Source organism: Hymenobacter sp. (genome assembly GCF_036387835.1).
Taxonomy (GTDB): Bacteria; Bacteroidota; Bacteroidia; order Cytophagales; family Hymenobacteraceae; genus Hymenobacter.
This window is the reverse complement of the sequence record NZ_DASVSY010000078.1, coordinates 1-57,671: the sequence shown is the minus strand read 5'-3', so window position 1 is coordinate 57,671 and position 57,671 is coordinate 1. Positions and strand designations below refer to the sequence as shown.

Below are 57,671 nucleotides of genomic sequence, written 5' to 3'. Positions count from 1 at the left end.
TAACAAGGACGCTTTAATTAAGGGTCCTTGTATTAAATCGAATATATGCTGAGCATCGGCGGCAATATTTTTTTTGACCGATAACTCCTTTTCATCGAGCGATAGATCAGAAAGATCCTGATAGAAAAAAGGTGCATTGATACCGGTAAACACGCAGATATACTTGCCGTCGGCACTGAAAACAGAGCGTAGCGCCTCATGCCGGTTCGTGACTTCCTGCCACGCCTTTTGCAAGGCACTACGATCGAGTGGCCCTGTAAACCGTAAGGAAAGCGACTCGTTATACGCACGGTTGGCGTCATCGCCTCCGAGCAAACCAGCAAGCCATATTTCTGCTTGAGAAGCCGTAGTTAGCGCAACACGGGCAACTTCTGGTCCAGAAAAAGGATCGAACTCAACCGTAAATGATGTAACATCAGACACGTTTTCTGCTATTTGAGTTTTAACTAACATGGTGTTGCTGCTTTTTGCAGATTAAGTGCTACGTACTTAGTTTAAAGCGCTTAGCCTTATATAGTAATGTGATTAGTGAAAGAAATGCTCGGTGTTGTTTGTATTTAGTGTAGCGTTTAGTTTAAATCTATCTTTAAATATTTGCCTGGTAGTTCAGGATTGGAAATATACCAAGCTGGGTTTCCTTTATGGTCTCGGCCTAATTTAGCTCCTGGAATAGGCGGAGTGCTTGAAGGAATTAGATTCTGCTGTTTAGAAGGCACCTTTATGCTATGCGAGTTGGATGTAAAAAAGCCAGCACTTACCATTTCATTTATGCTCTCAATGCAAGCTGCAATAAGTTGATTTATATCTTCGCTGCTATGGGCTTCCGTCATGAAACAAGGAAAACCATCCCATATATGAATTCCTTTTTCCCGCATTAAGGTGAATAATAATTCACTGTATGGGATTTCCTCTTTGAATTTAATTTTCCAGAGAGAACCGAAGTGCGCAACGTAAAAGGGCAATTGCTGCCTATTGATTTCTGTGTTGAGCGCGTTGGCCAAATGGTCTGTTTTGGCAGTGAGGTTTTGCTGCAGGGCAGGGCCTTTGACCTTCATATAAAGCAACGAAGCTTTAGCTGCTGCAAGAGCCAAGGGATGCCGCACAAAAGTGCCCGCGAAGTAGGTAACGCCTACCTCCGGATAGGAGGCGTCCTCGTATTGCCAGAACCCGCCATCAAGGGCGTCCATAAAGGTTTTATTGCCAGCAATAACCCCGATGGGTAAGCCTCCACCCACTACTTTTCCATAAGAGGCTAAGTCCGCCTTGATGCCAAATAAGGCTTGCGCACCGCCTGGATGCATGCGGAAACCGGTAATTACTTCATCGAAAATAAGTGCCGTACCCGAGGCGGCAGTTATTTCCCGAACCTGCTTTAAAAACTCAATGGGTGTGAATTCAGGGCGTCGGCTTTGAACGGGCTCTACCAGAACGGCAGCCAGCTCGTGCGCTCTTTCTTTGATGATGCGCAAGCTTTCGTCGGCGCCGTAGTCCAGGATAAGCATGTTTTGCACTGCCTCTGGCATGATACCCGGGGCGGCCGGAAACGACATGAGTTTTTTGGTGCCGCGCACCAGTACTTCATCAGCAATACCGTGATAGGAGCCGGTGAAAGCCACAATTAAAGAGCGCCCGGTTACGGTGCGGGCTATGCGCATAGTGCCCAACACCGCTTCTGAGCCAGTGCTACAGAGAGCCGCCCGATCGAAACCGGTGAATTCGCAGATCAATTCGCTGACCATGCCGGCCAACTCATGCTGCGGTCCTACTTCGTAGCCTTCTTCAATCTGCTGGTGAAGGGCTTCTGCAACCACTGCGGGCTGATGCCCGAGCATCGAGGAGCCAAAACCATTTAAAGCATCAATGTATTGGTTGCCATCGATGTCCCAGAGGTAGCTGCCCTTCGACTTATTAACTACGAGAGGATAAACGACTTCCTTGGTGAGCGGCTTGAACCCTGACACGACCCGCGGGTCGGCCATATGGGCGCGGTGCCGCTGTGCATACGCCTTGCTGCTACGGGTTTTCTGGTTGTAGCGCGACGTGAGCTGCCACAGGAAATCCTGCTGCAGCTCGCTCAACCCGGTTGCTTGCCGTTCGATGCGGGCCGTTGCACCGAATGGTTTTTTCAATTCTGCTGCTTCCTCCGCCGTTAAGTTAGAATCAACTGTTACTTGCGCTTCTTTGGCCGGTTGGGTTGGTAGAGAGAGTAGGGCAGGTGCCGGAGCAGAGACGTAGGAGGTGGTTTGGTTGCTTGTTTGCAGCAGCATAACCTGCTGCGACAGCAACTGCAGTTGCTGGGCTACCAGCCCAAGCATGGTATCGCCGTTAGGGTTGGGAGTGGCTGCCACAGAGGTAGCTGCCGATGGTAGTTGAGTTGGGGCTATGACTACCGCGGCAGGTTGGACGTGTGCAGGAGGTTGATATGCTTCAGCAGGGAGCTTGCTATCGATATAGGAAATCAGTGCTTCCAGCTTTGCGTATTCCTGATTTAGTTGCCGGAAAGTAATTGGGATATTAAACTCTTTCTTCAGGGTTATGGCTAGCTGCGTAAGTAGAAGAGAATCGAGCCCAATTTCCAATAAGCTCATGGCTGGGGTCACGCCGTCCATCTCGATTCCGGAGGCGTTTTCAAGTAAACTTTTAATCTTTATAAATAGCGTATCTCTTCTCATAGGAACTAAAGGACGGTGTGGCGAGGTGTTGGTCAGATGAATTTCAGATGCTTGTTGAACAACAGGTGTGACTTTAACTGCTGCTGGGTTTACCCAGCAAGGCTTGCGGTTGAAAGCGTAGGAGGGTAGTGTTACTTTTTGCCGGTTTTGGGTGGCGTAGAAAGCGTCCCATGCTGGCTCCAGGCCATGCAGCCATAGCTGCCCTAAGGTTTCTAGTATCGTTTGTTGCTCGGTATGAGTGCCCTGAGCTGTGTTAAGACTGGAGAGCACCGCCACGGGCCGGGTGTTGCGCTGCTGGCGGGCCAGCGTGGACGTGGTGCTGCCAGGACCTACTTCCAAGAGCAGAGGACCCTCTTGCTCGAAAAGCGTTTCGAGCGCATCGGCAAAGCGCACGGGCAACCGTAGGTGCTGGGCCCAGTAGTGCGGATCGGTGGCCTGGGCGTCGGTTAGCCAAGTGCCCGTAACAGTTGAGACAATTGGTTTCTGGGGTCGGCGCAACGTTGCTTTCTCGACTTCGCGCTGAAAGGTGTCCACTACCGGGTCCATCATAGCAGAGTGGAAGGCGTGGCTGGTGAGCAGAATGCGGTTTGGTACCTTGCTGTCGTCCAGCAGTAAGGCAAAAGCGGCAATAGCGCTGTCTTCGCCGGCCACTACGCAGTGTTTGCTGCTGTTGATAGCGGCAATTGCTAGTGTTTCAGGTAGAAGTGCTTGCAGCTTTTCTGCTTCCAGGCGCACCGAGAGCATGCTGCCGCGCGGAAGCTCGCTCACCAGGCGGCCTCGTACGGCAATCAGGTTTAGCGCGTCGGCCAGCGTGAAAACGCCAGCTAGACAAGCTCCCACAAATTCGCCGATACTATGGCCGCAGAAAATAGAAGGGTCGATGCCCCAGCTCATCCAGAGTTGGGCCAATGCATACTCGGTGACGAACAACGCCGGCTGGGCGTAGCGAGTGTTTTTCAGCGTGTCTTCGGCGCTGGAAGTAGCACTGTCGGGGTAAAGAATCAAGCGAATGTCTACTTCCAGTTGCGGGAGCAGCAGCTCGGCACACGTGTCTATGGCTTGTTGGTATATGCTTTCGGTTTCGTACAAGGAGCGGCCCATGTTCAGGTACTGCGCGCCCTGACCGGGAAACATAAACACCACTTCTCCCGGCACTGCCTGCAGCGTAGTGGCTCCTGCCAGCGAAGCCGATTCCGTTTGCAAAGCCTGCACTAGTTCGTCGGGGGTGGATGCCACCACGAAGCGGCGATGCCCGAAGGACGCCCGGGTTTTTTGCAGCGTATAGGCCACATCAGCTAGTAGCGGCTGGTTGGACAACTGCAACTGCCCGGCCAAACGCAGGGCATAGGCCTCGCGGCTCGCGGCAGATTTCGCCGACCACGTCAGTAGCTGAGTTTCGCGGCCTGCGGTTGGCACCAAAACCTCGTTCTCGAACTCTTCGAGTACCACATGCACGTTGGTTCCTCCAACACCAAACGAACTTACCCCTGCCCGGCGTGCTCCTTGCGTCTGCCACGGCCTGAGTTGGTTGTTAACAAAGAACGGGCTATTGGTGAAATCAATATTGGGGTTCGGATTCTCGAAGCTTAAAGAAGCCGGTAGCTGCTTGTGGTACAAGGCCAGCGTCGTCTTGATAAGGCCAGCCACACCTGCTGCGGTTGTTAAGTGCCCCATGTTGCTTTTGATGGAGCCAAGAGCGCAGTGCTGCCGAGGTATTTGTTCGCCGAAGGCCAAGGTCAACCCTTCAATCTCAATAGGGTCGCCAATGGGGGTGCCGGTGCCGTGGGCTTCCACGTAGCTGATGGTTGCAGGATCGACGCCGGCGTCTTGCAAGGCCATGGTAATAACAGCGGCCTGCCCCTCGGCACTCGGCGCCGTGAAGCTGCCTTTGTTGCCGCCGTCGTTGTTGATGCCTACGCCTTTAATGATGGCATAGATGGTGTCACCATCCTGGCGAGCTGCCGTCAGGCTTTTCAATAATACCACGCCGGCGCCGTCGCTAAAGACGGTGCCCTGGGCCTTAACATCAAACGGACGGCAGTGCCCATCGGGGCTGAGCATGGCCCCTTCTTCGTAAAGATGCCCGCTGAACATGGGCGACGTAATGCTGGCGCCTCCTGCTAGCGCCACACTGCACTGGCCGCTGCGCAAACTTTGCACGGCCTGGGCTATGGCCAGCAGGGAAGTAGAGCAAGCGGAATGAACACTTACGGCTGGTCCCTTCAAATTAAGCTGATAAGCCGTTCGAGAGGCTACGTAGTCCTTCTCGTTGGCCGTCATCACCTGAAAACCGCCCACCTGATCAACTAAGTCGCGGTTGGCCTGCACATTGTGCTGGTAGTACGTGTTGTTGCCAGTACCGGCAAACACCCCGATGCTGCCCTGATAAGACGGGGGTAAATACCCAGCCTGCTCGAGTGCTTCCCAAGCAATTTCCAAGAATACCCGCTGCTGTGGGTCCATCAGTTCTGCCAGCTTGGGGTTCAAGCCGAAGAAAGCGGCGTCGAACTGAGTGGCATTATTAATAACCCCGCGTGCCTTAACGTAAAGCGGGTCATTTTTCAGTTGTGCAGGTATACTGGCGTCTAGCTCGTCGGTGGTGAAGAAACGGGTGGTTTCGCGGCCATCCTTTAGTAGTTGCCAGAGTTCGGTGATTGTATCGGCGCCCGGAAAGCGGCCAGCCATCCCAATTATCGCAATATCAGCCCCCGACTGGCTATGCGGATCTTGAGCTTGAGTTGGCTTAGCGGCTAGTTTGGGCTGTTGGCTCAGAAACTGAGTTACTCCGGCCGCGGTAGGGTAGTGGTAGAGCTTGGTTATGGGTAAGGCAAGCTGATGCTTGAGCTTCAGCACCGCCACGGTTTTCTGTGCCAGCAACGAATTGCCACCAAGCTCAAAAAAGTTGTCGTCGGCTCCCACTTTATCTAGATAAAGCAATTCTGCCCAAAGATTGGTGAGCAGCTTTTCCGTTGTGGAGGCAGGTTTTCTGTATAAGGTTGCAAGCCCAGGCCGCTGCAGCCCGGGAACGGGCAACACCTTTTTGTTGACTTTGCCGCTGGTTGTTAGCGGCAGCTCTTCCATCCAGACAAAGGCCGAGGGTATCATGTAGTCGGGGAGCATGCTTTCCACGGCTTTTCTTATGGCGGCCGTATCCTGGGTAGTGGTTTTGGAAACCAGATACGCCAGCAGCTTCTTCTCGCCGTCGTCGTAGGTACGCGCCACTACTACTGCCTGTTTGATGCTACCAATGGCGTTGAGTTGCACTTCTACTTCGCCTAGCTCGACGCGGTGGCCGCGTATTTTCACTTGATCGTCTTGGCGGCCCTGGAACTCGATACTGCCATCCAGTAGGAAGCGACCCACGTCGCCAGTGCGGTACAAACGCACGTTTTCCCCCGTGGCGTTAGTCCAGGTAATGAATTTGCTTGCTGTTAGAGCAGGCTGATTCAGGTAGCCTTCAGCGAGGCAGGCGCCTCCTATGCACAACTCCCCGCTGGCTCCGGGTACAACAGTGCTTAGCGCAGCATCAACGACAACCAGGAAGGTGTTGTCAATGGGGTGACCAATAGTAGGCAAGTCTGGCCAGGTAATCGCGCTGCCTTCTAGTACTAGCTGCGTTACTACGTGGCATTCCGTTGGGCCGTATTGGTTGTAAAGCGTGCAGCCGGGCAGTGCGGAAAACAGATTTCTTACTTGGGGAGTGATTTTCAACTGTTCGCCAGCAGTCATAACCTCTTCTAGGCAAGCAGGAAAAAGTTGCTCGTTGACAGCAGACTCCGCCAAATACTGCAGCGCCACGAAAGGCAGAAACACCCGGTTGATAGACTGTTGCTCGATGAAGGCTAAAAGCTCTGCAAAATCAATACGGAGGTCGTCGTTAACGAGAACTAAGGTGCCGCCGGTGCTGAGCGTTGAGAAAATCTCTTGAAAGGAAACGTCAAAGGTTAGGGTAGCAAATTGCAGCGTGCGAGTGCCAGTGGTAGCGCGTGAGTTGTGGCTTTGCCACTGCAACAGATTCAGCAAGGGGCTATGCCCCATACAAACGCCCTTGGGTTCGCCAGTTGAGCCGGAGGTGTACAGCACGTAGGCTGTTTCGCTCCACTCGCGTACCGCTTGGGCAGAGTAGCTCAGCTGCTTATCGGAGAAGATAGGTTGTAAGGATAAACCAGCAAAAAGTGCCTGCTCATGCGAAAAAGCAACGCAAGTGCTAATTCCTGAGCTGGCAATAATTTGCTTTAGGCGCGGCGTTGGATAAGTAGGGTCGAGAGGTAGGTAGGCTTTGCCCGCCTTTAGAATGGCGAGTAGCCCAACCAGCATTCCTATGCCGCGGGAAGTGCTTAAGCCAATAATAGAGCTCTCAGGAGCTTGGTGTAGAATAGTATGCGCAAGAGCGTCTGCTTGCTCGCTTAGTTGTGAGTAAGTGACTGAAGTGGACTGATACTCAGCCGCAATCAAATCACCATAGAGTGCAGCCGCGCGCTCAAACATCTGGCAGAGCAAAGAGGAGGTAGTGTCACTGCCAGAAGGTGAGTTATCAAGCGCTGTGAGCTTGTGCCTAATTACCACTGGAAATAGAGTAAAATGAAGTATGTAGTAAATAAGGTGTAATTATATTTAAAACGGTTCACATAATCATCTAGTTTGGCTATATATCATATAAAACACCTACTAAATGAGTTAACAATGCTATTTACCGTGGTAAAACTGGGGGTATTTGAAAATAAGGTTTATTGCAATATTTACAAAATGCGCATAATGTATTATTGAATTATTCCGTTCTATAAGAATGAGAAATTACTGTTGCCTAGCGGAGTGAAATAGTATCACTAAGCGTTTAATACGCTAACTAATGTTCAGTTTCAGTTTATATGTAGGATTTTATATGCTATGGATGAACTGTCAACTTTGGATTAAAATAGAATTAAAACAGCTTCATTATAATATCATGTTAGATTAAAGCGAGCGGGCAAGATTTGCTTGAACACTTAGTAAGATCATGGGTGTAGCCGGCTGGCCATGACTCGGAGTGCCTCGGAGAATAGGGCTAAGTGCCAATAGGAGAAATGAATCCCCGTATCTTCGGCCAATTCGAATTTGTTCTGCATTGCGCACCTAGTTTCTCCCGCATGAAAATTTTGTTGGTGGAAGACGAGCCCAAAGTGGCATCGTTTTTACAGAAAGGTCTTACTGAGCAGCAACATGCCGTTGACGTAGCAATGGATGGACCTACGGGCTTACGGATGGCCTTAGCGGGCTCCCATGACCTTATAATCCTTGATAATTTGCTGCCAGGCCTTAGCGGGCTTGACGTTTGTCGCCAGGTGCGGGCCCTGAATTCTGCCGTACCTATTCTGATGCTGACTGCCCTCGGCGAAACCGACGACAAAATCCGGGGCCTTGACGCCGGTGCCGACGATTATCTGGTGAAGCCTTTTGCTTTTCAGGAGCTGCTGGCGCGGGTGCGCGCCCTGGTGCGCCGCCGCCCCGAAGCCAGCTCCTCGGCAGCCATTCTGCACCTAGCCGACCTTACGCTTGATCCGAGCAGCAAACGAGTACAGCGCGCCGGCCAACCCATTCAGCTTACGGCCCGGGAGTTTTCTTTGCTGGAATATCTGCTCCGCCACAAAGGCCGGGTTATTTCCCGAGTCGATATTCTGGAGCACGTTTGGGAAACCAGCTTCGATACCGGCTCTAATGTGATTGACGTGTACATCAACTTCCTTCGCAAGAAGCTCGATAAAGATTTTACCCCCAAGCTAATTCATACCCTAGTAGGCATGGGTTACGTGATGAAGGAAGAGTAACTGCCAACTAACAATCAGAAATACAGCACATGAGCATTCGTCTGCGCTTGGCGTTGCAGTTTGCCGCCATTCTGGCCGTTACGCTGCTGCTGTTTTCGGTGGTGATTTATTACTTCACTTACCAGGCCCGGCAAGAGTCGTTTACGCAAAGCCTGTTTGCGCGGGCTCGTATTGTAGCGCACGTGTATCTTGATGGCACCAACCGGGCCGACGAAGCGAGCCGGATTTCGTACCGGCGCTACCTTCGGCAATTTTACCGCACCTTGCCCGAAGAAGAAGTACGGGTATATAATGCCAGTAATCGGGTGGTGTTTCGGGAAGGACAACCCACCGAGGTGCCGGTTCCCGTTAGCTTGCTTATGGCAGTGCGCCGATCCGGAAAACAGGTGCGGCTAAGCCACAATTTCCACCAGACGGTAGGCCTATTGTACCGGGATGCCCGTCGCGGCGACTTTGTGGTAGTTGCTTCCTCAACTGACCTCGATACCCGCGACCGGCAGTTGGGCTTGCGCAACATCATGATTGGCGGGCTGCTGGCATCCTTGATAATCGTGGGTATTGGCGGGTGGTTTTTCGCCGGACAGGCCTTGAGCCCCATGCAGAAAGTGGTGCGCGAAGTAGACAGCATCACGGCTTCCGACTTGCACCGCCGCCTTTCGCAAGCCGATGGCTACGATGAAATTGCGCTCCTGGCGCAACGCTTCAATCAGTTGCTCGACCGCCTTGAAGTGGCCTTTGCCGGGCAGCGCACCTTTGTGCGCGACGCCTCGCACGAGTTGCGGACGCCCCTCACTGTGCTTATCGGCGAGTTGGAGGTGGCGTTATTGCAGCAGGAGCGGAGCCCCCAGGAATACCGCCGGGTATTGCAAAGCACGCTGGATGCGGCCCGCTTACTCAAGGACCTTACCAATGGCCTGCTCCAGATTGCCCGTGCTTCCGATGACCCGTCGCAGGTGCCTTTAACGGTGGTGCGGCTAGATGAGCTGCTGTTGCAGGCTCACGAGGAGGTGCAGCGCCGCCACCCTACCTGCCGCGTCGACTTAGAGTTTGGCGATGTACCGGCCCGGGTGCAGCAGCCGTTTGCGGTGAGCGGCAACGAGACGTTGCTGCTGTCGGCTCTACTGAATATATTGGAAAATGCCTGCAAGTTTTCAGTAGGATCGGAGACGCCGGTGTTAGCCGTTCTTTCCACTACGGCCACTCAGGTGGTGCTAGAGGTGCGCGACCACGGCGTGGGAATGAGTGAGGCCGACCGTCAGCAAGTGTTCGTGCCTTTCTTCCGGGCCGAAACGATGCGGGCAATACCCGGCCACGGCATTGGACTACCACTCACGGCCAAAATTATGTCTTTGCACAGGGGAGCAGTGCGGGTGGAAAGCCAGTTGTACCAAGGTACGCAGGTGTGGCTAGAGTGGCCCGCGTTAGGCTAGAAGCCCCTACTGCTTCGGTTGGTAATAGTGAAGGTATACTGTAGTCAGTGCAAATTAATTTAGTTTTAATTCATTTTTAACTGTGTCTTAATGGCAGTACCGTAGACTTGTAAAAAATGCTAGCATATCCATGCTTTTTGAAGTTGGTGGCCTGGCTCCTCACTTGTCTTTCCATATGCCTAATACCGTTCAAGCGTCCGTTCAAACGGCAGCTTCAACCTCTGCTCCTCTCAAGGCTGGCTACTTGAGCAACCTCAGCAAAGACCTTCCGGCCGGCTTGGTAGTTTTTCTGGTGGCGCTGCCACTTTGCCTAGGTATCTCCTTGGCTTCGGGGGCGCCGCTGCTGTCAGGTATCATTACAGGTATTGTAGGTGGTGTGCTCGTGTCTTGGCTTAGTGGCTCACAACTTAGCGTTAGTGGCCCAGCTGCCGGTCTGACGGCTATCATTCTGGTCGCCCTTCAAACTTTAGGTTCCTTTCAGGCGGTGCTGGCGGCTACGGTGATAGCCGGAGTGCTGCAAATAGTGATGGGCCTTGTACGGGCGGGCATCATTGGCCTGTACTTTCCTACTTCGGTTATTCGGGGGATGTTGGCCGCCATTGGTCTTATCCTTATTCTCAAGCAGATACCACACTTGCTCGGAGTAGATACCGACTACTTTGAGGACATGACTTTTCTGCAATTCGACGGGCAAAACACGTTTTCGGCCGTGGCCGGGGCGTTGCGTTCCTTCGGTTGGGGCTCGGCTCTGATTGGAATGCTGTCGTTGGGAGTACTGCTGTTTTGGGAGAAGGTGCTGAGCAAGCGTTTTGCTTTGCTGCGTATGATACCGGGGGCCCTGGTGGTGGTGGTACTTTCTATTGTGCTTAGCTCCGTGCTGGATCTGGCTCTGCCGGTGCTGCGGGTGCGTCCTGAGCATTTAGTGCAACTGCCCATTGTGTCGTCGTGGAGTGATTTGCTGAAGGTTTTCACTCAGCCCGATTGGGCAGCTTTCAGCCGGTCGGCTACCTACACTGTGGCTTTCACTATTGCTGTTGTGGCCTCCCTGGAAAGCTTGCTCAGCGTGGAAGCCGTGGATAAGCTCGACCCGCACAAACGCGCAACGCCTACCAATCGTGAGCTGATGGCACAAGGTGTTGGCAACATTATTAGTGGCCTGTTGGGCGGTTTGCCTATGACGGCCGTTATCGTGCGTAGCTCAGCTAACATCAACGCGGGCGGTCAAACCAAGGTGTCTGCTTTCTTCCACGGCTTGCTGCTGCTGACTAGCTTGCTGTTCCTGGAAACCATTCTCAACAAAATTCCGCTATCGGCCCTGGCGGCGGTGTTGCTGCTGGTAGGCTACAAGCTCACGAAGCCCGCGCTTTACCGGACGCAGTGGCGCTTGGGTTGGCAGCAATTCCTGCCGTTTATCATCACCATATTGGCCGTTCTGCTCACCGACTTGCTGAAGGGCGTTACCATTGGGCTGGTTGTGGGCATCTTCTACATCCTCAAGACTCACTACGAATCGGCTTACTTCATGCGGCCCACGCCCGAACTGCAAGGCACCGGGGTGTATCACCTCAAGCTTAGTGAGCACGTCTCGTTCCTGAACAAGGCCAGTATTATCCGCGTTTTAGAGCAATTCCCGTCTGGCACGCACGTTATCATCGACGGCACGGAGTCGCAGATGATAGACTACGATGTGCTAGAGGCCATTGCTAACTTCCGGCAAACAGCCACCGAGCGGGGCCTTAATCTTGAATTGCGGGGTATTGCGCCGGTTGAAGTAATAGGCCACTAACAAGACCTGCTTCTGTCGTTTGACAGACCTAATTTACGTACCTTCATTTAGCTTATGATAAGTGAGAGAAACCGAAGTCGGGCACATCTATGGCACTAAAGCGTTGAACCCTGAGTCAGCAACCGTCGACCATACAATCAGTCCGGCAGGCGTCAATAGCTAGTAAAGCAAGCAAGCAAGCCGCTAAACAACAAAACGAGCAGCAGTGTGGCTGTAGACAACGTGAAGATTTAATGCTCAAAGTAGGCCAGCATTAACAGTCTTGCCATTAGGCAAGTTTATATAGTTAAGTGTGGTTAGAACCGCCGTGGCCTTTGGCTGCGGCGGTTTTGTTTTGAGGTGAACTCCTTGAAGCCAGCAACTATTTCAGCTACAGTAGTTGACTTCAAGCAACCGCCTGCGTATGCCCAAACTCACCACTAATGTTATCATGCAAGCAGCCTATTTCTAGCAATACGGTCCGGCCGATGTATTACACTATGGCGACCTGCCAACGCCCGCGCCTAAAGCCAACCACATACTCGTGCGGGTGCGGGCCAGCAGCGTGAATCCGGTAGACTGGAAAGTACGCAAAGGCGATCTGAAGCTCATGACGGGCTCGAACTTTCCTAAAATACCCGGTCGCGACGTAGCCGGTGGAGTAGCCGCAGTGGCCAGCAATATTACCCGCTTTGCCCCCAGCGACCGGGTGTACGGCATGCCTGGCGACGGAGTCGGCGGGGCCAACGCGCAATACGCAGTGCTGGCGGAAGCAGTAGCGGCCTTCATTCCCGAGAAACTGAGCTTCGAGGAGGCGGCAGCCGTGCCACTAGCCGCCACCACCGCGCTGTAAGCTCTGCGCAACAAAGCCCAACTGCTATCCGGTGACCGGATGCTTGTCAATGGTGCGTCAGGAGGCGTAGGGTCTTTTGCGGTGCAAATTGCCAAAGCCTTAGGTGCCGGCGAAGTCACGGGCGTAGCCGGCCCCGCCAACCAGGAACTAGCGCGCAGCCTCGGCGCCGACCGGGTGCTAAACCACCAGGAGCACGACTTCACTGAAGACTTGAGCCGTTACGACATCATTTTCGATGCCGCTGGCAAACGCTCCTTTGTCGCCAGCCAGGATGCTTTGCGCCGCAACGGGCGCTACGTCACCACCCTGCCCGACCCGGTGGCCATCATTACCGGAACGGCTGCGGCGGCCTTCAGCACCAAAAGCACCCACACCTTTATAGCCAAGAACAGCGGCTCGGATACGGCTCTGGTTTCAGTTTGGCTGCAGGCCGGCGCTATCCGCGTCGTCATCGACAAAACGTTTCCGCTCCAAGAACTTGCCCAGGCTCACCGCTACAACGAGCAAGGCCACGCCGCCGGTAAAATCGTGCTGGCGGTGGAGTAGGAGCAGGTTTGTGGAAGCCAAAAGCCTCTTCCGCGCCGTGCGGTAGAGGCTTTTGGCAGAAAATTAGTACCGTCATGCTGAGCATGACGGTACTTTAGCAAGGTCAGAACGAGGTTACTTCGCTTGCTCAATCTCGGCTACGGCTTTGTCAATTATGGCTTGTTGGGTTGCGGTGGCGGGCTTGGTTTTGTCTTTGGTGATACTCTGCAGCAGGCCAATCATGGGCTCGGCAGCGCCTTGCGCCTTGAACTTGATGGCAACATCCTTGATCCGGTTGACGCCGGCGGTGAAGGCGGCTGGGTCTTCGAGGCGGGGCAGCATGATGGAAATGCTTTCCAATAACCCGAATTTTTCCTGCTGTCCGGCCGCATCGTATTTGCTCAGGATGTAGGTCCATTCGGCCGGGCCACCAGCTTGGGCGTACACTTTCGTAACGGCCTGCGCCAGGGTTTGCTGCCCGCTGACTTCCAAGGGCTTAGCCAGCGCCAAAGCCTGCTTCGGGTCGGCTGTGGCCAGGGCGCTCAGCGCCGCACCTTGCACCGCGTAGGATTTGCTGTCGGCGAACTGCTTAGCGAATATCTTGGCGTCGCGCTTGTCTTTGAGCTTGGCCGTGATGAGCAGGGCGGTGGCCAATACGTTTGGGTCTTTTTCGCTGGCGGCTAGCTTGCGGATGGCGGGGCCGGCAGCTTTAGCCACGGCTTTATCGTCCAGATCGAGGCGCTCCAGCGCGACGGTGCGCAGATTGGCAAACTTGTCGCGCAGGCCGCTGAGCAGCAGGGCACGAGCGGCGCTGGTTTTTTGCTCTTTGGCCGCAGCCAATAGCGCTTCGCGCCGGTCGAGGTAGAGGGGCGCGTGAGCGTACTGATAGACATAGTCGGCTAGGGGCTTGTTCTCGGTGGGCAGCCACACCAGCGTCTTTTCAGCGTCCACGTTCACCAGGTCGGGCTTGCTGTCCAGCGGCATCGTGAAGGTTTGGGTGGCCTCGGTCATGGTTACCCGCTGGCGCTGCGGCTTGCCTTTCACGTAGTAGTCGATGGCGAAGGGTAGGCGGAACACCTGGCCGGGCTGCGCCTGCTTCACCGTCACGGCCTGTACCTTTTTAACGGCGTCCCAACTGTAGTCAATCGTGACGACGGGGTGGCCGGTGCCGAAATACCACTGGTTGTAGAACCAGTTCAAATCCTGGCCCGACACGGCTTCCATAGCCAGGCGCATCTGGTGGGCTTCACCGTTGCCGAAGGCGTTGTCTTTCAGGTATTTCTGAAGGCCGGCAAAGAATATATCGTCGCCGAGGTAGGTGCGCAGCATGTCCAGAATGGCGCCACCTTTCTGGTAGCTCACCAGGTCAAACATCTCCTCTTTGTCGCCGTAATGGAAGCGCACCAGGCTTTTAGCGGCGTCGCGGGGGCTGTTGAGGTAGTTGCGCAGGTTGCGGTAGTTGTGGGCGTCGGCGGCATCGGCGCCGTACTTGTGCTCGGCGTAGAGGCCTTCCGAGAAGTCGGCCATGCTCTCGTTCACCGTGAGGTTGCTCCAGCTTTCAGCCGTCACATAATCGCCAAACCACTGGTGGAACAACTCGTGGGCAATTACCGACTCGTTTTGGTACTGGCGGTCGAGCAGCTCGCGGTCGGTCATCTGCACAAACTCGCCGTGCAGCGTGGCTGTGGTGTTTTCCATAGCGCCGCTCACGTAGTCACGCACCACTATTTGGGCGTACTTGTTCCACGGAAACTCCACGCCCAAGCGGGTCGAGAAAAACTCCAGCATGTCGGGCGTGTTGCCGAAAATCTGCTTGGCGAAGGGCGCGTACTTCGGCTCCAGGTAGTAACTCACTTCCTTACCGCGCCACGTTTCCTTGTAGATTTTGAAGTCGCCGACGGCCATCATGAACAGATACGGCGCGTGTGGCATGTCCATCTTCCAGGTATCGGTGCGCAGGCCGGGGCCCGCTGGCTTTTGGCTGACCAGCGCCCCGTTGCTGAGCGTGACGTACTTGGCCGGCACCGTCAAACTGATTTCCGAAGTGGTCTTCTGGTTGGGCCGGTCGATGGTGGGAAACCAAGCCGACGAGGCTTCCGTCTCGCCCTGCGTCCAGATCTGCACGGGCTTGCCTTTTTCGGTGCTGTCGGGGTTGATGAAGTATAGGCCTTTGGCATCGGTAATGGCCGCGCTGCCTTGCACTTTCAGCTCGTCGGGCTTGGCCGTGTACTCGATGTAGATGGTATAAGCGGTGCCCGGCGCCATGGATTTGCCGAGGTTGATGCGCAGGTTGCTCTGGTCGTAGTCGAACTTTAATTTCTGCTGCTGCTCGCCGTTCATCAAGGCTACGGCCTTAATGTCCATGCCCTTGGCATCGAGCCGCAGAGAGTCGGTGGGGTAGGCGTGGGGCTTAAGCGTAACCCACTCTTTGCCGTAGAGGTAGCGCTTGGCGTAGTCGAAGCGCACATCAAGTTTGGTGTGCACCAAATCGTTGATTTTGGTGGCCGATGCCTGATAGGGGCCAATCGGCTCGGCCGGTGCCGTAGGTGCCTGGCCCTGCGTGGTGGCACTGGCCGCCAGTATCAGCAGGCTCAGCGCGGAAAGTTGCTTCATGAAAGAGAAGTGAGAGAGAAATGGATTCAATCCTTAAAGATGTGGACTTCAGTCTGAAGTTGCCTGCCTTTCTTGAAAGAAACAGCCTAAGCTAAGCAGAGTGTAGCGCGGAAGCCACAGGAAATCTGTTCCGCGCTACATTCCGCTTAGCTTATACTGTCTGCATCAGTCGCCGCCACAGCCACCGCCGCAGCCAGAGCAGCCACTGTCGCCGCCGCAACCACTATCACCACTGCTGCTGCTACTGCTACTGCTGTCAGAGTCGCCGTGGCCGGCGCTGTGGCTGTCGAAGGCGTCGCTGTGGGGGTGCCAAGAGGTACCGCCATCGTCACTGCCACCAAAGTCGCCCGTGGTGTCGTGGGTGGGCTCTGGAATCTGGTGCAGTTCTCGTTCCAGCTGACGGCCTACTTCGGAAGAGAAGGAAGGCAGCAGAAACACCACGCCCCCGAGTTGCTGGCTGAAGTGATGGGCACCGGAGGGGTTGCTGGCAGCCCGGCTAATAAATTCTTTATCGAGGCGAGCTAGCTCGGCCTCAGTGGCTGCCTGCATTTGTTTGCCACCCGGGGTGAGGTAGCGCGTACTTGTCAGGCGCCAAAACCAATGCGGCGAAAACAACTCCCCGGTACGCGTATTCGCTTCGATAAGCTTATGATACTCCGGGGCGCTGCGGGCCTTATCGAAAACCATACGCACGTATTGCTTGAACGGTATCCGGAGCTGATCATCGGCCCGGAGCGTGTCAACCAGCAATTGTTCGTGCGGCAGGGCTTGGTGGGTAGCTAGGGTAGGCCCACTTATTACAAACTGCTGCCACGAAACCGGGTCGTGGGGATGCGGCCGGTAGTGCTCGGTACTGACTGCCAGCACCTGCTGGCGCAGCAAATCGAGGAACGTGACGCGCAGTAGTCGGCGCAGACTAGGGTTGTGGTACTTCTGGAGCAGCAATAGCAACTCGGCGGGGGAGTGCGGGGGGAGGCTGGTCATGTTTTGCGACGGAAACGAAGTTTGGGTAGCAGCCAAAAAGCACTCAGGTTCACTCGGCGAAAGTTTGCGTCTCGAAAGCGGGTTTCATGGTCGGGCCAGATAGCAGCGGGCGGCGCGGCGCCGAATACCTCCTGGTACAATGTTTTGGTACGGCCGTACCAGTCGTTGAATTTGCCGCGCTCAGCGTCGCCGCCGCGGGTGGGGCCGTGGTGAATAGGGCGTTTCAGCACCTGCTCGCAGAAATCCAACCAGTAGGAGCGGGTGTAGAGCAGGTGCAGGTGCCACACCTGGTCGACTTGGTCGGAGGGCGTGAGCGGGTGCTCGGCCAGGCAGAGCAGGAACATAAACTTCTTGTATTCCAGCGTTGCCCGGAGCGCGTAATCGAGCGGCCAGCCATTTTCGCGCGCCAGCCGGTCGGTGAAGGAAAACGCCGCGGCCGGGTCATCCAGCTCGAAGTGCCGGATGCGGTTCCACAGGTCAGGTTGCCGGGTGGGCGTCATGGAGAAGTGGTAGCGGCTGCGCTGTGCTAAAGATAAAGTATTTCATCTATATACTTGGTCGTCCGCACCTCAACTCAACAATACCCTTTCTAAGCTGCTGGCGTAGGTAATTGCATTGTTCATCTAACTTTTACCTTGTATGAATCAGCCTATTTCCCGCCAACAGCACGGCTTCTCCGACCTCTCCTATGTTCCGCTCGCCCTGGCCCTGCCCAAACTCGCAGGGTTCGAAGACGAAGACAAAGCCGTAGCGGTAACCCGCTTCCTGGCCGGTAACGTCGCGACGGTGGGGCTACTTACCCGCGCCGAGTGGGGAGCCGTTAAAAAAATACCGTTCAAAGCGCACTTGCTGCTCGATATTGGTGCGGGCGTCGTAGCCGCCGCTTCGCCCTGGCTGTTCGGCTTCGCCGACAACAAAAAAGCCCGCAACGGTCTGCTGGCACTAGGCGCGGTTAATATTCTGGCCGGGGCGCTGTCACGGCCTGAGGAAATGCCGGAGTAGGGGCCTCACGGGACCCCTCCGGGGCCGGCCCCCTCTCCCGTGGAGAGCGGTAGCCGTTCGTGAGGCGTAGCGCCGCCCCGTCGGCTTGCGCCTCCGGAACGGCTACCGCTGTAACAAATTAAAATTTGGAAATAAGAAGGCCCGCAGCTATTAACTGCGGGCCTTTTAGTTGTCTTATTGCTTTGCTGTTTCTTTCTTTTGACGGTAGTGGTTCCGGAGGCGCAAGCCGACGGGACGGCGCTATGTCGGCTGGCTCCCCCTCTCCACGGGAGAGGGGGCCGGGGAGTGAGGCCCAGCCAGAACTACTCTTCTTTCAACGACTGCATGTCGATGACGTGGCGGTAGCGCACTTCTTTGTCCATGAGGTCGTCGAAGGCTTTGTTGATTTCCTGCATGGAAATCATCTGCACCTCGGGTAAGATCTTGTGCTTGGCGCAGAAGTCCAGTACTTCCTGCGTTTCGGCAATACCACCGATGATGGAGCCCGCCACCGAGCGGCGGTACATGGCCATATCCATGTTGTTGAGCGGCTTTTTGTACTCTCCGAGCAAGCCCACGGCTACTACGGTGCCATCGAGGTCGAGTAGGCTAACGTAGTCGCTGATGTCGTAGGCGTCAGGGATGGTGTTGAGGATGAAGTCGAACGAGGCTTCGTGCTGCTTCATGGCGTCGGAGTCGGTGGAAATCAGCACCTCGTGGGCGCCCATGGCTTGGGCATCAGCTTGCTTTTCTTTGGAGGTGGTAATGACGGTAACATTAGCACCCAAGGCTTTGGCCAGCTTCACGGCCATGTGACCTAAGCCGCCGAGGCCCACAATGCCTACCCGGTCGCCTTCCTTCACGTTCCAGTGCTTCATGGGTGAATAGGTAGTGACGCCGGCGCACAAAATAGGCGCTACCGCACTGGTATTAAGGCCTTCGGGAATGCGAAGGACGAAGGATTCTTTCACCGTGATGTTGGTGGAGTAGCCGCCGAAAGTGTTGGCGCCATTGCCGTCGGGCTTCATGGGGCCGTTGTAGGTGGCGGTCCAGCTAACAGGGCCTTGGCAGTAGTTTTCCTGGCCTTGCTGGCACGGCTTGCACTGGCCGCACGAGTCGACCATGCAGCCCACACCCACGATGTCGCCCACCTTGAACTTGGTAACGGTGCTGCCAACCTCGATGACTTGGCCTACAATTTCATGACCAGGCACGCACGGATACACCGTGTTTTTCCAGTCGTTTTTCACTTGGTGCAAGTCGGAGTGGCACACCCCGCAGTAGAGGATGTCGATGTGTACTTCGTCGGCTTGGGGTGGGTGCCGCTCGATTTCCATGCGCTTGAGGCCATTGAAAATCGAATTGGTAGCTCCGTAAGCCGGCGTCTTGATGGTGGCGACGGTGCTGGAGGTTTCGGCGGTGCTGGTTTCCATGAGCTAAGTAGTTTGGTTTTGGAGTAGAAAAGGGCGAGGCAACCCTGCCCAGCCGGAGCGGTTGGGGTATGAGAGAGTTACGGCTGCCACGGGGTAGATGTTGATGGGCGCGCAACTAATGGCGGAATATTGTTGGCTTCATTTGGTCCCATCAATACCGACCTTTTCGTGTTCTAGCTTTGTTGCCCCTTCGCCAACAACCTGTAGGGCAAGAGCAACGATAAAAGCAGCGTATGCAAAGCGGAAAAATGAAGCAGGTAGCTCAGCGGCTGCTAGGAATACTACTTATGCTGCCCGTGGCGGCAATGGCGCAGAAAGGCCGTTCAGTTGCTGGCCCACCGGCATTACCCGCACCGCCCGGTACCGTGCGCGCCGCCGAAAACCTGTTTGTAGATGAAGCGGAAGTAGCCAACCTCCACTGGCTGGAATACCTGCATTTCATCCGCCGCGACTCGGCGCTAACTTTCTACAACACCCAACTGCCTGACTCCACGACCTGGAGGCCCGTCCCGACGCCCGAACAGAAGGAAGCCCCCCAATCGTACTTTCGGCAGCCGGCTTACTATTACTTTCCCGCTGTAGGTGTCAGCTACGAGCAGGCGCTGGCCTACTGCCGCTGGCGCAGTATCATGGTCAACCGCGGTTATTTCCAGAGCGCCGGGTTCCGCAAGCAACACCCCGAACTGCGCGACTATGAAGTGAAAGTGGAGTTTCGCCTGCCCACGGAAGCGGAATGGCAAGTAGCCGCAGCTGGTGGCTTACCGGCCGGTCCGCGGCCATTTGAGGTCATTGAAACTCAACCCGTCCGCAAGCTCAAAGGCCAAAAGCTAGCGGCGGCCGAAAACTTAGTGGCTTGCCTCGATGCACAACAACTGCCGCATCCTGCCACCGAGGTAGCCTATGAGCTGCCTTTCAACCTGAAGGAAAACTATTACTTGGCGGGCAGCAACCAAGTGTTTGTCTGCGCCCCATCCAAGCAAGAATTTCCGTTGGAGCTAACCGTAAGAGGGCCACTCAATGGCTTTGGTGCGCAGCACATCATCGGCAACGTGGCGGAAATGACGGCCACCAAGGGCGTGGCCAAAGGCGGGTCTTTTAAAACTTCCGTGCAGAACCTGAAGCTAGAGTCGCGCCAGCTGTACCAGGGGCCGCAGAGTTGGTTGGGCTTCCGGTGCGTAGCCACCGTGCGGCTGGTGCCGAAGGCGGAGCGGTAAATGTGGTTGTTAGGTGTATCAACTTGCTTGAAGTTCACTATTGACAAGAAGCTGTTTAGGAAGTCGTGAAACAGTCATGCTCCTCTTATTTGAATGACTTCCTAAACAGGTTCAAATAAAGAACAGATATGCCAAAGACAATTGAAGAAATCATCTATCGACTCAGGACTGAAGGAGAGCAGCTAGGTATAACCCTTTATCCTGCAGCCTCTAGCGCTGAAATACGTGACTTTGAGTTAAAGCTGAAGATCAAGCTGCCTGATGAGGCAAAAGCCTTCTACCAGTTTTGCAACGGCTTTGAATCTGAAGAAGACTTGTTTCGAATTATACCGCTCGATGAAATATCATCTAATATTCAAAGCTATAAACCTCATCAATTCTACATAGCTGAATACCTAATGTATTGCGATGAGTGGACTATAGGAGTTAATCCTCTGAACAACAATGAATATGGGATATGTAACCATCATGAATTTATTAAAGAAATTTGCTTGACTGATTCATTACCAGATTTTTTAGAGTGCTTTTTGAGTTATGGTTTATTTAAAGCCAATGGGCTTTATGACTTACACCATACGCGAAATATTTTTTAAATGCTGTCCGACTTAAGCTCAGAGCAAATACTCCTGCATGATCTTATGAGTGATATTTCTGAGAGATGTTATTATGCGGGCTGGTTGCAGAATTTAGAGTATGTACTCTGGAATGCTGTGTTGATGGGACCTAGGAAATACGGCCATGGCACAATTACACGAGAGGATATAAGCGAACTAATATTTTTGTCAAACCGCATTGATAGCTGGATTGTCATGGATGATGAGACAGAAGAAACTGCTATAGCGTTAGGTGTCTGGCGAGTTAAGTATCTGAATGATATTTCACTTGATCCGGCTCGCGCCAGAGGTTAATGTGACCGGTTAATTCCCCGTTAAGAACCTGCTCACTACTCAATCCTAAAACGACTTTTTCTCCTGTTATCTTTGTTGATTCTTTGCTGACCACCTCAGCAATATTCCCACCTCAGCGAGAAACAGCGAATTGAAAGTCTGCATTGCCGAAAAGCCGAGCGTTGCCCGTGAAATAGCCACCGTATTGGGGGCCAACCGGCGCATGGACGGCTACTACGAGGGCAACGGCTACCAGGTCACCTGGACCTTCGGCCACTTCTGCCAGCTCCGGGAGCCCGAAGACTACCGCCCCGAATGGAAGCGCTGGAGCATCCACGACCTGCCCATGCTGCCCGACAAGTTCGGCATCAAGCTCATGCGCCGCGACGACGGCGTAGTGCGGCAGTTCACCGTCATCAAAAACTTGCTGGCCAATGCCGAGGAAGTGATAAACTGCGGCGACGCCGGCCAGGAAGGGGAGGTGATTCAGCGGTGGGTACTGATGGAAGCCAAATACCGCAAGCCCTTCAAACGCCTCTGGATTTCCTCGCTCACTGAAGAAGCTATCCGCCAAGGATTTGCTAACCTGCGCGACGGTGCCGAGTTCGACAAGCTCTACCAGGCCGGCAAGAGCCGTGCCGTTGGCGACTGGCTGCTCGGGTTGAACGCCACGCGGTTGTTTACGCTCAAATATGCGGCCGGTCAGCGGCAGGTGCTCAGCCTTGGCCGGGTGCAAACGCCCACGCTGGCGCTGCTGGTAGACCGATACCACGAAATCCAGAACTTCAGGCCGGAGCCGTATTGGGTGTTGCGCACCGAGTACCGCGGCACTATGTTCAGCCACGTGGCGCCGCCCAAGAAAGGCAAGGCCGACGACGACGAACCCGACGAAAAAGCTCGCCTGAAAGCGCGTGGCTACTTTGTGAGCCAGGAAGAAGCCGACGCCGCCATGGCCGCCGTGAAGGATGTGCCCTTGACCGTGACGGGCGTCGAAATCAAGAAAGGCTACGAAACGCCGCCGTCGTTGTTTGACCTGACTTCCTTGCAGGTGCAGTGCAACAACCAGTTGGGACTTTCGGCCGAAGACACGCTCAAGACGGTTCAAAGCCTCTACGAGAAGAAAGTGGTGAGCTATCCGCGCGTAGACACCACCTTCCTGCCCGACGACCAGTACCCAAAAATTCCGGACATCCTGCGCGGCTTGGGCGGCTACGCGGGCCTCACAGCGCCGTTGCTGGCCACCAAAATTCGCAAGTCCACTAAGGTCTTCAACAACAACAAGGTCACCGACCACCACGCCATCATCCCGACGGGTGCGAGTGCCAACGGCCTCGGCGGCAACGAAAGCAGCGTCTACGACATCATTGTGCGCCGTTTCCTGGCGGCTTTCTACCCTGATTGTGAAGTCAGCAACACCACCGTCACGGCCGAAGCGGGCGGCTACCCGTTCCGCGTGCGGGGCCGGCAGATTCTGAACCCCGGCTGGCGCGTGGTGTACGGCGACCCGGAGAAGCAGCAGGCTCCTTCGGCCCCCAAAGCAGCCGGCGAGGGCGACGACGATGTAGTAAGCACCGTGCTGCCCAACTTCGTGAAGGATGAAAGCGGCCCCCACAAGCCGCGCCTCGACCAGAAAGTAACGCAGCCCCCGCGCGAGTACTCCGAGGCCATGCTGCTACGCGGCATGGAAACGGCCGGCCGCAACGTGGACGACGACGAGCTACGGTTGGCTATGAAAGAAAACGGCATCGGGCGCCCGAGTACCCGCGCTGCCATTATCGAAACGTTGTTCAAGCGCGGCTACATCATCCGCGACAAAAAGAAGATTCTGCCTACGGCTACCGGTGTTGAGCTTATCGGCCTCATCCGCAACCCCACGCTAAAATCGGCGGAGCTGACGGGGCAGTGGGAGCGGAAGCTGCGCCAGATAGAGGCTGGTAATCTTGATGCCGGCTTGTTTCTCGATGAGCTAAAGCAACTGGTGCGTGAAATGGTGCTGGAAGTAAAGCAAGACGGTTCGGGCCGTGGTATTACCGTCAGCAAAACCGAGCTAGCCGACCTCACCGGCCAGAAAAAAGTTGCTGCCACCAAAGCCAATCCGCCCAAAGCCGCCCCGACGCCTGCTGTTCCCGGCGCACTCGGGCCTTGCCCGGCCTGCGGCAGCGGCCACGTGCTCCGCGGCAAATCGGCCTTTGGCTGCTCCCGTTGGCGCGAAGGCTGCCAGTTCCGGTTGCCCACCGAGTTTGAAGGCAAGAAGCTCACCGACAAGCAGCTAGCGCCCTTGCTAGGCAAAGGCCGCACGCCCGTTATCAAGAGCTTCCTAGACGATGCCGGCCAGAAGTTCGACGCCGCTATCCGCCTCACGCCACAGCGCACCCTGGAACTAGTGCGCGCTGCCGAAAGCAAGCCCACCACGCCTACTGACCCCGGCCAGATTCCCTGCCCGGTGTGCCGCCTTGGCCAGATGCTCAAGGGCAAAGCTGCCTACGGCTGTTCCCGTTTCCGCGAAGACTGCCAGTTCCGAGTGCCTTTTGAGTGGGGCGGCAAAACCCTGAGCGACACCCAGATGAATCAGCTGCTGCGCAAAGGCAAAACCGGTGTTATCCGTGGGTTTGTGTCCGCCAAGTCGGGGCAGCGGTACGAGGCGGTGCTGCAAATCAACCCGGAAGGCCGGATTGAGCCGGTGTTTGGGCAGGGGTGAAGCATGGGCTTTAATTGTTGCATCCTGGATAAAGCGTATCTTGTTTACTCCTAATAATTTTGCTGTATTATGAAATCTGCCGCCTTCTTGCCGCGCCTTGCTGCTTATTTCGTGGGCTTGCCTGTGCTGGTGGTTATCTACCTGATTCCGCATCTATCCACGCAAGTGTTTCTCCCGCTTTTTGTGGTGGCGCTTTTCGTTGGTATTGGGGGGCAGGCACGTATTCGCCAATCGTATCCTCAGGATTTCAGCAAGCGTGAGGAGTGGGTAGCTTGCGGGATTTTTGCACTACTTGGGTTAGCTGCTCTGTTATCCTTTGGGAAGTGGTAGAGAATCCAATAGCTGGCTATGCCTCCGAAGCCAATAACCACTTCGGTGCCCTCGCCTGCAAGTCATAGAAAACGCAAGAAAGTCAACTATTCCTAGACTCTCCTCAGCTGAGGAAGCACTAGGAATGGTTGACTTTCTTGCGTTTCTGTAAGGCTGGCGCCTGCGCATAAGACGCTTCGGTTCCACATATTGTGCTTGATTGAGCAGCCTGTACCTGTAAGCTACCGCTTCAATACACCAACTCGCCGCCCAAATTGGCGGCGGTGAGGATGCGGGGAACCCAATCTTCGGCGCCGATGGAGCGGATGTGCAGGCCGGTGATGCCTTCGATGGAGCGGATGCCTTGGATAAGTTCGAGGGTGATGGCCAAGCTTTCCCGTTCGCTGTTGTTGCTTTCCACGCGGGCCAACAGGTGGTCGGGGATGCTGAGGCCAGGGATTTCGCGCAGTACGTGCAGGCGCTCGGCGCCGCTGAAGGGGAAGATGGCCGCCAGAAACCGAGCCCGCTTGTGCAGGCCGCGCCGCACCACCTCGCTCATCCAAAACTGCATCGGGCCCAACTCGAAAATGGCCTGCACTTGAATGTACTTAGCGCCGGCGTCGATTTTCTCGGTTAGGCGCTGCATGCTTTCCTCGATCTTATCGGTAGCGCAGGGGAAGTCAATGGTGCCGACCGTGAATTTGGGGGCCGGCTTGATGATGTCGCCGTTGAAGAGGCGGCCTTCGTTGGTGAGGGCCGTGATGCTGGCAATGGCTTCCACGCTGCCTAGGTCGGTGGCGTCTTTGGAGGCGGGGTCGGTACCGATGGCGCAGGGGTAGCCGCCAAGTACGATGATGTTTTCCAGACCAAGGTTAGCGAAGGCCAACAAGTCGCCTTGCAGGGCAATGCGGTTGCGGTGCCGCAGCGTGAACTGCAAAATGGGCTCCATGCCGACCTGCTTGCAGTGCATGCCGGGCACAAGGTTACTCATGCGGGCCCGCGAGAGCAGGTGGTCGTTGATTTGTACCACGTCTACATATTCGCTCACGATGTTGGCCGCATTCATGAAGCCTGTCGTGTCGAAGTGGCGCGGGGGCGTCAGCTCCGCCGAAACAATGAACTTGTCGGAGGCGAGCAGGTCCGAGAAAGTTTTCTTCTTAGTGAGCGTTTCCATGGCAGTCAGGAATTTATTGCGAGAATTTTAACGGTTTGGTTGGCATCGGTGGGCTGGAAGGCCTTGATGGCATCATCGATGCGGTACTTTTCGGCCGCCGAGGCGCTGCATTCGTAGCCGTACACTTCCTGCACGCGCCGGCTGGCATGGTCGAGGGCCTGCGTGCAGCGCGCCTGAAAATCAACTAAACTTAGCTCAGTGGCCGGCTGGAAGTATTCCCGGATGATGCTGGACGGGGAGTAGACCAACGTTTCCTGGCCGTTCGGCCACGCAATACGGACGTAAGTTTCAGGCATGAGAAATGTGTAGGCTGTGGCGCGAAGCCGGTGCTTCGCGTATCCTTGCTGCGGGTGAAGATGTACTACTAGGCTTCGGCTTGTTGACTTATTGACTGTTGTAGTGGCCGTTAGCAGCGACACGTGAAGCGCAGGCTTCGTGCTACTGCCAATGCCCCATCAAGCCAGAGCTTCGTGTCACACTGGTTCCGGCATGGCATCGAGCACAAATGGTACTGTTTGGCCTTGATAGCGCAGCTGTATAGTTTCGGAGGCAGTTATTTCGCCGATGACGGTGGCTTGGATACCGTTTTCAGTGAATAGGTTGATAATCTGCTGCGAGTGAGTTGGCGGGCTGGTAAGCAGATAGCCGTAGCTCGGGAAGCTGGTAAGCCACTTTTCCAGCGGCACACCCGGCGGCGCGGGCACTGCGTCTATGTCCAGCACCGCCCCCACGCGCGAGGTACGCGCCAGCATGTGCAGCGTCCCGACGATGCCGCCCATGCTGATATCCTTGGCGGCACCCGACAAACCCGCGTTGGCGATGGTGTAGAACAGGTGCATCTTCCGCCGGAGGTCAGTGGGGTTTTGGTGGGTGCTGGCATTCCAGAAAGGGTACTGCTTGAAGTACTCTCCGTTCATGTCGATAGCCATCAGCAACTGGTCGCCGGGGCGGGCGTCGAAGCTGGAAAGGAGACGCTCGGCTTTGCCGATGATGGACACGGCCAGGTGGCGGGCGGCGCTGTTGTAACAGGTGTGGCCCCCAACCATCGGCACGTCGTAGGCGGCGCAGGCGGCCAGCATACCGTCCCATAAGGCGGCGCTGTCGGGCTGGTCGCGCGACCAGATGACGTTGGTGAGGGCCACCGGCAAACCGCCCATGGCGCAGATGTCGCTGATATTGACCATTACGGCGGAGTAGCCGGCAAACCAGGGCTCATTTGCTACAAAAGCTTCCACAAGGCCTTCGGCCGCAAACAGCGTGTAGCCGCCGTGGCCATCCGGAATGGCGGCGCAGTCGTCGCCGAGGCGTACGGGGGCGCCGGCTATGGTTACGGTGTCGCCGTTGGGGGCGTAGGTGCGCTCAATCAGCACTTTGTCTTGCACCGAAGGGTTGGCCAGCAGCTGGCGCACGAGTTGTCGGGCATCCATCACCAGTCCGATAAAGTTTGCGACACCGCCCCGAGCCGCTGCACATCAGCGGTTAGGTGGGTGATGCGCTGTTTGATGTCGGGGCTGGTTAGCTCGGCTCCTTCAAAGGCTGTTGCCGTCACGTACACGAACTTGGGCACGATAACGCACTTGTAGTCGAACATGAGGCTGTTGGCAAACGGCATCACCGACATAAAGCTGGCCAGCGTACCGGCCATGCACACAAATCCCACCGACTTCTTGAACCACGCCGAGCCCCGGCCGGTCAGCTCCACAACGTTTTTGGCCGCGGCCGAGAGGTCGTACACGTATACCGGGCAGCAGAAAATGATGCAGTCGGCATCGGCCACCAGCTGCGTGATGGCCTGCACCTCGGGGTGCTCGTAGCACACGCGGCCGTCGCACTGCGGTAGGTTGTAGTCGCTCAGTTCCAGCAGCGTCGCCACGCGCCCACCCGCCGCAAATGCACTCTCAACCTCGCGCGCCAGCACATTGGTCTTCGACCCTTTGGTGAGGCTGCAACAGATTACAAGGGAAGCCATTGGAGAGGGGTGAGGAGGTGGAATAATTTCTGTTGGCTTAGTATGACCGTTCCTTTTGCATCATGCAACCGTTAGCCAACCATACCAAACTGCTGCAACGCTAGCTGCGAGGCGGGATAATAAGTTAAATCGGCTTCCATGCGGGCGTGCATCATGCCGAACAGCTCGAAGGTGAACAGACTGTGCCAGTGCAGCCGCTCAAAGAACTTCACGTTTTGGATCTGCACATTGGCGTAGAATTGCTGGCAGCCGAGGGCCGTGGCCGTTGAAACGGCTTTGTAAATCAGCCCGGCGCCAATGGATTGGTCGAAGGGCGTGCGCGGATTGTGCTCGTCGAAGAGGCCGTAACAGTCGAAGCGAGTGAGCTTGCGGTAGTCGGCGGCTACGCCGAGGCGGCTGCCGTACCAGAGGCCGGGCTGCCGCTCATCGATGCGCACGACGCCCACCACCCGGTCGGGCATACCGCCGCAAGTAGCCAGGGCTACAATGGGCAGCGCAGTGGCATCGACGGTGTCGCGGTCAGAGCCGGAAAATAGGCCCTGTTCGTCGCAGAAGATGGTTTTGCGCACCGCGTGGTACTGTTGAAGCTGCCAGGCTTCCTGCGCAAAATCGAAGGCCAGGTAATCCGACTTGTAGGGGGGAGGCGTTTCGATGATCATAGCAGGCGGCTGGTTTTCGTCTCGAAAGATTTCAGCGTCGAGCAGGCTCCGCACTTGCCGCAGCCCGCTTTCAGGGTGTCGGAAGTCATACCAGCCGCAACCAGCATCTGGCCTACCGGCGCCAGCACCCGCTGCATAAACGCCTGGTCGGGCGTGGGGTGGTGCGCCAGCGGCGTGTTGCGCACCGGCACAAACGGCACAATGAACGGGTATACGCCCAAGGCAATTAGCTCGCGGCTGGTATTGATCAGGGTTTCGGCGCTGTCGCCGAGACCGGCCAGCAGGTAGGTGGAAACTTGGCCGCGGCCGAATACGGCAACGGCCGCCTCGAAGGCTTCCATGTAGTAGGCCACGTTTACTTCGGCCTTGCCCGGCATAATGCGGCGGCGGACGTCTTCTTCCACTGCTTCGAGGTGCATGCCGAGGGCATCGGCACCAGCATCTTTCAGTTTCTGAAACCACCTGAAATCGTCGGGCGGCTCGCACTGCACCTGCACCGGAATGTCAACTTCTTGCTTAAGCGCCAGCACCGTTTCGTACAGAATCTTTGCGCCCCGGTCTTTGGTAGCGGGCGTGCCGGTGGTGATAACCAGCTGCTCGATACCGTCCAGCTCTATGGCGGCCCGCGTCACTTCAATGAGGTGGTGGGGGCGCTTGTAGGCAATGGTCCGGTTGTTTTTCAGCGACTCGCCAATGGCGCAAAACTGGCAAGACGTTTCCTTGTCGTTGTAGCGGATGCAGTTTTGCAGCAGCGTGGTAGCTAGCACGTTGTGGCTGTGTAGCTGCGCGATTTTCCAGAACGGAATACCGTCGGACGTGTTCTGGCCATAGAAGCGCGGCTGCGTCGGGAACTGGACCACCCCAAGCAGCTCTCCATCCCGAAACAGCTCAGCTACACCCAAGGCGTCGGGCGGGCTGGCACTGTAGGGCGACCGGCGCGAGGTTTCGTGGAATACCGGCACCATGATGGTGGTGCTGCCATCAATGCGCACCGCCTTGTGGTCGGTGGGGCCGGCGCCGCCCTGGCGGGCGGGGGTGCCGGTTTGCTGGTTGGTTAGTTGCAGCCCAAGCGTTTGCAACTCCGTCAGGACCTGCTCGGAAAGTTGCGTGGCTATCATGGAGCAGAGGCTTCAAAGGTTTCAGCTGGCCGCGGCGCAGGCACGGCGTGCGCCGCAAACACGGGTTGCTGCACCGCCTGGTTGACGTGCATCGATAATAGCTCGGGGCGCGCGTAGTGGCCTACAGAGTCCATCATGCGCTTGCGCTTCTCAATTAAGCGCATGTCCAGGTCAGCATAAATAATGCCTTCGCCCTCGGTGAGTGGCGGGCAGAGGTGCGCGCCCTCCGGCGAAATAATAGCCGTCATACAGCCGCCGCGCAGTGCTTTCTGCAAGGCCGGGTCGGGGGTGATGCTGGCAATCTGGTCTTCATCGAGCCAACCGCAGGCATTTATCACGAAACAGCCCGATTCCAGCGCGTGGTGGCGGATAGTGACTTCCATCTGGTCGGCAAAAATTTGTCCCACCATCGAGCCCGGGAACTGCGCGCAGTGAATTTCTTCGTGGTCGGCCATGAGGGCGTAGCGGGCCAGCGGGTTGTAGTGCTCCCAACAGGCCAGCGCCCCAATGCGTGCCAGCGTGGTATCCACGGCCCGCAGGCCGCTGCCGTCGCCCTGGCCCCAAATCATGCGCTCGTGGTAGGTGGGCGTGATTTTGCGCCGCTTCAGTACCAATTCGCCAGTGGTATCGAAAATCAGCTGCGTGTTATACAGGCTCCCATAGTCCTTCTCGTTTACACCGAGCACCACCACCATGCTGCACTCCCGGGCGGCGGCGGCCACCAAATCGGTTAGGGGGCCGGGTACCATTACGGCTTCGTCGTAGAGCCGCAGATGCTCTTTGCCCGCCAGCACCGGGGGCCGCACGAACGAGAAATAAGGGTAGTTGGGGATGAAGGTTTCGGGAAATACGATGATGTCGGCTCCTTTGCCCGCCGCAATCCGAATGGCGTCGCACACCTTTTCGGTGGTAGCCAAGGCATTGTCCAGCACGGGTTTAAGCTGTGCGGCAGCGGCTTTGATGAGTTGTTTGGTAGCCATTGGAAGAAGAGTTACACCAACCTGCGAGAGGCTGGCTAGAGCAGAGTAGCCAAGGTGCCAGGAAGCCTTTAAGCTCTTAGGGTAAATTCTTAGGCTGTAGCGCGAAGCCTAAGCTTCGCGTACCGTTGCTGACTGCCGGGTCGTAGCAACGATGTCGTTCAACGACGCGCAAAGCGCAGGCTTCGCGCTACAGCCAACCGCTAGTTGCTGTTACAGCGTCCAGGAGTCGATGATGACCGATTTGTCGCGCTTGTGAATCAGGTTGAGGTCGAGCACGTCGAGGGGGCTGATGGGGGTGATGCCGGGCAGTAAGGCCGGCTCGCCGTGGCCGTAGAGGGCTTGCAGGGCGAAGCGGCAGGCGTACACTTTGCCACCTTCTTCCATGAACTTGTTGAGGCGCTGCGCATACACCTGGTGGCCTGGAAATGCTTCGTTGCCAAGCTTGGGGAAGCCACGCTGCAAGCCGAGCGTCACGCCGGGGCCATACAGCAGGATGGAAGTATCGAAGCCCTTGCGCAGCAGCCGGGTAGCCGACAGGATGTTGACCAAGCCAATCGAGCCCTCAAATGCCACCGTGTGGAACGTAACCAAGGCTTTTTGGCCGGGCTCCGCTTTTACATCTTCAAATACCTTCTCTTCATAATCTACGAAGTAGTCGCCATCCTTGTGCGCTTCTAGTTCAACTTTTGGCATCTCAGTAAGATTTGGTGGTGTATAGGTTCGATTCCAACCAAACTTACAAGCTGAACTAGAGGTTGTCAATCACCTGAAAGGGTGATTTATGGAAATTTGTATATAAATTATTGAAATAGGCCTTAGGTAGGATAGGGCTATTGGCTTTAGAAAGGTATAATTGTTAAAATAGACTATACGCTTGAAGGTCGTTTTAGGAAATAAGCAAAAACATGATCTGCTGAAGCAGCACGGTCCGCAGCTTGTATTAACACTCCATAGTAGATTGAAAGCAAGCCCAATGAAGCAAGTAGTAGTAGACGAGGGAGCCGCGTTTGTTACCTTCCTGGAGGAACTGCGCTTCCATTACGACGATCTTAGGCCCGATTCTGCGAGCAGGATCGAGGAGTACCTGGCAACTGTGCCCGTTTGGCCCAACCAATTTCTGTACATCCACGACATTGCTTCGGGGCAGTTTTATCACAAAGGCTTTGCCGAGTGCCTTGGCTATGAGCTAGACGAGCTAACGGCTGATTTCTTTGTGCGCAACATCCACCCGGCCGACCGCAGCACCTATTTCAACGTGTCGAAGGCGCTGCTTTCCTTTGTGCTGGCCCACGCCGCGGAGCTGGTGCCATTTATTTCCACCTTCCAGATGAACTACCGGGTGCGCCGGCTCGATGGCCGCTACATAACCGTGCTCCGGCAGAACACGCCCTTCCTCAAAAATGCCAACAACGAAGTAGTGGCCTACCTCAGCTTCTGCACCGATATCAGTTTGATAACTGACACCAACCGCATCAAGTGGAACGTGGAAGGCCCGAAGAGCGAAACCTTCCCGCAGTTTCTGCACAATCACCTCCACCAGCAACAACCCCTGTTTAGCGAGCGGGAGCAGCACATTCTGCGGCTGGTGGGCCAGGGCCTATCGAGCACAGCTATCAGCGAGAAGCTTTTCATCAGCATTAACACGGTAAACACCCACCGCAAGAGCCTGATGAAGAAAGCCAACGTCAACAAAACCATCGACCTGATTGCCTACGCGCAGGAAAACGGCTATATCTAAGTGAGGTGGGAAATCGTATTGGAAGTGGCTTGTTGAAGCCGCTACTTAGATTCTAATCATTGGAACGTCATGCTGAGCGAAGCTAGAGGTGAAGCATGAAGTTCCTTTTGTTGCCCACTCGAATGTATTCTTAATACTATATGCCAACTTCCTTATTCGCAGCACGTTTGCTAGGTTACCTTATTGGTTTGGTGCCACTGATAGCCTTGCTTCTTATGTTTCGGCAACTACTTTCGCAGACCCTGGCCCTCGGGCTGATGGGTGTTGGCGTCATGGCTTCCCTTTGGGTGCAACAACGGGTACGGGCAAAGTTTCCTTTCGACTTTAGGGCCCAGGGTGAGTGGCTGGCTTTGGAGCTGTATACCGTGCTGGTCGTGGTTGTGACTGTCGTCCTCTACCATGAAGTACAGACTAACCCATGACTCCGCAATTCGGCAAAATATTGGTTCTGCTCGGCTTGGCGGTGGTTGCACTCGGGGCCTTCATCTGGCTTGGGGGCGGCTCGTTGCTCGGCTGGTTCGGCCGCCTGCCCGGCGACATTCGCATCGAGCGGCCCGGCTTCCGGCTCTACGCGCCCATCGTTTCGATGCTGTTGATCAGTTTGCTCTTGAGTGGGATTATGTGGCTGGTGCGGCGGCTGAGCTAAGCGGGTTAGCGGCGGTGGGGCAGCTCGTAGCGCACTTGCAGATGCAGCTGCCGAAACTCCCGGCCGCCTAGCGTCAGGTAGGGGAGCACCTGCAAGCGCTGGCTCACTTGTAAGCTGGATTCAATGAAAAAGGCCCGATTACGAGTCCCCCCGGGGGTTGGGTAGCCAGTGCCGGTAGCTACCCCCGCCAAAAGTCCATAGCGCCCACCCGACTTGAAACGTGAACCGAGGGCCAGGCGAGTAGCAGGATTGCCAAGCCCTTGGTTGGGCGTGTTAACATCAGCTTGCAGGTAGACATAGTCGCGCGGACCAAGCCGAACGGTCAGATGTGGCGCAAAGACATTGGCATTGTAGGTATTTTCTCTCATCCTGTTGTACCCGATAGGCCCTAGCATTATTCCTCCGCCAAGACCTATAAAGCGCCGGTTCAGCATAATGTGAGGGTCGATACCAATCAGCGTAGTAGATTTTACAGGTTCCGACACATCCAGGGCAACCTGCTGGTCACGGCCTACCAGTAAACGGACACCTAATTCATTCTCTGCTTCAGGCCGGTTAGGGTCGGGATGCCAAGTGCTGGTTGCATCAACACTCAGTGATTTGTATTCGTGTCGGAAAGGACGAATGGGCGGAGAGCCGCAACCTTCTTGCGCGTAGGGTTGCTGTTCCCGAGTAAATTGCCCTTTGCCACCGCCAACTGAAAATGACCAGTGTTGCCTCTTGCCAGTTGAATCAGCGGGCACTTGGTTGGTGAAGAGCAGCACCACCGCCGCGGCAGCCAGCGGCAAGCCAATTCGTTGCGTAGCCATAGCCTCACGTAAGACCGTAGCAGTAGCCAGTACCACTACAGCCAGCAGCACCGTTTTCACTACCAGCAGCTCTGGCAGCGTGAGGGCGCCAACGGGCAGTAAGGTCGTGCCAGCCAACAGCCCCACCACGACCAGCAGATTGCGTACCGGCCGGTTGGCAGGGGCCTCTTCCGAGGCGGACGGCGCAAGCCGAGCCCGATACAGCAACAGGCCCCAGGCCCCAAACAAAAGTATAGCGTAAGGCAGCAACACCCACTGTAGGGCGAGCATGGAAAAGCCCCCTACCGTAACAACAGCCGCGCCAACTGGCTCCCCGGCCGGGTCGCGCCAGAACTCGATAACCAGCCGACCCAGCACGAGCAGGCCTGCTTGCAGGAGGGCGCGGCTGCCGGCGGGCCATGGCCGGTGGCGCGTCAGCCACAGCACCAGACCCACGCCGGCGCACAGCAGCAGCGTGTAGAGTTGCGTAGGATGTACGGCCAGGGAATGCGTGGCGCCCGCAGCCAGCAGCCCCTGCTGCTGCTGAAACAAGTAGGGAATGGAATCCGCCGCATACGTGAGGCCCCAGCTACCATCCGTTGGCGCGCCGAAGCAGCAGCCCGTTAGCACGCAGCCCACGCATTGCACCACCAGCCCGGCGCAAAACGGCCCGGCAAAGGCATCGGCGACGTGCCAGCTGAAGCCTAGCCACCGGCGTAGCACCAATATCACTAGCCCGAACCCGAGGCCACCGCCCAGCACCGAGCGGGCCGTGGTGGCGGGCCAGGTGCCGTGGTACAGCAACTCCGGCCACGCTTCGGCTGGTACGGCCAGCAGCTTGGTGCTTACAATAAAGGCCAGCGTAGTAGCGGCCAGCAGCACCAGCCACGTCTGCAGCGGATAGCCGCGGCGGTAGCCTGCCCGCAGCAGCAGCGCCAACTGCACCCCGAAGGCCAGTGTATAGCAGGTGGTGTAGTAGGAATGGCCCGCGGGCGAAGGCATTGGTAGCGTAGCAAATAAGGTCATAAACTTCAAGTAAATTCAAGTAAAGAGGTCAGGAGAAAGCAGCAGCCTGTCTAAATCAGATGTGGTTAAAACTTGAAAGCCGCCCCTCGAGCTATAGATATCGAAGGGCGGCCGGATAAGTGAGCGGTGTATCAGTACTAAATTATTACCTGAATAGAGTTGGGCGGATAGAGTAAATAAGTAGGTTGAAGTAGTTGAAAAATGGGTGCTTGCCTGTCCGGTTTTTCGCGCCTGTTGTAGCGCTTCAATGATGATTCAAATCAAGCGAATCCTGAAATCTAAACGAGGCGAACTTTCCAGAATTTTAGACTTTGTTATAGCTGTATATGTGCTAGTAAGTTGCTATTAGACAGGCGATTAACTGTGCGGTATAAGGATTTTGTGGATGCGCTTAAGAATCGTGGTTACTGGCATTTAACTCAAGTGCCAGATAGAGCATGACCGTTGCTTTTTACCTATTCGGATAGGCCGCTAAGCGCTACTCCGGCACTCGACTTAGTTAACAAGATCTTGTATCCGCCAGTAATCTACTTCTACTCTACCAGCACCCGGCCCGGATTCACAACTGGTTCGCCGGCTTCCTGTACTTCATAGAAATACACGCCCGGCGCTAGACCAGCACAACTGAAGGGCAATTCTAACCCGTTTAAGTGAGAGAAGTGCCGCACCGAACGGCCTAAGGCGTCGCGCAGCGTCAGGGTGGCATCACGTAGGGCGGGACGGCCACTCAGGCGTAGTATCGCTGTTTCGGCCACCGGCTGTGGTAGCACCACCACCGATACCTGCCCGCAGCTAGCACACGCATTCCGCACGGATTGCACCAGCGCGGGCGAACTGCTGGCGTACCCGTCGAAGGAGCCACCCCAGTACTTGGTGTTGCTGAAGCCCGTGCCCGAACCCGTAGGGGCGCTAGGAGCCGTAGGACCGCTCAAAGTCCGGACGCCACGGATGGAGCGGTGCCCCGTACGGTCAGCAATGGCGCTGCCGCCATAGCGCCGATCCGATACGGTGGCCCACGTGTCGGGGCGGCTCCAGTTGCCACCGCGGAAGTTGGAGCCGAGCACGTCGGTACTATTGGGCCAGGTGAGCTGGTTGTGGTCGCCATTGGCGGCTAAGGCACCGTCGCCGGGGCGCCCGTCAAACAAGCCAGCACTGGTGGGCCGGCCGGCATCTTGCCCTGCCACCGTTACGCACCGTTCCCAGCAATTGGCGGTCATTTCCATGACGCCGTAGTAGGTGGCGCCGCTTTGTTCACGGGTGGTGTTGGCCCGGGCGAAAATGCCGCAGCGCAAGGGTCCAACGTCGCCGTCGCCGCCGGTAAATGTTACACTGCCGTAGGCACTATTGGCCGTGGGGTCAGTGGTTTCGGTGCCGTCTTCGGGGCCGCTGATGGTGCGGGCAAAGGTAATGCTGGCGTTGCCCCAGGCGTACTCGTTGGCCACGGCGGGCTCGGGGCCCCGGCATATCTTCTCGTATTGCAGCTCCGTCATGGGGGCCAGGCCAGCCCAGTCCAGATAAGCGGCGCCATCGGCCCAGACCAGAAAGTTGGCGGCGCGGTCGGGGCGGGTGCAATTGAAGACTACGGGCGCCGTGGTGCCCATGCCGCTGGCCGGACACACAATGGTGTTGCGTTGTGGGGTGTTGGTGGAGCCAGGATCAATCATCACGCGGGTATTGCCGCCTGCCGGACTATCGCCGGTGATATCCACTGCCACCCGGCGCACTTGTTGAGCGCGGGAGAGGCAGTTCAGAAAGTCGGTGTACTGCCCCTGACTGAGCTCATACTTCATGCAGTAGTGCGCCCCGAAGCCCTTGGGGTAAGCTGCTGGCAAAGCCGCCGAACCAGCGTAGGTGGTGCTGCCCACCGATATTTCGTTGCCGCTGCCACCGCCACTCTCGTTTATCCACCGGATAGCACCGGCCGCCAGCGCGGCTTCGCTGGTAATCCGGCTCAGTGAGCCGCCTACGCTCTGAAACTCACTGTCCACTGTGGGCTGGTTGGTGGCGTTCAGGTAGAAAGCTTGCTCGGGGATGTACACCATCTCGGTAGCCAATACTTTGATTTCGTAGTTCGAGCCCGACAGCATAACGCCATTGCTGGCGGCGTTCCAGGTGATGCGGGTGCCGGTGGCCGCGAAACTACCGCTGCCCGTGCTGGCCCGGTGCAGCAAAACACCCGTGCCATCGGGGGTGTCGCTGAAAGCTACGCCCATGGGTACTACCGGGCGGGTAGCGCCGAGCGTGGCGTGGCTCCAGCCGTTGTTGGAACCCACGGCTCTGTACTTCACAAACACCCAAGCGGCGTCCCAATTATTGGCATCGCGCCAGGAGTTGTCCCAACTAATATCGAAGACAATATCAGCGGTGCCAGCAGTGACGTTGGTAAGTTGAACGTTGGAAACGGTAATGTTATTGGCTTGCGCTGCACCCAAAGACAGCAGCAAAGCCAATAGAAAAGCGTAGCGTTTCAGCATAAAAACCGAGTAAGAAACCAAACCATTTGTGTAGTGGAAGGCCACTAAGATAGGAGGTTGGCAAGTCGGTTTCAATATGTATCCAGCCCTGTTGCTAACCCAGGAAGCAATAATAGGGCTGGATCTTGCCTAACTCGCTGGCGCGGCCAACTGCGGGAGTGAGGTTGACTCGCCGTACTGCACGATGTTCTCGATCATGCCCTTGAAAATAACGAAGTGGAACGGCACCAGCGAGTACCAGTACAGGCGGCCGGCCAGGCCGTAGGGGCGGAAGGCGGCCAGCTGCTCCAGCGTGTGGGAGCCGTCGTTGTTGGGCAGGATGCGGAATTGCAGCCAGGCCTCGCCGGGGAGCTTCATTTCGGCGTAGAGCAATAGGCGGCCGCTTTTGCGGTCGGCCACCAGCACCCGCCAGAAGTCGAGTGGGTCGCCGGCGCGCAGGCTGGTGGGGGAGCGGCGGCCGCGGCGCAGGCCTACGCCGCCCGCTACTTTGTCCATGATGCCGCGTATCCGCCAGAGCCAGTCGACCTTGTACCAGCCCCGCTCGCCGCCGATGCTCCATACGTTTTGCAGCACTTCCTGCGGCGGGCGCGTGAAGCGTAGCGTTTGGCGGTCGGTGAGCAAACCGAACTGCGGAATCTGGATGTGGTCCATGTAGTTGCGGGGCATCACGCCGCTGCTCAGCGCGTCGGACCAGCTGCTAACTACTTCGTTTTGCTCGATGCGCTGGAAAGCCAGTTCCACGGCTGCAAAGTAGCTCATGCATTGGTGGGGCAGCACCTGTGCAATGCTGCGGCGCGGGTCCGATACGGTGTCGTTGCGCAGGCTCTCCACCAGGCTTTGGGCCAAGGAAAACGTGGTGCGCGTCACCAGAAACAACCACCACGACGACAGCCGCGGCGTGAGCACCGGCACCGTCACTATGTAGCGCCGGTAGCCGCGCACGGCGGCCAGTTTCAGCAGCATCTCGCGGTAGGTCAGCACGTCGGGCCCGCCGATATCGAACGAGCGGTTGAGGCAGGCCTCGTTACCGAGCACAGTGGTGAGGTAATACATCACGTCGCGGATGCCGATGGGCTGGCAGCGCGAGTTCAGCCAGCGCGGCGTCACCATCACGGGCAGCTTATCCACCAAATCCCGGATAATCTCGAACGAGGCCGACCCCGAGCCGATGATGATGCTGGCCCGCAGTACCGTGAAGGCGGCCTTGCACTTGCACAACTCTTCCTCCACCCCTAAGCGCGAGCGTAGGTGCGTGCTCAGGTCGTGGTCGTTGGCGATGCCGGAAAGGTAGATAAGCTGCCGGGCCGTAGTGGTATCGAGGTAGTGCGCGAAGTGCCGGGCCGACTGCTGCTCGGAGCGAAAGAAATCCTTGTCGTTGCCGCTCATCGAGTGCACCAGATAGTAGGCAACATCGATATCCGTGGGCAGCTCACGCAATGATTCCGGCTTTAGCAAGTCGCCCTGCGCCACCGTCACGCGGGCACGCAGGCTCTCCGGCAGCTCGAAGCGGCGCGGGTCACGGACTAGGCACACCACATCGTGGCCGGCTTCTATCAGGGAGGGAAGCAACCGTTGGCCGATGTACCCATTAGCACCAGTGAGCAGGATTTTCATAGCGGACAGTAAAGAGGTGGTATCTCTTTAACCGAAGCGCGGCCATTGAGTTGTGTGAACTGCTGTCTGTTTGCACGAACTGAGCTAAAAGCTTTACCTCAATCATCAGGCTCCCAACCTCAAGCGCTACGCAGGTAATCTGCAGCTAGCGTTGTGGTGTCTGCAGCTAGTCGTCAGACAGCGTGCACGGCGGCAGGAGTATTATCCTTACGCACACCATAGGCAAGGCTTTATAGTATCTCTGCTTCGCTGACCTCTCTTCCAACTTGGCTTGCAGGTGTGCATCAAAGAGTTGGTATTTAACAATGAATCTTTAGGCTTAAAAGCCGTTGTTATTCCCTTGCTTTCGTTTACTTCGTACCTGCGGCTGTGCTGGGCCGAGCGTCTCAATTTTGAAGGGTTGATAGATGATTTGCGGCGTTGCTTGGCTGATTATGCTTATCGGTTGTAGTTGGTAGTTGATACAGAAAATAGCACCTCCACTTTTGTCTTTTTATATGCCCCCTTTCTTTACTCGTTTGCTGCTAACAGCAGGTTTACTGCTGTCGGTAGAGGTTGCTCAGGCACAGCCTAGCTCAGCCAAGACTCCCAACCAGACCCCGGCGCCGCAACTTGTTCTGCCCCAGCGCCTACCCCTGCCCCCCGGTGCGCCGGCTGTGCATTACGGGCAAGCAATTGACGGAGTCGCTGCCAGATCGAAAGTGCCTATGCCTGTGAAGCCAGCCCGGCCACGTCCGCTGCAAAACGCAAGCAGCAAACTTGCCACGAGGCTGGGGACCACCACTAGTTCTGCTACCCTTTCTGGCCCGGTAAGCGAAGTATGGGCAGCCCGCTACAATGGCCTCGGCGATAGTTACGAGGTGGCAACCGATGTAGTAGTTGACGCCGCTGGCAACACCTACGTGGCTGGGTACTCGCTTAGCGCTCTGAGCTACGACTATGCCATCATCAAATACGATGGAGCTAGTGGGCAGCAGCTCTGGCAAGCCCGCTACAACGGACCCAATAATAGCTTGGATTTAGCAACAGCCATAGCCCTCGACGCGGCGGGCAATGTGTACGTGACGGGAACATCCTCTCTCGGAAACACTTACAACTATATCACCCTTAAGTACTCGGCTAGTGGCCAGCAACTCTGGCAAGCCACTTATAGTGGACTAGGCTTCGCTTCTTCTCGTTACAATATTGCAACGGACTTAGTAGTGGATGCCGCCAACAATGTGTACGTGACCGGATACTCCTCCAACAGTGCCGGGAAGTACAGCTACGGCACCGTTAAGTACGCCGGGGCGAGTGGCCAACAACTGTGGGCTGCTCGGTACTCGGGAGTTAGCAACAGCGACAATCTGACCACCAACCTGGCGGTAGATGCAGCCAATAACGTGTACGTGACGGGCACTTCGTACGCTGGAAATCAGAGCAGCTACACAACCGTCAAGTATGCCACTGGTGGTCAGCAGGTATGGGTTGCCAGCTACAACGGACCAGGCAACGGGTACGACCTGGTATCGGACGTAGCCGTGGATGCGGCCGGCAACGTGGCCGTAACGGGTACCTCCGACAACGGCAGCAGCTACGATTATGCCACCGTAAGGTATTCCACCAGCGGCCAGCAGCAGTGGGAAACCCGCTACAACGGGGCCGGCAACGGCTACGATGAGGCTACCAGCTTAGCCATGGATGCAACCGGCAATGTGCTGGTAACAGGCTACTCTGATGAGGGCAATAGCAACTGGGACTACGCCACCATCAAGTACGCCGGAGGCAGTGGGCAGCCGCTGTGGGAAGCCCGCTACAACGGCCCCGACGAAGGGTATGATGAGGCGACAGAGCTGGTGGTAGACGCCGCCAGTAATGTGCTGGTGACTGGCCTTTCTTATAACAATGATGGCCTGAGCGACCAAGCAACAGTTAAATATGCCGGAGGCAGCGGGCAGCAGTTGTGGGCCACTCGCTACAACGGGCCGGCTAACAACAACGATGTGCCAAGCGGCGTAGCGGTTGACCCGGCCGGTAACGTGTACACCACGGGAAGCTCCGTTGCTGGCAGTAGCAATAACTGGGACTATACTACCGTCAAACACGCTGGGGCAAGTGGCCAGCAGTTGTGGCAAGCCGCGTATAATTGGGCCGACAATAGTGATGACGTGGCGGTAGACGTAGCCGTGGACGCGGCTGGTAACGTGTACGTTGTTGGTAGCTCTCAAAGCAGCGGCACCAGCAACTTAGACTACGTTACCATCAAGTATGCCGCCAATGGCCAAGAGCTATGGAAAACTCGCTACCACAGCCCTCTTAACCGTGATGGCCGGCCAGTCAAGATAGTCGTAGACGCCGCTGGTAATGTATTCGTGACGGGTAGCAACGAAATCGAGACTGACTCTGATATCAACTACCTCACGCTAAAATATGATGGAGCCACTGGCCAGCAACTGTGGGAGGCCCGCTACGGTGGGGCTAGGGGTCTTGATTTCGCGGTTGATATTGCTCTCGACGGCGTAGGCAACGTGTACGTAACGGGGCGTTCTTTTGGCGTTAGCTCCAACGATTACGCTACCATCAAATACGACGGGGCCACTGGGCGGCAACTGTGGGAAGCCCGTTATAACCCTCTCAACAACTACAGTGAGGCTAGTCGTCTGGTCCTAGACGCAGCCGGGAATGTGTTCGTGACGGGCACCCTCAACAACAACGGCCAGATTACATTTGCAACGGTCAAGTACAACGGAACCAACGGTCAGCGAATATGGGATGCCCGGTTTACCGCCGTCGGTGTCGGTGCGGCGGTTGCTGGCCTGGCCGCAGATGCAGCAGGTAATGTGTATATAACAGGAAAGAGCACCGATTTCAGTCAACACTCAGAGTGTGTTACTGTCAAGTATGCTGCCAACGGCCAGCAGCTATGGGTTGCGCGCTACAGTGGGCCAGCCAAGCTGTATGACGAGGGTGCTGCTGTTACTGTAGATAAAGCCGGCGATGCATACGTACTGGCGCGCTCCCTTGGTAACAACACCGGCACCGAAATGGTCACCATCAAGTACGCTGGGACTACTGGCCGACTGCTCTGGGAAACCCGCTATGGTGGTTTGATTGGCTTTGGTTTTGGTACCGATTTAGCCCTGGACGCGGCCGGTAATGTATACGCAACTGGGGCCACTGGCTCCAACTTCGACTATTTCACGCTTAAGTACGCTGCTGCCACCGGTCAGCAATTGTGGGAAGTCCGCTACAATGGACCCGGCAACGGGGCTGATTGGGCGGCAGCCGTCGCTCTCGACGCAGTGGGTAATGTGTACGTGACAGGCAAAAGCGCCTTTGATAGCAATAGCAACAGTGGCTCCGACTTTGCCACCATCAAGTATGCCCAAGCCAGCAGCGCGTCTTTAGTGCCACTCGTGGCGGCTAGCCGTCCGGCTTTAGCACTGGCTGCAACCCGTGTGAGCGCGCAGGAGCTGGCCGTGTATCCTAATCCGGCAACTACGCAGGCCACTGTTTCTTTTCGCCCCCTCCGCAGTGGTCACGCCCAGGTGCTGCTCTACAACCAGCTCGGTCAGCAGGTGGCATCCTTGTACGAAGGTCCCGTGCAAGAAAAGCAGCGCTACGCATTCCTGGTGCAAGGCCAGCAGTGGGCTCCAGGCCTCTACGAATGCTGGCTGGTCGTCGACGGCCAGCGCGAACGGACGCGGTTGTTAATCGCCCACTAAGCCCACCGCTGCTTAAGCGTCAGGTGCAAGAAGCGTCCACAGATCTTTTCTGTGGACGCTTTTTATGTGTGCAATAACCTGTTCTGAGGTGCTTATCACTGTGCTTGCTGCTTACCCTTCACTACAGCATCGCAATCCAAAATTGCCGGTATGATGCCTAAGGCAATAAGGTCTACAGAGAATACGGCAAATGGAAAGAACACGCAACCGATAACGTTTGCGTGAATAAATGCCAATCGTTTTGTTTCAATCCAATTGGAATTTAAGTACTTAACTACATGGCAGTGCTAGGCAGCGTTGTCAACTCCTCCCACCCTTGCTCTGAGTTATGAAAACTGTAGTTGAGAAGTTTCGCAGGCTCTTTGTGGTTGCTCAGATCATTGTGCAGCAGCACCAAAAAACTTGCGTAATAGCATCGGTAGGTGCGGTGCTGCTCGTTTTTCTCGGAGCCTTTCAAACACTTCGCCAACCCGCCCAAGCAAAGGTGGAACAGCCCGTGCTCGGCAGCCGGTCAATTAAAATACTGGAAGTAGGAGGGCTGAAGTTCAAGGACCTAAACAAGAATGGTCGCCTCGATAAATACGAGGACTGGCGCTTGCCAGCAGAAGCGCGGGCCCAGGACCTAGTAGCGCGCATGTCGGTGGCCGAGAAAGTGGGATTTATGCTCATTAGCTCCACTCGCCTACAAAACGACTGGGCGTTTGAGGCGCCCAAAAGCAAAGAGCCCATTACCAGCCAATTCAACGAGGAGGACTTGGTTACATCCACCAACATGTTCACGCGCAAACAGTTGCCCGTGCCTATCATGACGGCCGCGGGCACCACCAAAGCCGTGACGCAGTTCCACCAGCGTCATTTCATTCTGCGGGCCAACGTGAGTGCCCGTACCACGGCAGAGTGGGCCAATCGGCTGCAGGCGCTGTGCGAAAGCCAGCCATTAGGCATTCCCGCCATTGTGGCTTCCAACCCTCGCAACCACATCACAACTGCCGCGGCGGTTGGCACCAGCGTTGGCACCACGGCCTTCTCGAAATGGCCCGGCGAATTGGGATTATCAGCCATGCGCGACCTGAAGCTGACACGCGAATTTGCCGACATTGCCCGGCAAGAGTGGGCCGCGGTTGGCTTGCGCAAGGGCTACATGTACATGGGCGATTTGTCAACGGAACCGCGCTGGCAACGGGTAGATGGTACATTTGGCGAGAATGCCGAGTGGGTGGCGCAAATGATAACGCAGGTAGTGCTCGGCTTTCAGGGGCCTACGCTCAGTCCAACTTCCGTGGCTTTAACCACCAAGCACTTCCCAGGTGGAGGTGCCGGTGAGGGAGGCCAAGATCCGCACTTTGACTGGGGCAAGAAAGAGGTGTTTCCGGGTGGCCAGTTCCAGAACAACCTGATTCCCTTCAAAGCGGCCATCAAGGCGGGCACTTCTGCTATCATGCCCTACTACTCGATGCCGGTAGGCACCAAGTACGAGCAGATAGCCTATGCCTACAACAAAGCTATTATCAAGGACCTCTTGCGCACCGAGCTCGGGTTCAAGGGGATTATCAACTCCGATACCGGACCCATCGAGATGATGCCGTGGGGCGCCGAAGAATTATCCATCACCCAGCGGTATCACCGGGCCTTGCAAGCGGGCGTTAACCTCTTTTCCGGCACCGCCGACCCCGCCGAACTCTTAAAAACCGTCGAAAGCAACCCGGACGATGTCTCGCTTATCAACGATTCCGTGCGGCGGCTGTTGCTAGAGAAGTTTGCCCTGGGTTTGTTCGAAAACCCCTACGTAGACGAAGCCGCTGCCGAAACCATCGTGAACAACCCGAAGTCGGCGGCCCGGGCGGCGGTAGCCTTGCGCAAATCCATTGTGCTGCTGCGCAACGAGGCCAAGGCATTGCCTCTGAAGGCAAAAACCAAGGTGTACTTCGAGTCTTACCAAAAAGGCAGCAACGCGCCCGCTACGGGAGCCGGCGAAGTGTACGCTACCAAAGACAGCTCGTACCCCGTGGAATTTGTGGGCACGCCTGAAGAGGCCGACGTTGTGCTACTCTGGCTGAAACCCATGAGCAAATCCTTATTTGCCTCGGATGGTACCCCGCTGTACCTCTCGTTGTCGAAGAACGCAGTAGAAGTTTCCTACATCAAGGCGCTTATGGCCAAGAAGCCAACGATTCTGGCTGTCAATTACAGCAACCCGTGGATTATCGACGAGGTGTATAACGCCAGTACGAAAAGCCGTTGCCAAGGTGTATTGGCAACTTTCGGAACCACCCCCGAAGCGCTGCTAGATGTGGTGACCGGCAAGTTTAACCCCACTGGCAAAATGCCGTTCACAACTCCGGTTTCCGAGGAAGTCGTGCAAAAGCAGCAAGAAGATGTGCCGGGCTACAAGGAGGCTCCGGGCTATGCCTTGTTTAAGTACGACGAAGGCTTGAGCTACCCTGGAAACCAGTAAGGCACAGTAAGTGAAAACGGTTCGGCGTACCCAAATCCAAATGCGGATTTAGGTACGCCGAACCGTTTTAAGCGTGTGGATGAACTACAGGCAGCACTACAGTCGCTGTGGCAAAACCATGCTGCCGCGTAGCGGCTTCAGGTTTGTAGAACCTTTACATGAAACAGAACAGCGCCGCGTAGCGGTGCAAGAAATACCAGGAAGGCCAGCAACGCCATAAAGGCTAATTCCTTTCGCTTTATTTCTACAAACCTGAAGTTTCTCTGCGGTAAGTTCAAGTACAATTACTCGCTTACGTATACGGCGGCGGCTTTCTCGCGCAGGTTGTACCCCGACGACATCACCTCCCCGTAAGCACCCGCCGAGCGAATAGCCACCAGGTCGCCGCGTTGCGTTTCGGGCAGCACCACCGCTTTGCGGAAGGTATCCGACGACTCGCAGATGGGGCCTACCACGTCGTAGAGCTGCTCGGGGGCGTGGCTGCTTAGGTTCTGGATGTGGTGGTAGCTGCCGTAGAGAGCGGGGCGCATCAACTCGGTCATGCCCGCGTCGAGGATGGCGAAGTTGGTTTGCTGACTTTGCTTTACGTAGAGCACCTTGCTGATTAGCGTACCGCACTGCGCCACCACGGCCCGGCCAAGCTCTACGTGTACCCGCTGGCCCGGCCGCCGAATCAGGTGCTTTTCAAACATCGAGAAGTAGCCCTCGAAATCGGGGATGGACTGCTCGTCGGGTAACTCGTAGTTGATGCCGAGGCCGCCCCCTACGTTAAGGTGCGGGAGGTCGTGGCCTTGCGCACTGAGGGCCGTTTGCAGCTCGTTGAGCCGCTCACTGAGCTTGGCGAAAACCTCTAGGTTGGTGATTTGAGAGCCAATGTGCGCGTGCAAACCAACTAGCTCCAGGTTTGGCAACAAACCAAGATGTGCCACCACGCCCGGCAGATCCGTCAAACTAATGCCGAATTTATTGGCTGCCAACCCCGTCGTGATGTGCGGGTGCGTGTAAGCGTCCACGTTCGGATTCACGCGCAGGGCAATGCGCGCCTTGCGGTTTTGGGCGCCCGCCAAAGCATCCAACACCGCCAGTTCCTCCGCCGATTCGGCGTTGAAGCACCAGATATCGGCGGCCAGCGCCAAGTTGATTTCCGCATCCGACTTGCCCACACCGGCAAACACAATATGGTCGGGAGCAAAACCGGCGTCTAAGGCCCGTTGCACTTCGCCGCCGCTCACGCAGTCGGCCCCGAGGCCTAGGTTCCTGATGCGCTCCAGCACCGGTAAGTTGGCATTGGCTTTCAGGGCGTAATGCACCTGGAAGTTGCGCGGCTCTGCGGCTTGCTGCAAGGCCGCTAGGGTCCGGTCGAGCAGGGCTAGGTCGTAATGATAGAAAGGGGTAGGCTGCGCCAGGAGCGCCGGAGAAAGTTGAAAAGACATAAAAAGAAAAAGCGCTTTGCTGGTTACCTCACTTCCTCTCAACACTGCTGTTAGCTACTAGCTCTTAGCTGATACCTGCTAGCGGTGTTGATGAGTTAAAAGGCAATTATTCTCAGAGCAGAAGCTGGGGCGAAAAACAATGAAAGTTGAAATGTAGAAGCAACTAGCTACCAGCTAGCAGCTTTTTTAAAGCTAATTCACCCTCTGTTTTAGAGAAGGTGCTAGGAGGTGCGGTCCGAAACAAACCGTCGTTCAAAGCCCGCAGCGCCTGCACCTTATCGGCGGTGTGTACCAGAACGCTGATGTTGTTGGGCGAGCCGCCGTAGGAAATCATGCGCATCGGAAGGTCTTTCAGCGCCTCGAAAACCCGGTAGGCCGAGCCGTGGTTGGCCTGCACCAAATTACCCACCAGGCAAATAATAGTTTGCTGCTCGTCTACCTCCACGGTACCAAAGCGGCGAAGCTCCTCCAGAATCTGCGGTAGGTGCGTGGCGTTGTCGATGGTGAGCGAAACGGCCACTTCCGAGGTGGTAATCATGTCGATAGACGTGCGGTACCGCTCGAATACCTCGAACAGGTTGCGCAGAAAGCCGTGCGCCAGCAGCATCCGGCTCGACTTCACGTTGATGGCCGTGATACCATCTTTGGCCGCTACGGCTTTGATTGCCTCCTGGCCGGTTTTACTGGAAATGAGCGTACCGGGCGCTTTGGGCTGCATGGTGTTCAGCAGCCGGACGGGGATGCCATACTGGCGCGCGGGCAGTACCGAGCTTGGGTGGAGGATTTTCGCCCCGAAATACGCCAGCTCGGCCGCTTCATCGAACGACAATTCGCGCAGCGGATATGTGTTTGGCACCACGCGCGGGTCGTTGTTGTGCAAGCCGTCGATGTCGGTCCAGATTTGGATTTCGGTGGCATCGGTGGCGGCCCCAATCAGGGAAGCCGAGTAGTCGGAGCCGCCGCGCTTGAGGTTGTCGATGTGGCCTTGGGCGTTGCGGCAGATGTAGCCCTGCGTGACAAACAGCTGCAACTCGGGGTGCAGGGCGAGCTGCGCCGCCAGGTGCTCCCGAATGTAAGGGGCGTCGGGCTCGTCGTCGGCATCGAGGCGCATGAAATCCAGGGCGGGCAACAGCACCGCCTCGCGCTGTAGAATGCCAGTGTAGTATTGATGAAACAGATACGTGCTCAGCAACTCGCCCTGCGCCAAGATTACCCGCTCGCCCGACGCCGACAGGGGCTGACGGGTGAGGTCGAAGATGGCGCGGAAAATAGAATCCAGCTGCTTGAGGGCGGCGGCGGCCACTGTCTCGTCAGGCAGCAGCTCGCGGGCCACCATGTGATAGTCCTGCCGCATGATTTCGATGCGCGAGGTGGCCGCCGTCAGGTCGCCGTCGTGGAGGAGCCGCGTTATTTGCACCAACGTATTGGTGGTGCCGCTCATGGCCGATAGCACCACAATGCGCCGCAACTCGGGCGCGTAAATCAACTCGGCTACATCGCGCATCCGCTGCACCGACCCGACGGACGTGCCGCCAAACTTGAGAACTTTCATACTAGTGAAGAACGAAATACGAAGGCAAAACAGCAAAAAAAGCGCCGGCCCTAAGAGGACCGGCGCAGTAAGTTCAGTAGCAACAGCGTGCAAGGAACAGCAACGACGGTCAGGCCGGAATCCGTTTCTTGCATTTCTTGATAACTACGCACACGCCTTCAGCACCAGCGGAAGCTGATGGCAAGGAAGGCAAAAGGAAGCGGTGGGCGCAGGTCATGAGGAATAATCTTGGGCTAACGACCAGATTTGAGGCTGCAAGTAAAAGCATAAGCAGCAATTTTCCGCATAGCAGAAAAAACTCCAAGACTTTACCCGCCTCATCGAGTGCTTATCCAACCGGGTGGTTGTCCTTCCGACATTCCTCTCGCCGCTGGAGGCGCGGAATCGGAATGTCGGAGAGACAGCCGCTATGCCACGGCAGCTATGCCCAACCAAGTTGAAATCAGTAGTGATAATACTCACGCAACTCAAAGCCATCGGTGGTTTGATGTGGCTGCAACTCCCGGAGCAAATAGTATTTGTGAAAGTAGCCCGTCAGAACCACGATGCGCCGGGCCTGCTGCTGACGCACAAAAGCAAGAATATGGGCGGCCATGGCGCGGTTGCGGGTGTCCCAAAATTCGGTGTTGAGTTGATAAAAAGCATGGTAGGCAGCCAGTTCGGGGCGGGCCTGCACCACGGCGTTGAGGCGCTGATACTGGTACTGCTGGCGCCGCGCCGCCAGGCGGTACACAGCCGGCTGATTGATAACATACGCCGATTGGTGCGACACAACGGCCAGTGAATCAGTGAGGGCATAGTAGGTATCGAGCACCGTGCCCTGCTCTGAGGTTAGGCGGCGCAGCTCATAAAGTTTATCGAGCAGGGCCATTACCTCAGCGGGCTTGGTTGTGATGCCGTGGCGACGGTGGTACTCGTTGCGGCCTTCGTAGTCGAAGGGGCGCATGCGCACTTTGCGGTGCTGGCGCCGGTACTGCGCAATGCCGAGGCCCTCGTTCTCGCGGGGCGCATTCTTTAGCTCGAGCATAGGCGTAAAAAACGAGCTGTCCAGTTCCACCAGAATCAAATCGGGCTGTATCCGCTCTAGTATCTGCGCTACGGAGTCGGGGTTGAAGTTGCGCCCCGGCTGATGAATAGTGCCAACGATAATAACCTGCGTAGCGGGCTGCTGGGCGTTGCTTTGGAAGGCAATCAGGAGGGCAAGACCTACCAGGAAAATAAGCTGCATCAGGATGGCGTCAGACCGAACTTGTTGGGTAGCAAAATAAGCTGATTCCACACCAGTCGGAGCGCAACCCTGCGTAAGGGTTGCGCTCCGGTTAAGTTAGCTGGGCTGCTGCATTGCTGGTACTGCCATGGCCGCCAAGCCCTTAGCCGCGTGGCTGAACTCCGACGGAATCAATACCACGGTGGTAGTATTGTTGTCGATGCCGATTTCGGAAATCATCTGCATCCGGCGCAACTCCAGGGCCATGGGGCTGGCTTCCATTTGCTTGGCGCCCTGCGTGAGCTTGATGCTGGCTTCCAACTCGGCTTCGGCCTTGATGATGCGGGCCCGCTTCTCCCGAATGGCCTCGGCTTCGCGCGCCATGGCCCGCTGCATAGACTCTGGAATTTCCACGTCTTTGATTTCCACCAGCTCAATTTTCACGCCCCAAGGCTCGGTAGCCGTATCCACCAGCTGGAGCAGCGTGGCGTTGATTTGCTGGCGCCCACGCAGCACTTCATCTAATTGGTGCTGCCCAATGATGTTGCGCAGCGCCGTAACGGCCAGCTGGTATACAGCCTGGTTGTAGTTGGCTACTTTGATAACGGCTGCGGCCGGGTCAATCACCTTAAACCAGAGCACGGCATTCACCTTGATGGTGACGCTGTCTTTAGTAATGGTTTCCTGCTGCTCCAGGTCCACAGTTTTGGTGCGGATATCCAGCGTCTGCTGCCGCTCGATGAAGGGAATAATCCAGTACAGCCCCGGTCCGCGGGTGCCCGTAAACCGCCCTAGCCGGAACACAATGGCCCGCTCGTATTCCTGCGCAATACGAATGCCGAGCAACAGGAAGCCGATAATAACAAGAACAACAGCAAGAAAGGACATGGCAGTAAAAGAAAAAAATGGATAAGGAACCGGCTTACAAACAGGCCGCGCCTACCACGCTACAAAGCGGGTGCCGACTAAGCGTCTGTTCGTACTGACCAGGACGCATAGTAAGAATGGTGTGCTAAGTGCCGCCTCGTTTTCACCGCTTAACGTCCTTCTAAAGCACTGAGGGCCTATTTTCTCTTAAGCACTGGTGGTAAGCCGTCCATTCTTTTCTTACACACCGGGGTAGCTAGGTGTTATCAGGTATAAAGCACCCTACCATTTTGGTTGGGTCGCTTGTCGTTTTGAAAGGCGCTACCACCTAACTGGAACGGCAGAGCCCGTAACAAAGAGGGGCGAGCCAAGTGGCCCGCCCCTCTTTGTTACGGGCTCTGCGAAGAGTCATGCTAGTAGCCGAAAGCAGCTTAAAGTAGCTTTAGGCTATTCGATTAGTAGCCAGGATTCTGTTCGTCGATGCGCTCTTGGTTGGTGAGCGGCTGGCCATTGCGGAAGATGCGCTCTAAGTGGGTCTGTGGAATAGGCCGCAGCTTGAATTTAGGATCGGTAGCGCCTGCGGCATCAGGGTTGAAAAGAGGCGCACGCAGCTGTAGCGTCTCGGTGCGAACCAAGTCTTCCCAGCGGTGCAACTCACCTAGCAATTCACGAGTGCGCTCATTCAGGATGAAGTGAATAAAACGCTGCTCTGTGGTAGTTACCGAACTCGGATAAAGTTCTTTGGGGTCGTTGGTGGTGAAGTTGGTTAGCCGGGCCGTAATGGCCGGATACGAGTTGGTAACGTCGCCGCGGGTGCCGCCTTCTACGCGCCAATTCACCGAGGGCTTCACTTCACCGGCTTTGTAAGCAGCCCGCTGACGCAGCACGTTCACGTATTCCAAGGCCTTGGTGTAGTTGCCTTTGCGGCCATAGGCTTCTGCCGCAATCAGATATGTTTCGCCAGTACGGGCCAGCAGACCATCCTTGGTACCGGCTTCTTCGGCGGCGCTAGGCCGGTACGGGTCGGTGTGCTTGATGAGCTGCGGAAACTTGTTGCGCAGGGCCAGCGTGCCGGTTGGGTCGTAGGCCCCCGTCACCACGGTGCCTGCGGCGTTGCGGATGAAGCGGGCAAAAATCTTGTAGCGTGAGCGGTTGATTTGCGCCTGCGGAACCGGGTTTTCGCGGGTGTTGACGATGACATAGACCGCCGTATCGTTGATAGCGAACTTCGGCTGACCTACTTGCGCTGGCGTAGGCGCATCGGCGGCCGTCCAGCGGGGGTAGCTGGCGGCACTGGTGTTGTTGGCAATCCAGGCCGTTTTCATCGTCTTATAGAAGCGCGAGTCATTGCGCCGATCAAAGATGTCCATGGCGTAATTGGTGGGCATCAGGCGGCGGAAAGGCCGGTCATTGAGCACATCGCGGGTCATACCCGGCTCGTTGTCGTACTGCAGCGTGAAGTAGGAGTGTACCCGGTTGCCGAAACGACCAGATAAAGTCACGATGTTGTTGAACTGCGCCGAGAAGAGGACTTCGCGGTTGGTTTGCGCCGCCACGCTGTTGGTATAGGTAGCGGGGTTAGCAAGGGAAAAAGGAGCGGTGGGAGAGTTAGCTACATCGAACAGATCGGCGTAATTAGTGGCCAGCGGGTTGCGGTTCGAGGTAATGACCTGGTCGGCGTAGTAGGCGGCGCTGTCCATGTCGGTAGGCTTCTGGCCACGTACGTCGGTTACGGCGCTGCCGCGCGTCAGATACACCTTAGCCAAGTAGTGCAGGGCGGCATTCTTGGTGGCCCGGCCGAAATCCGGCGTGGTTGGGGCCAGGTTATCAGACGCGAATTTCAGGTCGGAGATGATGGTACGGTATACATCCGGTACGGGGGTGCGGGTGTAATCCAGCTTCACGCCCTCGGTGGGCTCCAGTAGCAGCGGAATAGCGCCGTACTGCTGCACCAGCTGGAAGTAGTAGTAGGCCCGCAGGAAGCGCAACTCGGCCAAGCGCTGGGTTTTCTGCGCGTCAGTGCGCAGCGTGGTGGTGCCTTGGATGCCAGGAATCCGGGCAATGCCGATGTTGCAGCGGTTGATGCCGTCGTAGTCGGCTGTCCAGACGCCATCGACGAACCCATCCGAAGAGTTCAGGCGGCTATCGTAGCGGTTCCACCACTCGACGTTGATCTGGTCGGCACTCGTCATTTCATCTACGCCATAGTTGAACATGGCGAAGGAATGCTCAAGAGCAAATTTATAGCGGGTTTGCTCGTAGCTGGATTTCACCAAATCTTCCAAGCCCTGCTCGGTGCTGAAGTAGTCGTTGGTAAGCGTGGAAACCAGTTCTTCTTCTAAGTAGTCTTTGCACGAGCCCAGCCCGAGTCCCATCAGGACGGTCAGGGAGGCAATGCGTACGGTACGGGTAATTTTCATGTGGTTAGGCAATTGAAAAAGTCCTGAATCAGAATCCTACGCGCAAGCCGAACACGAGGCTTTTGGTGCCCAGGTTCCGGGCCTGTGCCCGTTCGCCGGAAGTGGTTCCAACGTCGGTAGCTTCGGGGTCGAGGCCTTTGAACTTGGTGAACAGGAAGGGGTTCACGGCATTGGCGTACACGCTCAGGTTACTCATCTTCACTTTCGAGCTGATGGCCTGCGGTACGGTGTAGGTGAGCGAGATATTGCGCACCCGAACAAAGCTGCCGTTCACAAAGGCATAGCCTTCGTTGTTGCGGGCTTCGGCTTTGTAAGTAGGCCGCGGGAATTCGTTGGTGGGATTATTCGGCGTCCAGTAGTTCACTTGCTGGCTTTGGAACACGCCGCTCAAACCTGGCGTAATACCGGTAGCCACCAACTGGCCCACGCGGGCGTATACCAAGAAGCTCAGCTCGAAGCCTTTGTAGGTGAGCGTGTTGTTCACGCTGCCCGTCCATTTCGGCCGGTTCGAGCCCCGTATCACGTAGTCGTTGGCGTTGATGATGTTGTCACCGTTCTGGTCAACCACTTTGATGTCGCCGGGTACCAAGCCGTACACTTTGGCGGCATCCGCTTCGTCGAGTTGCCAGATGCCCACGTTTTGGTAGCTGTAGTACACACCAAGCGGCTGCCCGATAAACCAGCGGTTGCCGATGTCGTCTTGCGCGCCGGAAGCCAGCTTCACAAATTCCTCTTTGTTGCGGGTATAGATGAAGTCGGTAGCCCAGCGGAAGCCGCCGGCCGTTTCCACGTTGATGGTGGTCAGGCTGGTTTCGATACCGCTGTTACGCGTCTCCCCAATGTTTTGCAAGATGTTGGCCACCCCGCCCGCCGTGGGTAAGCCGCGCGGCAGCAGCAGGTCGGTGGTGTTGGCGCGGTACACTTCCACCGAACCACTTATCCGGTTCTGGAACAAGCCGAAGTCCAAGCCCAAGTTGATAGTCGAAGTCCGCTCCCACTGCAACTCCGGGTTGGGAATACCACCGAGCGTGTTAGGCAACGTACCGGGCGTGGGCGAGTAGCCGTAGGCCGGGGTTTCGTTGAAGGCGTAGGAGGAACGCTGCAGGGTGCCACCCGTGGTGTAGGGGTCCACAGAAGCCTGACCCACGGTACCGTAACCGCCGCGTATTTTCAACTCATTAACTGCCTCCACGTTGCGCAAGAAGCTTTCCTGCTGCACTTTCCAGGCCAAGGCAACCGAGGGAAAGAAGCTCCACTTGTTGCCCGGGGCCAGTACCGAGGCGCCGTCGGCGCGGCCGGTGGCCGTCAGCACGTAGCGGTCCAGGAAGCTGTAGTTGATGCGGCCCATCCATGAGGCCAGGGTGCGCTTGGAAAAGCCGGTGCCGAAGCCGTTGGCCGCCGCCTGATACGTCGAACCCAGGTTGTACCACTTCTGGCTGTCGTAAGGCAAGTTCACGGCGCTGATCGACGAGCTTTCGCTGCGGTCGGCCTGCACGCTTTGCAGGGCTGTGATGCCGAGGCTATGGTTTTCGTTGATCTGCTTGTCGTAGAACAACAGGTTTTCCACCACGTAGGTGAAGTTCTGGCCTTGGTCGTACTGCGCGAAGGACGTGGAGTTGGGGCCGCCGGCATCCCGGGCAATAGCCCGCGCCGACTGGAAGATACCCGTCCGGTTGTTGCGGAAGTCAGGCCCTACGTTGAGGCGGTAACGCAGCCCTTCCACGGGGAGCTTCACTTCGCCATAAAAGCTGCCGAAGAAGCGGGTTACGCGCCGCTCGTTGAAGGCGTTTTCGGCTTCACGCAGCGGGTTGTAAATAGTGGATACGAAGGCCGGGCTGACAATAAATGTCCCGTCGGGCGCATACGGGGTTGCGTACGGAATCTGGCCGGTGGCGCGGCCGTAGATGTCAGGGCCGTAGTTCTGCACTGACAAGCTGGCGTTGGTAGAAGCGCCCAGCGTGACGATGTTATTGACTTTGTAGTCAAGGGTTACGCGGGCGTTGTAGCGCGTGAAATCCTGACCTTTCTGAATGCCTTCCTGGTTGAGGTAGCCCACCGACATCGAGGCCCGCAGCTTTTCGTTGCCGCCGCTAGCGCTGATTTGGTGGTTTTGAGTCAGGGCGGTGCGCAAGGCCAGCTTCTGCCAGTCGGTGGTGCGCACCTTGCTAGGGTCATAAATCGGAATCTCGGTGACGTTGGCCCCGTAGAGTGCGCGCTCTGCCTCGGTGGTTGGGCGCTTAGCCACCACCCGGTTTTCGCGGTCTATCCACTCGTAGCCGTCGGCAATGCCTTCCCAAGCGTTGAGGTCCACTGCGCCGAACAGATTGAAATCCAGGGTTGGGTCAGCGTAGCGGGGTGCGTAGGCATTGGTGTTACGGTTGGCTTCGCGCTGCAATTCCAAGAACTCACCGCCGTTGAACAGGTCCAGCGTGCGTGAGGCCTTGTCGATGCTGAAGTAGTTGTTGTAGTTGAGCGTGAACTTGCCTTCCTGCCCGCGCTTGGTGGTCACAATCACGACGCCGTTGGCCCCGCGCGAACCGTAGATGGCCGTAGCCGAAGCGTCCTTTAGCACTTCCACCGACTGAATATCCTGCGGGTTGAAGTCGTTGAGGCCCGTGCCCTGCGCCAGCGGAATGCCGTCTACCACGTACAGCGGCTCGTTGGACGCCCGGATGGAGCGGTTGCCCCGGATACGGATAGCGGGCGTTTCGCCGGGGCGGAAGTTGCCGCCGGCCACGTCCACACCCGCCGCCCGGCCTTGCAAGGCCTGCGTCAGGTTTTGGGTGGTTACCTGCTGAATCTGCTCTTCCGAAACCGACGACAAAGCGCCCGTTACATCGCTCTTTTTCTGGGAGCCGTAGCCCACTACCACCACTTCTTGCAGCGCCTTGGTATCGGTGCCCAGCACAATAGATACTTCGGAACGTCCATCAATCGGCACCTCCTGCGTGGTATAGCCAATAAACGAGAAAACCAGCGTCCCCTGACGGTTCGGTACGTTCAGTGAAAAACCACCATCGGCCCCGGTTGCTGTGCCTGTGGTGCTGCCTTTCAATACAACCGTTACGCCAGGAAGAGGTGCTTTGGTGTCGTCAGCGGTGATTTTGCCGGTTATCGTCTGGGCCATTGCGGCCGGTGCTACCAGCAAAGCCACTACGGCAGGAAGTTGCCGGGTCAAGCCATAAAGCTTCTGCATAAGACTGTGGGATTTACAGTGAATTCCACAGAAAGGACTTTATAAAATTTCTTGGCTCCGTCCCGCACTCTCCTGCTTGCAAATGGTTTCAAAATCAAGGCCAACATTGCGGTTGTGCGCAGCAGGGCAGTGGCTAGCTACCTTGATGCCAGCTTCTCTTGCGCCTGAAAACCCGCCAATACCCGGCTGCCGGCTGCGTCTATGGCTTCGGATGCAACAGCCTGTTTTCCTGCGAGGGCCAGTTGCGAGTGAATCACCCCGTTCCAAAACCGGCCCGGCTGCATGAAGCAACCGGGCCGGTTTTGGAACAAGTAATTTGGTAGCGTGTGGAGTCAGATATACCGATGAATAATGTCTGTACGACAACCCAACCGCGCTTCGAAAGCTGCTATAAAGACATCGGTAAATTCCGGCCAGTTCCAGAAGGTGAACCCTAGATTGCTAAAGCCCCAGGCGGGAGTAAACTCATATAAGTGAATGTCACTTGCTATCTCACATTGTGGACAAGCAAGAGTATCATCTTCGCCCGTAGCCCAGGAGGTAAAAAAATCCAGATTGAGGCTGCTAATATCCGCAGTGCAATGCGGGCACATGAGTCCATCCAATCCATATTGAGCAGGGTCAAAAATGCGACGGATGGTAATTAATTCCAGGCCGTTCGGTGTTTGGTTGAAGGGCAAGGAAAAGGGTTCTTTCACTATCTGCAAGGCCCCCTTTGATAAGGAGTAGCCGCCCTTTGTGCCAAGAATACAGTCCGAAACTGTTGGTTCTACTACGTCTAGGGCAACCAGCCACGCCAGTACTTCTGATGCCTTGGCCTTTGGATTGGGGTAAGACGACTGGCGGGGAACAACGGAAATACTGGAGTCACTCATGAATTACGACCAGTTACCGCACCGGCTTGGGTAGTGCCGGCAAGCTCTCGTGGCCTTGGGCATCGACGGATACTACTCCAAATATGAAGTTGTCTTTGCTGTGGGGCAGGTTGGCTTTGGTGTCCGTCACGAAAAACTTCTGCTGCCACTCCGGGGCGGTGGTTTCACGCATCAGCACGTAGAAGCCCGCTGGCTTTTCGCCGGCTTTGGGGGCTTCCCATTGCAGCTCGGTGCGGTTGGAGAGGTTAGCCGTGAGCACGCCTACATTCTCGGGGGCGGCGGGGGCCAGGGCCAGGTTGGCCAGCGTGGCCAGGTTGACGCCGGTGTTATGCCGCAGGTAAGCGAAGTCCATAAACTTGGCGTGGTCGCCGTATTCCTCGCCGTTTTCGGTGCGCAAATCCTGGTGCTGATGGCGGAAGTCCTCGTTCATTTCCGAGAAGCGCACCGCCGTGAAGCCCTGCTGATTGAACGGCGTATGGTCGCCGCCGCGCAGAAACCGGTCGGGGCGATACTCCAGCACTACCTCGTGGCCGGATACGTACTGCTTGGTGGTGGTGCGGATGTAGCGGGCCAGCTGGCGGCTCGGCGAGTCGTTTTCCGAGGAAAGCGTGCGGCGCAAGCGAGCTTCTTCGGGTGTTTCGTTGGCGGGCACGCCTTCGCTGAACACGCGTAGTTGGGTGGTGTTCTTGAGTTCGGGGTCGTGGCCGGTGGAGTTACCCATGATGTCGTTGTTGAGCATGGCCACCAGATTCCAGTTTTCCGTTTTGGCGCGTTTGGCCATGTGGGTCGAGCCGTAGAGGCCCTGCTCTTCGCCCTGCACCGCCACGAAAATGATGGTAGCCGGAAACTGCTGCTTGCTCATTATCCGCGCCAGCTCCATGACGGCCACGGTGCCCGAGCCGTCGTCGTTGGCGCCTGGCGCGTCGGCCGTAGCGTTCATCACATCGGTAACGCGCGAGTCGATGTGTCCGCTTACCACAAAGATGCGCTTGTCGGCGGGGTCGGTGCCGGGCAGCGTAGCCATGACGTTGGCCATGAGCACGGGCCGGTTGATGCGGCGCCCGTCAGGCTTAATGGTGAAGGTGTCTTGTTCCACTTTCAACCGCCCGCCGCTGGCTTTGCTGTATTTCTTGAACTCGTCTTCCACCCAATTACGGGCAGCACCAATGCCGCGCTTCTTGCTTTTAGTGTCCGATAAGGTGTGGCGCGTGCCGAAGCTTACCAGCTTGTCGATATCGTCGCGCAGGTTCTTTTCCGACACCTCTTCCACCATTTTCGTGATGAGTGGGTCGGGGGTAGTGGTTGGTTGGTTTTGGGCGAAAGCAGAAGCCGTAAGGCCAAGCGTAAGCAGAAAAAGAGTGGAACGAAGCATTCGTAGTTGATTGATTAGAGTCGGGAGCAGAGACATGCAAAAGCACTTAGCCGTTGCGGACGCCTTGCAATGTAACGCCAACCGGAATTTATAGCACTTTTATTAAAGGATATGATCTGTTTTTGCCAATATGATAGCAAAACTCCCGCTTCGCAACAAGCACGGAAAGTATTGCTATTGTTTGCACAAGCAGTTTCAGAACGAGGTAGAGACGCGACACTTGGCTGCGCCGACCT

The 57,671-nt window shown here is 56.4% G+C and carries 41 protein-coding genes (1 of these 41 running past the window's edge); 16 read left to right on the top strand and 25 right to left on the bottom strand.

Translation table 11 applies throughout. The features are described from left to right. Both VF639_RS15130 and VF639_RS15125 read right to left on the bottom strand, forming a co-directional pair. Positions 1 to 453: the 5' end (the start) of a non-ribosomal peptide synthetase gene (locus VF639_RS15130; protein WP_331146761.1), read on the bottom strand. It extends 3,600 nt beyond the left edge of the window; the window shows 453 of its 4,053 coding nt (coding positions 1–453); the start codon lies at positions 451 to 453; its stop codon lies beyond the left edge, outside the window. A gap of 116 nt (positions 454 to 569) precedes the next feature. Further along, positions 570 to 7,160, bottom strand: a complete 6,591-nt coding sequence (locus tag VF639_RS15125; RefSeq protein WP_331146760.1) for an amino acid adenylation domain-containing protein — start codon at positions 7,158 to 7,160, stop codon at positions 570 to 572. Between the two features lie 638 nt (positions 7,161 to 7,798). Between VF639_RS15125 and VF639_RS15120 the strand changes: the two genes are divergently transcribed. The 5 genes from VF639_RS15120 (at position 7,799) to VF639_RS15100 (ending at position 13,070) form a co-directional block, all read left to right on the top strand. Further along, a complete protein-coding gene (locus VF639_RS15120) occupies positions 7,799 to 8,476 on the top strand; it encodes a response regulator transcription factor (protein WP_331146759.1) in 678 nt (225 codons plus the stop codon). A 29-nt stretch (positions 8,477 to 8,505) separates the two neighbouring features. Next, on the top strand, positions 8,506 to 9,906 hold the full coding sequence (locus VF639_RS15115) for a HAMP domain-containing sensor histidine kinase (RefSeq protein WP_331146758.1): 1,401 nt from the start codon (positions 8,506 to 8,508) through the stop codon (positions 9,904 to 9,906). A gap of 175 nt (positions 9,907 to 10,081) precedes the next feature. Next, a complete protein-coding gene (locus VF639_RS15110) occupies positions 10,082 to 11,692 on the top strand; it encodes a SulP family inorganic anion transporter (RefSeq protein WP_331146757.1) in 1,611 nt (536 codons plus the stop codon). Between the two features lie 487 nt (positions 11,693 to 12,179). Then, complete coding sequence (locus tag VF639_RS15105) at positions 12,180 to 12,524, top strand: alcohol dehydrogenase catalytic domain-containing protein (RefSeq protein ID WP_414654729.1); 345 nt, start codon at positions 12,180 to 12,182, stop codon at positions 12,522 to 12,524. A 39-nt stretch (positions 12,525 to 12,563) separates the two neighbouring features. After that, positions 12,564 to 13,070, top strand: coding sequence for an NAD(P)-dependent alcohol dehydrogenase (locus tag VF639_RS15100; RefSeq protein WP_331146755.1), 507 nt, complete (start codon positions 12,564 to 12,566; stop codon positions 13,068 to 13,070). A gap of 114 nt (positions 13,071 to 13,184) precedes the next feature. On the opposite strand, the gene VF639_RS15095 is transcribed toward VF639_RS15100, so the two are convergent. The 3 genes from VF639_RS15095 to VF639_RS15085 form a co-directional block, all read right to left on the bottom strand. Beyond that, positions 13,185 to 15,662 (bottom strand): M1 family aminopeptidase, encoded by a 2,478-nt coding sequence (locus tag VF639_RS15095; protein ID WP_331146754.1) that lies wholly within the window; start codon positions 15,660 to 15,662, stop codon positions 13,185 to 13,187. Between the two features lie 165 nt (positions 15,663 to 15,827). Beyond that, positions 15,828 to 16,646 carry a hypothetical protein gene (locus tag VF639_RS15090; protein WP_331146753.1) on the bottom strand — a complete coding sequence of 273 codons (819 nt, stop codon included), beginning with the start codon at positions 16,644 to 16,646 and terminating at the stop codon, positions 15,828 to 15,830. After that, on the bottom strand, positions 16,643 to 17,146 hold the full coding sequence (locus VF639_RS15085) for a glycine-rich domain-containing protein (protein ID WP_331146752.1): 504 nt from the start codon (positions 17,144 to 17,146) through the stop codon (positions 16,643 to 16,645). Before VF639_RS15085 ends, VF639_RS15090 begins: the two co-directional genes overlap by 4 nt. A 139-nt stretch (positions 17,147 to 17,285) precedes the next feature. On the opposite strand from VF639_RS15085, the gene VF639_RS15080 reads away from it, so the two are divergent. Next, on the top strand, positions 17,286 to 17,648 hold the full coding sequence (locus tag VF639_RS15080) for a hypothetical protein (protein ID WP_331146751.1): 363 nt from the start codon (positions 17,286 to 17,288) through the stop codon (positions 17,646 to 17,648). Positions 17,649 to 17,950: 302 nt separating this feature from the next. Here VF639_RS15080 and VF639_RS15075 read toward each other — a convergent pair whose 3' ends face one another. Continuing rightward, the gene (locus tag VF639_RS15075; protein ID WP_331146750.1) at positions 17,951 to 19,060 is read right to left on the bottom strand and encodes an NAD(P)-dependent alcohol dehydrogenase; all 1,110 of its coding nucleotides are present in this window, start codon (positions 19,058 to 19,060) and stop codon (positions 17,951 to 17,953) included. Between the two features lie 233 nt (positions 19,061 to 19,293). Between VF639_RS15075 and VF639_RS15070 the strand changes: the two genes are divergently transcribed. The 5 genes from VF639_RS15070 to VF639_RS15050 all read left to right on the top strand — a co-directional run bounded on the left by VF639_RS15070 (position 19,294) and on the right by VF639_RS15050 (position 24,189). Beyond that, positions 19,294 to 20,274 carry an SUMF1/EgtB/PvdO family nonheme iron enzyme gene (locus VF639_RS15070; RefSeq protein ID WP_331146749.1) on the top strand — a complete coding sequence of 327 codons (981 nt, stop codon included), beginning with the start codon at positions 19,294 to 19,296 and terminating at the stop codon, positions 20,272 to 20,274. A 128-nt stretch (positions 20,275 to 20,402) separates the two neighbouring features. Continuing rightward, positions 20,403 to 20,867 (top strand): SMI1/KNR4 family protein, encoded by a 465-nt coding sequence (locus VF639_RS15065; protein ID WP_331146748.1) that lies wholly within the window; start codon positions 20,403 to 20,405, stop codon positions 20,865 to 20,867. Between the two features lie 45 nt (positions 20,868 to 20,912). After that, positions 20,913 to 21,182 (top strand): hypothetical protein, encoded by a 270-nt coding sequence (locus tag VF639_RS15060; protein WP_331146747.1) that lies wholly within the window; start codon positions 20,913 to 20,915, stop codon positions 21,180 to 21,182. A 130-nt stretch (positions 21,183 to 21,312) separates the two neighbouring features. Beyond that, positions 21,313 to 23,859: a type IA DNA topoisomerase gene (locus VF639_RS15055; RefSeq protein ID WP_331146746.1), complete on the top strand. Its 2,547-nt coding sequence runs from the start codon at positions 21,313 to 21,315 to the stop codon at positions 23,857 to 23,859. Between the two features lie 69 nt (positions 23,860 to 23,928). Next, a complete protein-coding gene (locus VF639_RS15050) occupies positions 23,929 to 24,189 on the top strand; it encodes a hypothetical protein (RefSeq protein WP_331146745.1) in 261 nt (86 codons plus the stop codon). A gap of 229 nt (positions 24,190 to 24,418) precedes the next feature. Here VF639_RS15050 and VF639_RS15045 read toward each other — a convergent pair whose 3' ends face one another. The 8 genes from VF639_RS15045 to VF639_RS15010 form a co-directional block, all read right to left on the bottom strand. After that, entirely contained in the window at positions 24,419 to 25,342 is a 924-nt protein-coding gene (locus VF639_RS15045; RefSeq protein WP_331146744.1) for a methylenetetrahydrofolate reductase, read from the bottom strand. 5 nt (positions 25,343 to 25,347) lie between these two features. Continuing rightward, on the bottom strand, positions 25,348 to 25,638 hold the full coding sequence (locus tag VF639_RS15040; RefSeq protein ID WP_331146743.1) for an MSMEG_0570 family nitrogen starvation response protein: 291 nt from the start codon (positions 25,636 to 25,638) through the stop codon (positions 25,348 to 25,350). Positions 25,639 to 25,815: 177 nt separating this feature from the next. Continuing rightward, complete coding sequence (locus tag VF639_RS15035) at positions 25,816 to 26,769, bottom strand: sll0787 family AIR synthase-like protein (protein ID WP_331146742.1); 954 nt, start codon at positions 26,767 to 26,769, stop codon at positions 25,816 to 25,818. Beyond that, positions 26,769 to 27,311: an NADPH-dependent FMN reductase gene (locus VF639_RS15030; protein WP_331146741.1), complete on the bottom strand. Its 543-nt coding sequence runs from the start codon at positions 27,309 to 27,311 to the stop codon at positions 26,769 to 26,771. Before VF639_RS15030 ends, VF639_RS15035 begins: the two co-directional genes overlap by 1 nt. Positions 27,312 to 27,382: 71 nt before the next feature. Then, the gene (locus VF639_RS15025) at positions 27,383 to 27,970 is read right to left on the bottom strand and encodes an MSMEG_0567/Sll0786 family nitrogen starvation N-acetyltransferase (RefSeq protein WP_331146740.1); all 588 of its coding nucleotides are present in this window, start codon (positions 27,968 to 27,970) and stop codon (positions 27,383 to 27,385) included. Continuing rightward, positions 27,967 to 29,088 carry an MSMEG_0568 family radical SAM protein gene (locus tag VF639_RS15020; protein ID WP_331146739.1) on the bottom strand — a complete coding sequence of 374 codons (1,122 nt, stop codon included), beginning with the start codon at positions 29,086 to 29,088 and terminating at the stop codon, positions 27,967 to 27,969. Before VF639_RS15020 ends, VF639_RS15025 begins: the two co-directional genes overlap by 4 nt. Continuing rightward, positions 29,085 to 30,068 carry a Nit6803 family nitrilase gene (locus VF639_RS15015; protein ID WP_331146738.1) on the bottom strand — a complete coding sequence of 328 codons (984 nt, stop codon included), beginning with the start codon at positions 30,066 to 30,068 and terminating at the stop codon, positions 29,085 to 29,087. The genes VF639_RS15020 and VF639_RS15015 overlap by 4 nt, the downstream gene beginning before the upstream one ends. Positions 30,069 to 30,278: 210 nt before the next feature. After that, entirely contained in the window at positions 30,279 to 30,761 is a 483-nt protein-coding gene (locus VF639_RS15010; RefSeq protein ID WP_331146737.1) for an MSMEG_0572/Sll0783 family nitrogen starvation response protein, read from the bottom strand. Positions 30,762 to 31,041: 280 nt separating this feature from the next. Between VF639_RS15010 and VF639_RS15005 the strand changes: the two genes are divergently transcribed. The 3 genes from VF639_RS15005 (at position 31,042) to VF639_RS14995 (ending at position 32,452) form a co-directional block, all read left to right on the top strand. Next, positions 31,042 to 31,806 (top strand): LuxR C-terminal-related transcriptional regulator, encoded by a 765-nt coding sequence (locus VF639_RS15005; protein ID WP_331146736.1) that lies wholly within the window; start codon positions 31,042 to 31,044, stop codon positions 31,804 to 31,806. Between the two features lie 215 nt (positions 31,807 to 32,021). Then, positions 32,022 to 32,228 carry a hypothetical protein gene (locus VF639_RS15000; RefSeq protein ID WP_331146735.1) on the top strand — a complete coding sequence of 69 codons (207 nt, stop codon included), beginning with the start codon at positions 32,022 to 32,024 and terminating at the stop codon, positions 32,226 to 32,228. Continuing rightward, positions 32,225 to 32,452, top strand: a complete 228-nt coding sequence (locus VF639_RS14995; protein WP_331146734.1) for a DUF2905 domain-containing protein — start codon at positions 32,225 to 32,227, stop codon at positions 32,450 to 32,452. Before VF639_RS15000 ends, VF639_RS14995 begins: the two co-directional genes overlap by 4 nt. Before the next feature lie 5 nt (positions 32,453 to 32,457). Here the strand turns inward: VF639_RS14995 and VF639_RS14990 are convergent, their stop codons facing one another. From VF639_RS14990 to VF639_RS14980, 3 genes are all read right to left on the bottom strand, one after another. Continuing rightward, positions 32,458 to 34,266 carry a prolipoprotein diacylglyceryl transferase family protein gene (locus VF639_RS14990; protein ID WP_331146733.1) on the bottom strand — a complete coding sequence of 603 codons (1,809 nt, stop codon included), beginning with the start codon at positions 34,264 to 34,266 and terminating at the stop codon, positions 32,458 to 32,460. 533 nt (positions 34,267 to 34,799) lie between these two features. Beyond that, the gene (locus VF639_RS14985; RefSeq protein WP_331146732.1) at positions 34,800 to 36,740 is read right to left on the bottom strand and encodes a hypothetical protein; all 1,941 of its coding nucleotides are present in this window, start codon (positions 36,738 to 36,740) and stop codon (positions 34,800 to 34,802) included. Positions 36,741 to 36,869: 129 nt separating this feature from the next. Beyond that, complete coding sequence (locus tag VF639_RS14980; protein ID WP_331146731.1) at positions 36,870 to 38,354, bottom strand: SDR family oxidoreductase; 1,485 nt, start codon at positions 38,352 to 38,354, stop codon at positions 36,870 to 36,872. A 497-nt stretch (positions 38,355 to 38,851) separates the two neighbouring features. Here VF639_RS14980 and VF639_RS14975 point away from each other — a divergent pair, with 497 nt between their 5' ends. Continuing rightward, complete coding sequence (locus tag VF639_RS14975) at positions 38,852 to 42,058, top strand: SBBP repeat-containing protein (RefSeq protein ID WP_331146730.1); 3,207 nt, start codon at positions 38,852 to 38,854, stop codon at positions 42,056 to 42,058. A 328-nt stretch (positions 42,059 to 42,386) separates the two neighbouring features. Continuing rightward, the gene (locus VF639_RS14970; RefSeq protein WP_331146729.1) at positions 42,387 to 44,513 is read left to right on the top strand and encodes a glycoside hydrolase family 3 protein; all 2,127 of its coding nucleotides are present in this window, start codon (positions 42,387 to 42,389) and stop codon (positions 44,511 to 44,513) included. Between the two features lie 284 nt (positions 44,514 to 44,797). Here VF639_RS14970 and lysA read toward each other — a convergent pair whose 3' ends face one another. The 8 genes from lysA to VF639_RS14930 all read right to left on the bottom strand — a co-directional run bounded on the left by lysA (position 44,798) and on the right by VF639_RS14930 (position 57,435). Continuing rightward, positions 44,798 to 45,946 (bottom strand): diaminopimelate decarboxylase, encoded by a 1,149-nt coding sequence (lysA, locus tag VF639_RS14965; protein WP_331146728.1) that lies wholly within the window; start codon positions 45,944 to 45,946, stop codon positions 44,798 to 44,800. A 163-nt stretch (positions 45,947 to 46,109) separates the two neighbouring features. Further along, complete coding sequence (locus VF639_RS14960) at positions 46,110 to 47,498, bottom strand: aspartate kinase (protein ID WP_331146727.1); 1,389 nt, start codon at positions 47,496 to 47,498, stop codon at positions 46,110 to 46,112. A 442-nt stretch (positions 47,499 to 47,940) separates the two neighbouring features. Beyond that, a complete protein-coding gene (locus VF639_RS14955) occupies positions 47,941 to 48,777 on the bottom strand; it encodes a hypothetical protein (RefSeq protein WP_331146726.1) in 837 nt (278 codons plus the stop codon). Between the two features lie 45 nt (positions 48,778 to 48,822). Then, on the bottom strand, positions 48,823 to 49,593 hold the full coding sequence (locus tag VF639_RS14950; protein ID WP_331146725.1) for a slipin family protein: 771 nt from the start codon (positions 49,591 to 49,593) through the stop codon (positions 48,823 to 48,825). A 434-nt stretch (positions 49,594 to 50,027) separates the two neighbouring features. Continuing rightward, positions 50,028 to 51,992, bottom strand: a complete 1,965-nt coding sequence (locus VF639_RS14945) for a RagB/SusD family nutrient uptake outer membrane protein (RefSeq protein WP_331146724.1) — start codon at positions 51,990 to 51,992, stop codon at positions 50,028 to 50,030. 28 nt (positions 51,993 to 52,020) lie between these two features. After that, positions 52,021 to 55,188: a SusC/RagA family TonB-linked outer membrane protein gene (locus VF639_RS14940; protein WP_331146723.1), complete on the bottom strand. Its 3,168-nt coding sequence runs from the start codon at positions 55,186 to 55,188 to the stop codon at positions 52,021 to 52,023. Between the two features lie 332 nt (positions 55,189 to 55,520). After that, complete coding sequence (locus VF639_RS14935) at positions 55,521 to 56,063, bottom strand: hypothetical protein (RefSeq protein WP_331146722.1); 543 nt, start codon at positions 56,061 to 56,063, stop codon at positions 55,521 to 55,523. 13 nt (positions 56,064 to 56,076) lie between these two features. Then, positions 56,077 to 57,435, bottom strand: a complete 1,359-nt coding sequence (locus tag VF639_RS14930) for a M20/M25/M40 family metallo-hydrolase (RefSeq protein WP_331146721.1) — start codon at positions 57,433 to 57,435, stop codon at positions 56,077 to 56,079. Positions 57,436 to 57,671 lie beyond the last annotated feature (236 nt).

Coding starts and splice junctions, on each gene's coding strand:
- VF639_RS15125 (WP_331146760.1), bottom strand. CDS start 7,160: ATGTTTGAGCGCGCGGCTGCACTCTATGGTGATTTGATTGCGGCTGAG.
- VF639_RS15120 (WP_331146759.1), top strand. CDS start 7,799: ATGAAAATTTTGTTGGTGGAAGACGAGCCCAAAGTGGCATCGTTTTTA.
- VF639_RS15115 (WP_331146758.1), top strand. CDS start 8,506: ATGAGCATTCGTCTGCGCTTGGCGTTGCAGTTTGCCGCCATTCTGGCC.
- VF639_RS15110 (WP_331146757.1), top strand. CDS start 10,082: ATGCCTAATACCGTTCAAGCGTCCGTTCAAACGGCAGCTTCAACCTCT.
- VF639_RS15100 (WP_331146755.1), top strand. CDS start 12,564: ATGCTTGTCAATGGTGCGTCAGGAGGCGTAGGGTCTTTTGCGGTGCAA.
- VF639_RS15095 (WP_331146754.1), bottom strand. CDS start 15,662: ATGAAGCAACTTTCCGCGCTGAGCCTGCTGATACTGGCGGCCAGTGCC.
- VF639_RS15090 (WP_331146753.1), bottom strand. CDS start 16,646: ATGACCAGCCTCCCCCCGCACTCCCCCGCCGAGTTGCTATTGCTGCTC.
- VF639_RS15085 (WP_331146752.1), bottom strand. CDS start 17,146: ATGACGCCCACCCGGCAACCTGACCTGTGGAACCGCATCCGGCACTTC.
- VF639_RS15080 (WP_331146751.1), top strand. CDS start 17,286: ATGAATCAGCCTATTTCCCGCCAACAGCACGGCTTCTCCGACCTCTCC.
- VF639_RS15075 (WP_331146750.1), bottom strand. CDS start 19,060: ATGGAAACCAGCACCGCCGAAACCTCCAGCACCGTCGCCACCATCAAG.
- VF639_RS15070 (WP_331146749.1), top strand. CDS start 19,294: ATGCAAAGCGGAAAAATGAAGCAGGTAGCTCAGCGGCTGCTAGGAATA.
- VF639_RS15065 (WP_331146748.1), top strand. CDS start 20,403: ATGCCAAAGACAATTGAAGAAATCATCTATCGACTCAGGACTGAAGGA.
- VF639_RS15060 (WP_331146747.1), top strand. CDS start 20,913: ATGAGTGATATTTCTGAGAGATGTTATTATGCGGGCTGGTTGCAGAAT.
- VF639_RS15050 (WP_331146745.1), top strand. CDS start 23,929: ATGAAATCTGCCGCCTTCTTGCCGCGCCTTGCTGCTTATTTCGTGGGC.
- VF639_RS15045 (WP_331146744.1), bottom strand. CDS start 25,342: ATGGAAACGCTCACTAAGAAGAAAACTTTCTCGGACCTGCTCGCCTCC.
- VF639_RS15040 (WP_331146743.1), bottom strand. CDS start 25,638: ATGCCTGAAACTTACGTCCGTATTGCGTGGCCGAACGGCCAGGAAACG.
- VF639_RS15035 (WP_331146742.1), bottom strand. CDS start 26,769: ATGGATGCCCGACAACTCGTGCGCCAGCTGCTGGCCAACCCTTCGGTG.
- VF639_RS15030 (WP_331146741.1), bottom strand. CDS start 27,311: ATGGCTTCCCTTGTAATCTGTTGCAGCCTCACCAAAGGGTCGAAGACC.
- VF639_RS15025 (WP_331146740.1), bottom strand. CDS start 27,970: ATGATCATCGAAACGCCTCCCCCCTACAAGTCGGATTACCTGGCCTTC.
- VF639_RS15020 (WP_331146739.1), bottom strand. CDS start 29,088: ATGATAGCCACGCAACTTTCCGAGCAGGTCCTGACGGAGTTGCAAACG.
- VF639_RS15015 (WP_331146738.1), bottom strand. CDS start 30,068: ATGGCTACCAAACAACTCATCAAAGCCGCTGCCGCACAGCTTAAACCC.
- VF639_RS15010 (WP_331146737.1), bottom strand. CDS start 30,761: ATGCCAAAAGTTGAACTAGAAGCGCACAAGGATGGCGACTACTTCGTA.
- VF639_RS15005 (WP_331146736.1), top strand. CDS start 31,042: ATGAAGCAAGTAGTAGTAGACGAGGGAGCCGCGTTTGTTACCTTCCTG.
- VF639_RS15000 (WP_331146735.1), top strand. CDS start 32,022: ATGTTTCGGCAACTACTTTCGCAGACCCTGGCCCTCGGGCTGATGGGT.
- VF639_RS14995 (WP_331146734.1), top strand. CDS start 32,225: ATGACTCCGCAATTCGGCAAAATATTGGTTCTGCTCGGCTTGGCGGTG.
- VF639_RS14990 (WP_331146733.1), bottom strand. CDS start 34,266: ATGACCTTATTTGCTACGCTACCAATGCCTTCGCCCGCGGGCCATTCC.
- VF639_RS14985 (WP_331146732.1), bottom strand. CDS start 36,740: ATGCTGAAACGCTACGCTTTTCTATTGGCTTTGCTGCTGTCTTTGGGT.
- VF639_RS14980 (WP_331146731.1), bottom strand. CDS start 38,354: ATGAAAATCCTGCTCACTGGTGCTAATGGGTACATCGGCCAACGGTTG.
- VF639_RS14975 (WP_331146730.1), top strand. CDS start 38,852: ATGCCCCCTTTCTTTACTCGTTTGCTGCTAACAGCAGGTTTACTGCTG.
- VF639_RS14970 (WP_331146729.1), top strand. CDS start 42,387: ATGAAAACTGTAGTTGAGAAGTTTCGCAGGCTCTTTGTGGTTGCTCAG.
- lysA (WP_331146728.1), bottom strand. CDS start 45,946: ATGTCTTTTCAACTTTCTCCGGCGCTCCTGGCGCAGCCTACCCCTTTC.
- VF639_RS14960 (WP_331146727.1), bottom strand. CDS start 47,498: ATGAAAGTTCTCAAGTTTGGCGGCACGTCCGTCGGGTCGGTGCAGCGG.
- VF639_RS14950 (WP_331146725.1), bottom strand. CDS start 49,593: ATGTCCTTTCTTGCTGTTGTTCTTGTTATTATCGGCTTCCTGTTGCTC.
- VF639_RS14945 (WP_331146724.1), bottom strand. CDS start 51,992: ATGAAAATTACCCGTACCGTACGCATTGCCTCCCTGACCGTCCTGATG.
- VF639_RS14940 (WP_331146723.1), bottom strand. CDS start 55,188: ATGCAGAAGCTTTATGGCTTGACCCGGCAACTTCCTGCCGTAGTGGCT.
- VF639_RS14935 (WP_331146722.1), bottom strand. CDS start 56,063: ATGAGTGACTCCAGTATTTCCGTTGTTCCCCGCCAGTCGTCTTACCCC.
- VF639_RS14930 (WP_331146721.1), bottom strand. CDS start 57,435: ATGCTTCGTTCCACTCTTTTTCTGCTTACGCTTGGCCTTACGGCTTCT.